This window comes from Persicirhabdus sediminis (assembly GCF_016595495.1).
GTDB lineage: Bacteria > Verrucomicrobiota > Verrucomicrobiia > Verrucomicrobiales > Akkermansiaceae > Persicirhabdus > Persicirhabdus sediminis.
In genome coordinates, this window is the sequence record NZ_JAENIM010000045.1 from 172,878 (window position 1) to 224,171 (window position 51,294).

Genomic DNA, 51,294 nt, shown 5'->3' on the forward strand with positions numbered 1-51,294 from the left:
GCACACACTACGTGGCTAGCTCAGGCACCTTGGTCTTTGCCGCTGGCGAAACCAAAAAGACCATTGCCATTGACATTCCAGCTAATCAGCTAGACGCGCCGGTAAGTTTTTCTATCGAGTTAGAAAACCCTCAGCTAGCAAGCATCGCCAGTTCAACAGCCACGGCTACACTCTATCAAGCATCAGCTAGCGCCAGCGACACCCTAGGCTGGACGCGCCACTATACTGAGCAAGCAAACGCTAGCAATACAACCTATGCTGAGTGGAAATCCAACCACGGCATAGTTAGTGACAGCGAGGCTGTCGGCAGCTCAGGTCTTGCGCCAGTGCTTGTCTTCCTAGCTGGTCTAACGCCAGCTGACGACACCTCCAAGCTCGTCAACGCGTCCATTCAAAACCTCACCGTTGATGGTCAGACTGGTGACTACTTTGTAGTCGAGTTAGATGTCAGCGAATATTCCCAACAGGTAGAATATAGAATTGAGAGTTCAAGCGACCTCAGCTCATGGGCTGCTGGCCCGGACCAGATGGTACTGCATCATTCCAGCCAATCTAATGGTCTCTTTCACGCGCTCTGGCGCAGTGCCGCTCCAGTGAGCGACCACGACTCTAACTCACTCTTCTTGCGTCTCGCCGCACGTTTGGTGAATGATTAATTTCAGCCGGTGACAAACTGGCTAGATTTTCTAGCTGCCATCAAGCTGCTTAACTCACCCAGTTAGAATAGTAAATTCCCCCATGCTCTCAGCCAGCCACGATCTCCTGCTCAGCAGCGAGTTCGTCGCTGGCTGAATTATTTTCCACCACGCAGCCAGCTACAATGGCGGAATGCCATTCTGCCAGTTGACTCGCCGGAGTGGTTTTGACTACACGCTAACAAATAGGTCGCAATGCTAGCGGAGTTCTCATTAGGGATGGGTAAATGGCTGAATTCTACCAGCTTTCCCGCAGCCAATGCGCACCGCCACAAGCGAGCCTATGAATTGGCTGTAAACCACTTAGCCCAACCGACCGGCTTCACATCAACTTGCTAGCTGGCAGCTAGTTGACCGCTAGCTAACTAGGGAACCACCCGCCAAATAAAATAGAAAAATGATACGATAAGTTGTTCATGGAAATATTACCATTTCTCGCGCCCAATTAACTAAATCAAGTTAATAAAAAGTTTAATCGCCCCACCATGCAGCTACGAGCAGCCTAGTTACTGGCAATTTCAGCCATACAGATCTGCTTGAAATTGACTATCTGCCCTCACACCCAGCGCCTGAAAATACGGTTATTTACCGATTAACCTTAGTTTTTCACAAATATAGCTAAACGTTTGCAGGGTCAAAAACGCTAGCAAAGTCCCTGAATTTTATCGATCTAGATTCACATGCGAATATTTTTTTAATATTTAGACAAATTCTAGCGTATTCCTACTTGAATAAATTAAGTAACCGTAGGAACCTGCAAATGTTCACGGAGGAAATATATTTTCAGATTAGACACTGAGATTTCACCTTTAAAAAAATCACACACAATCATGCTAGTTCTACCTAAGTTTACATTCGGAATGGGTGACCGTTTCGGCAAACAAGCCCTTGCCCAACTCGACGCTGTACTTGCTGCCCGCCAGCTAGGCATCGATGTAGCCCCTACATGGAATAAATCATTCCGCGAGCACAGCATCATTGGCACTGAGCCTCAGTCACTGCGCGACCAAGCCGACGCAGCTATCGCCACACGCGACTACAAACTACCGTATTTCATCGACGCGGATCACATCCGCATGGAGACCGTGGACGGCTTCATGGCTGGATCCAACTTCTTCACTCTAGACGTGGCTGATTTTGTAGGCGAAGCCGCCGCAGCTGAGTCAGTAGAAAAATTCAAATCATTCATCGCGCCATTTGTTGGTCAGCTAGAAATCGACGGCATTGCAGGTGCGCTCGACATCTCAGCGGAGGCAGTGGAAGCCGCTGCTGGCCAGTTCCTCAAGGCGGTGGAAGAAGCTGCAAAGATTTACCAACACATTGCCGCGAGCAAAGAAGAAGGCAGCTACGCGATTGAAGTTTCCGCTGACGAGACTGACAAACCACAATCACCAACTGAGCTGCTACTCATCCTCGCTATGCTCGCCATGGAAGGGGTGCCAGCGCAAACCATCGCGCCAAAATTCACTGGTCGCTTTAATAAAGGTGTCGACTACGTTGGCGATCTGGTGGCATTTGACCAAGAATTCAGCGACGACCTCGCCGTCATCGCATGGGCAGTAGAAAACTTCGAGCTGCCTAAGAACCTCAAGCTTTCCGTTCACTCTGGGTCAGATAAATTCTCCATTTACCCAGCCATCAAAAAACACATCACTCGCACTGGCGCTGGCCTGCACGTGAAAACCGCTGGCACTACCTGGCTGGAAGAATTGATTGGCCTCGCTGAAGCTGGTGGCCGCGGGCTAGAAATCGCCAAAGACGTTTATCGTCAAGCATTTGACAACTGCGACGCACTCTGCGCACCATACGCTACTGTGATCGATATCGATAAAGCGCAACTGCCATCTCCTGACGAAGTCGACAGCTGGACATCTGAGCAGTTCACCTCAGCGCTGCGCCACGACCAGAGCAACCCAGAGTACAACCAGCACCTACGTCAGCTGCTGCACGTTGGATTTAAAATCGCTGCAAAAATGGGCGACGACTACCTCAACGCGCTGGAAGAATTCTCTGAGTGCGTGAACCGCAACGTCACTCTCAACCTTCTGGAGCGTCACCTCAAGCCACTCTTCCTTGCCTAATCCACTATGAAAACTCGCAAGCTGGGACCACTCGACATCGACGTCCCCATCCTCTCATTTGGTGCTTCATCACTCGGCGGTGTCTTTAAAGACGTCGACCACGACCGCAACGTGCGCACGGTTCACACCGCCATCGACTACGGTCTCAACCTCATCGACGTTTCCCCATACTACGGGCTGACCAAAGCGGAAACAGAACTCGGCGCTGGCCTCAAGGGCATCGACCGCGACAAGTACCTGCTGAGCACCAAATGTGGTCGCTACGGCGCTGATGAATTCGATTTCTCAGCTGAGCGTGTTACCAAATCCGTCGACGAATCACTCGGTCGCCTCGGCTGTGGCCATATCGACTTCCTATTCTGCCACGACATCGAATTTGTCAGCCTAGAGCAGATCTGGAAAGAAACACTGCCAGCACTGCACGCGCTGAAAGAATCTGGCAAAGTGCGCCACGTTGGTATTTCTGGCCTGCCGCTGGAAATCTTCGCCAAAGGCATGCGCGAGTGCCCAGAGCTCATCGACTGTGTGCTCAGCTACTGCCGCTACAGCCTCAACGATACCAGTCTGGAAACCTTGCTGCCTGAGTTTGAGAAAAACAAAGTCGCCGTGATCAATGCAGCGCCAACCAGCATGGGCATCCTCACCAACCAAGGACCACCAGAATGGCACCCAGCACCTAAAGAAGTACACGACGCCTGCCACAAAGCTGCAGAATTTTGCCGCAACAATGGTGGCGACCTTGCCGCTTTAGGGTTACAGTTCTCCACTGCACACGAGGGTATCCCAACTACATTGGTCAGCACAGCCAACCCAGACCGCATTATTTCCAACTGCGAAATCCTCGAACAAGACATGGACCTCGAACTCCTCAAAGGCGTTCAAGAAATCCTCGCCCCCATCCAGAACCAAACCTGGCTCAGTGGTCTGCCAGAAAACAACGACAAATAAACCATGATGAAGACAGTTATTCTAGACGAGCCAGGTCACTACAGCCTCATCGACCGCGACAAACCAACACCAAAAGCTGGTGAAGCTCTGGTGAAAGTCCATCGCGTCGGCATCTGCGGCACAGACCTGCACGCCTTCTCAGGCAATCAGCCATTCTTTGAATACCCGCGTGTACTCGGTCACGAGCTCGGCGTCGAAGTCATCGAAGTCAATGGCGACAACCCAAAAGGACTCCAGCCAGGTGATAAATGCTCAGTAGAGCCATACATGTTCAACCCTGACAGCTACGCATCACAAGCTGGCCTCACCAACGCCTGCGAAAGCATGCAAGTGCTCGGCGTCCACTCAGACGGCGGCATGAGCGAGTACATCTGCGTGCCAGCCAACAAACTGCACAAATCTGACAAACTCAATTTTGACCAACTCGCACTCGTTGAAACCCTCTGCATCGGCGCACACGCCGTAGAGCGTGCCAACCCACGCGTAGGTGAAAACGTGCTCGTCATCGGTGCCGGCCCCATCGACCTCGGCGCCATGCAATTTGCCCAAGCCGAAGGCGCTCGCGTCATCGCCATGGACATCAACGACGAACGCCTCAGCTTCTGCCGCGAAACACTCGGCATCAGCGCCAGCGTCAATGCCCTCGCCAACGACCTCGAAGACCAGCTGCGCCACATCTGTGATGGCAACCTGCCAACCGTCATCATCGACGCCACAGGTAACAAGCGCTCCATGGAAAATACCTTCAAGCTAGCTGGCCACGGATGCCGCATCGTCTTCCTCGGCCTATTCATCGGCGAGGTGCAGTTCGACGATCCTAGCTTCCACCGCAAAGAGCTCACCCTCATGGCCAGCCGTAACGCCCTGCCAGAAACCTTCACCAAGGTCATCAAAGCCATCGAAGAAGGACGCCTCGATACCTCATCATGGGTCACTCAACGCATGCAGCTCGGCGATGTACCAGAGGTATTCGCCTCCGTTCCTGGCCAAGCAGGCCAGATCAAAGCAGTCATCGAAGTCAGCAACTAACACCATTCCAGCAAATAAACCGTCGGCATAACCAACTGGATTTTCCCCTAGGCCCAGGCGTGCAGTGATCGCGTAGCTCCAGCTAATCGATCACCCATAAACGCCCACCTAGCGGAAAAGACAGGAAAGATTCTAATAAAAAAATCAGCCTGCTGAGCTAGCCTAATTGTTAGCTGGAAATCAAAAACCATTCCGACGAGTCAAACTAGCAGAATACTTTCATATCAATCTTATGGAGCCGGGAATCGCTTCCCCAGCTCTGGCATAATAAGTAAAAAAAGCGTGTTCGGGTTTTGGTTTTCGTTTTCACCGAGCACGCTTTTTTGTGCCCGCATGTCTGGACCACCAGCTGGAGGTACCAGCCAAATAGCACAGCCACGATTTCCAACTAGCTGCTGCCCCAACCTAACAATAGGCGCTATATTGAAAAATAATCTAGCTGAAAATCCCACCCAGCTGGAAAGCAAACCAAGCCAGCTAGAGAACCTCAACCAGCTAGAAGCTCCCCGCGCTGAAAGCGCTACAGAACAAAGCCCATGGCTTCAGCCATGGGACCAAATCCCCCAACAAAAAAGCACCCTGAAAAATACCACCAAATGCACTATCAGGAAAAGCGCCTTAACGAGTAGAGAGCCTCAGTTGAATTTTCTAACTGTATTGATTTCGCTCCTTCCTGACGTTTCGCCCCGAAACTCTTTCGGTGTATTTTGAATTGCTGATTGATGAATGATTTTCCGCCGATAGCTAGGCCATCGCTAAAGTATTTTACTTTGTGTTGGAAGATTTCAGCTAGACCTAACTTACCTCCGTTGGCCTTCGCTTTTTCCAGCTTCGACTTTGCCTTTTCATTGGTCACAGCTGCGTCTTCGAGTAGCCATATTCTATATCGATGGCCATGTTTTTGCCAGCTGGTTTGCGGCACACGCATCACCTCACAAAGCCCGTAACGACAGCGCTTGCTGCCAGCTAGAGCGGCGCTGTAACCACACCAGCGATAGTCTTTGGGATCATCGACTATGCCTGCTCTAACTGGATTGAGATCGATATAGGCGGCGATGGTGTGCAGCGCAGTGAAGTCTTCGCCAGTTTCGTGTTCAGCTCGCTTGTTGCTAGACTCAACCATCACACTTTTGTAGCGGCCCATCCACAGCGTACCGCTGCGCCCTTTGGTTTTGTTGAACCAGCGCGTATAGCGTGCTTTGAGCTCTTTGACAAAGATCTCAAGATTGCAAAACCGTGCTTTAAATTTCTCTATTTGCTCGTCGGCGTAACGGGCCATGCCATTTGCTCGCATATGCGCCAACTCGGCGCGCAGCTGATTGACGTAGGCTTTGCTGTACAGGGTGCGCAAATGATCGAGCAATCGTTCTTCACCATCTTCGGACGCCTGGGATGGACGCTCCTCGTACCTTCCCTTCGACTCGTAGGCTTCGAATTTAGCGTTAAACTTTTCTCGGCTAGGCACTCGGATCAACAGGTGGAAATGGTTGTCCATGATGCAATAAGTCAGGATCTTAATACCGCTGAACCTTGCCTGCCGCCACATGATCTTGAGAAATGCCTCTTTTTCCTGATCGCCAAACAAGAAATCGCCACCCGTCGTCCGACTCATGACGTGGTAACAATACGAATGCTGTGGATCGCCAACAATACGCACGTGACCACCGCTAGGTGCGGCACATATCATGCCTGCATTACCACCAGAAAAACCCGTTTTACAATCCGCTAGCTGCAGCGGAGTCAAGGGCTCGACTTCAGCTGGTTCTTCCTGATTCTGTGCTGATTGAGGAGTTTTCATACTCACCAATATAGCACATAATCAGTGAGTTCCCCTCAAAAGATTCCTGGAATCTTTATCGCGGCCCATCCACAGCGTGCCGCTGCGCCCTTTGGTTTTGTTGAACCAGCGCGTATAGCGTGCTTTGAGCTCTTTGACAAAGATCTCAAGATTGCAAAACCGTGCTTTAAATTTCTCTATTTGCTCGTCGGCGTAACGGGCCATGCCATTTGCTCGCATATGCGCCAACTCGGCGCGCAGCTGATTGACGTAGGCTTTGCTGTACAGGGTGCGCAAATGATCGAGCAATCGTTCTTCACCATCTTCGGACGCCTGGGATGGACGCTCCTCGTACCTTCCCTTCGACTCGTAGGCTTCGAATTTAGCGTTAAACTTTTCTCGGCTAGGCACTCGGATCAACAGGTGGAAATGGTTGTCCATGATACAATAAGTCAGGATCTTAATACCGCTGAACCTTGCCTGCCGCCACATGATCTTGAGAAATGCCTCCTTTTCCTGATCGCCAAACAAGAAATCGCCACCCGTCGTCCGGCTCATGACGTGGTAACAATACGAATGCTGTGGATCGCCAACAATACGCACGTGACCACCGCTTGGAGCGGCACATATCATGCCCGCATTACCACCAGAAAAACCCGTTTTACAATCCGCTAGCTGCAGCGGAGTCAAGGGCTCGACTTCAGCTGGTTCTTCCTGATTCTGTGCTGATTGAGGAGTTTTCATACTCACCAATATAGCACATAATCAGTGAGTTCCCCTCAAAAGATTCCTGGAATCTTTATTGCCACCCGTCGTCCGACTCATGACGTGGTAACAATACGAATGCTGTGGATCGCCAACAATACGCACGTGACCACCGCTAGGTGCGGCACATATCATGCCCGCATTACCACCAGAAAAACCCGTTTTACAATCCGCTAGCTGCAGCGGAGTCAAGGGCTCGACTTCAGCTGGTTCTTCCTGATTCTGTGCTGATTGAGGAGTTTTCATACTCACCAATATAGCACATAATCAGTGAGTTCCCCTCAAAAGATTCCTGGAATCTTTATTTCTATGCTTTGCTTTATCCTATGGCTGCGTCGGCCTACTTTACGCCCAATTCGTCCCGAGCCTTCTGCTCGATGATCTTTGGTTATTCTATCAAGCTGGCGAGAGCTGCAGCTCAATACTAACTGGCGCGTTTTACTCTCCAGCTTTCCGTGCCGTCGCTCATAGCTATTGAGCCATAGCGGAAGCATTTCCTTGAGACGCGTGCTGCAGGGCTGCTCGGATGATTTCCAAATAGTAACAATCACCAGCTTCTCAGCCTCTCCATAAATGGGCTTGGCGCCTCGTTTTTTAGCCTCTTGACCAAGGCTAACATGGCCATTGAGCACCTTGATGGTATGTTTGCGCTCTAGTCCTAACGTATCGCTGACTTCATCTATCATCGCACTTTTTCCCGCGCGATTTCGACTAGGGTAGCGAGCTCGACAGCTCTCGATGTAATCCAATTTACTCTGTTTACTCATGATTCCAGATAATGTTTTCATCTGGGTGTCATTCTTTCTGGCGCAACAACCTCCTTCAGCTACCAAATGTAGTTTTCTTCGGTGTCATTCTATTTGGCGCAATGCGCTCCTGGAATCTTTATATTTTATTGCTTATTTACCTTGGTCTTATCCATGATATTTGCGTCTCACTCTGACTTTCAAATAAGCCGTTGTTCGTATATCCTCTTTGCTCAACCCTAACCCATGACGACTGGCTCTTAACTGTTTCATAACCTGTATAACTATTATACTGGAAACTCTTAGAATCATTGGCTGCGTGTGCTATAATGTTGAAATTACCATTAACTGATGTCCCATTATTAATCACTTCCCATTCACCATTTGAGGCTTGGAAAGGTTGTTTTCTCCCATCAGTGGCCGTTATCAGGCAGCTCCCGCCCCTTCCAGGCCTATGAGCGGCCATATAGCTATCGTAATGCTCTTTTCTCATGGAGGATACCAAGGAGAATCTCACGTAATCATATCCAGAATTAATCATCTTCAAAACATAACCTTTATTCGCAGATAAGCCCTTTACTGAGCCTCCAGCGAAAGCATACCATGAAGCCCCCCTCTTAGTTGGAGGCTTTCCTCGATTGCGCGGTCCATGCTTTATGTCATTTTGATTATCCGCCTCGATAACCAGAACGTCTCCTATTTTCTTGAGAGATTTGGACTCACTATTAAAAAGGTGTTGGAAACCTGCTGAATAAGCAGCATTCGCAAACTTTCCTCCAGTTGCCGCTGAGACAGTTCCTCCTACAACTGCAGCAATTGTTGTTCGTTTGGCGACCCCTATGAGAACCTCACCAGTCGACATCTCATCTAAAGCTGCATTACTAGGAGCCTCCATCATATTGCGAAGACCTGGTACCCAACCAGCTGCTGCCCCGGCAGCTGCTCCAACGAATCCATCTTTAAACGATCCTCCCTGCAGCTCGCTCATCGCGCCCCCAACAATACCATGCCCCAATATATGAATTGTGGCGGACAGAGCTTTTACTGAGGCCGTCAATGTGGTGGTAGCAGATGCTACGGCAGCCGGCCCAAACTGCGCTAGACCAGCAGACAAGCCAGCTTGTAGCCCACCGATAAAGGCTCCTTTTATTATATCCTTGAATGAGCCTCCATTAATAGCCGAGCTGAAAGCCCCACTAGCAGCTCCTGCTAGTACCGGATTATTGGCAAAAATAGCTAAAGCCCCGATACCAGAGAATAATAGTACCGCAGTGAACGCAAGCGTTGCTACCATACGCCAATTATTACTTAACCACTTGCCTAATCTCTTAAAGGCTTTACCAATGTCTTTAAAGGCTTTCTTAATAGCTTTCCAAGCCTTGCTCAGCCATGAGAATCCGCTAGGGTCGGTGGCGTTGAGCGGGTTGTTCAGAACATAGGTATAGCGGTTGTAGTTCTGGGTGAAACTTGGTTCCTGTACCAGCGGATCGGTGGATAGGAACCGACCAATCTCTGGGTCGTAGATACGACCATTCATGTGCACGAGGCTAACGTCGTCGAGCATCTCGTGACCGGTGAAACCTGCGGTGGTGTAGGATGAATGGACTGGTTTGTCGTAGTCCGCTGGTGCCCAGCCAGAACGGCGTCCGCCCCATGGGTCAAAGCTCATGCGCTCGAGAATGGCGCCTTGATCATCAAGTACCGCGGTGGTGGATCCCAAGTGGTCACCTAGCTGGTAGCGGGTTTTTTGGTAAAGCTGTGAGTCGCCTTCGATTTCAACATAAGTCCTAATGGCGATGCCGCCAATAGAGTGGCGATGCTCGGTGCGCTTGGCCTTGCCATCGCGCTCGATGGTGTGTTGCTCGTAACTCCCGTGGTAGAGGATGGTGGTCTGGTTAGAGCCACGCTTGATCACCTGCTTGGCTCGCGCCATGGAGGCGTCGTACTCAAAACGGTGGGAAACATCACCAGCGGCGTAGCTGGAGCTGCCATCGATGCTAGTCATCGCCGGCGCACCGTATTCCTGAATGAGAGTCGGCTTAGAGAAGGTGCCCCAAGTGATGGCGCGGCGCAGGTTGCCATTGCGGCGCTCTACCGTCAGCTGGCCTTTAGCATCGTATTCATAAGTGCGATTCTTAGCGCCACCTGAGATGGCGCTGACAGCATGGGTGCGACCGGAGGCATCCGTGTAGTCATAGGAGCCGACACCTGTCTTGCTGGCGATATTGCCCGAGCCATCCGCAGTGTAGGTGGTTTCCTGAACTGGATAAGATTGAGCGCCAGTAACATGAGACGTGCGAAGACGGTTGATGGCATCATAGGTAAAGTTTTCCGTTAGGCTGGTGATGTGGTCGGTGCGCCACTCAAGGTTAGTCATGTCATCCCAGGCGTACTCTAAGTCCTGGATCTCGGTAGCGCCATGATTCGCCTTGGTACGGGTGAGCAGCCCACGCTGATGGTCGAAAGTATGCTTGCGCTCGACACCATTGCCTAACTTCTCGTGAACGAGGTTGCCTTTGCCATCAAATTCAAGCGGCTGCCAGTAGAGCTCGCCGGTGTGATAGTCACGAATACCGATATTAGCTCCGTATTGGTCGTACTCGTTGAGCAAGGTAAATCCGCCAGCATTGGAGGCTTTATATGTGCGGCCGAGGTCATCGTAGCTGACACAGGAATAGGTAGAGTCGCCGTCAAAGTACTTGATGGTTTTGACCGCTCGGCCAAAGCGATCGTACTCCATAGTGGACTGGTGCTGAAGCGCGCCGCCCTCGCTAGCATACATAGAAACCTTGTGCAGCTGGCCTAGCCCAGCGCCCGGAGCGGTGTCGTAGGTCCACTCGGTGAAGCTTTCTACAGCTCCCGCTGCATTTTTCAATGTCCTCGTCAGCTGACGGCCTGCGATGTCATAGGTGAAGCTGCCTGTATTGCCGGCAGCATCGGTATTGGTGAGGGTTTCGCCAAAGGCATTGTAGGTGGTGAATGAAGTGCCGGCATCGGAGTCTGCGATACTGAGCTTTCTGCCAAAAATATCTGTGGTGGTGGTGATGACATGACCACCTGGTGCTAGACTCTGGTAGGGTTTGTTGTCGAGGGTGTAGGTGAAGTCAACGACGTTACCCTCGTTGTCCTCAACCTGGGTCATCTTGCCCTGTCCGTTGTAGCGCTTGATCTGCTTCTGCTCGCCGTCACCGTCTTTGCGGTAGCCAACGACATCTAGCATGGAATCACCATACTCGTGAACATAGCGGCTATAGTTGCCATCTGGGGTAATTGTGTATGTGGCGCGTCCAGCAAAGTCGTAATGAGTGATTTCCCACTCTGGAGTGGTGCCGGAAACAAATGGTAGGGATTTTTTGTGTGGACGACCTCGGTGGTCGTACATGACACGGCTGAATACCGTGCGATAATTAGAGCTGCCTCCAGATACGGTGTGCAGCGCCAGCCCCTCGGTAAGGACGGGACGGCCAAGAATATCTAAGTACTTGGTAGCTGGTGGGCTGCCGCTCGACTGAGATTTCTTGATGAAGCGGATCTCTGGTAGGTCGTCGCCCGCGCCAGATGGATTGCCACTGGCCCACTTGGTGATCTTAGCAGCCTCTAGCCCTGTAGGTCCACGAGTAAGCAGCAATGTGCCCCAGACATCGTAATAGTTGCGGGTGGTTAGCCCATTGATATCCGTGGTGGAGGTGAGCAGTGAGCGAGATTTGTCGTAGGTGCTGGTGGTGACGCGGTCGAAGATGTCGTAGCTCTTGATGGCGTAGCGACCTTTATCATCGTATTCCACCTTCATGGTGCGGCGTGGGTCTAAACCTGCTGCTGAGCTGATGGTTTCTACTTCGTTGCCGAAGGTGTCGTAGATGTGCTTGGTGGTGACCGCATCATCGTGCCCTGGCTCTACCGTCTCGGTATACAGCATGCCCGCATTGGCGTGGCCAGCTGGATAGTAGGTAAAGGAACTCGTACGGGTAAGGAATGAATTCTCCGATGTGTACTCAGAGGCTGAGCCGCTGTAGGTGGTGGTCACTTCGGAGGTAGTCAGACGTCCGAGGATCCAGTTATCATCGGTTTTGGTTGGCTCTTCGTAGGTATTGACCGTATCGACCTGGAATCCATCTGACGAGGTGACCCGGGTGTGAAGCAGCTCACCATTGGCGTCGAATGCGAGGTTTTCGGATTTTTTCCATGAGATCATATGTGAAGCAAAGGTAAATCCTCGGCTATCATCCATGCCTAATATCGACTGATAATTCGACGGCAGCGCCGTATTATGCAGCGCCGAGTTCGCCATATCAAAGGGTTGTAGACCTTTTAGAGTCGCATAATCATAGCTCGTTGATGATTTCTGGGCGACTCGGAGAATTTTCCCACCGACACCTGAGACCGAGGGTAATTGCTGGTATTCGGCGATTTCACGAGCGACAAGAACAGCCTCTAAGCCCTGGTAGACAAAACTCATGCTATCCACAGGATTCCCATGGAATGGATACTGCTGACTATAGCGCGTGAGGCTGAGCGCAGATCGGGCATAATTTCCTTCACTATTGATTTCTTCTGTTTGCACAGCCGTCCAGAGGAAACCTAGGTCCACTTCATTGATGCGGTCAAATCGACGCTCACCATACTGATGGGAAACCAATTTGCTGGCGCCCACGCCATTGGTAGTTTCGTAGCTAGCAACCAAATAACTAGGCGCCACAACACGAACTAATCCGGCCTTGGTCTCAGCAGGATTGATGACGCCTTTGGTATAGGTTTTAGCAAAGAAAGTATTGGCACTATCATCTCGCTCAGGATTATTCATCCTATCGTAATTGATTTTCAGCTCGGCCAAGCTGCCATCTACGATTTTGGTAATGTGTTCAGGCTTGGAGCGGTTGAGCGAAACAGTAGGGGATGCACTGTATGGGTTTTTAATGACGTCAACAAAGCCGTCACCATCAATATCTACCATACGTACTTGCCGCTGTCCCTTTTTGTATTGATCCGTAGTATGAAAAATACGCTGAGGTAATAGCCAACGATTGTCTTTAACAAATCCACGCCCAGTATTAATATAACATGCAGGTTCATGCCCCAACGGCTGGCTGGTTACGGGCCGAGTCCCATAAAGAACGTCGACAAGACCATCGCCATTCACATCCACAAACTCAAGGCCTCTTTGAGTATTCTCGGCCCCTGATTGAACCGCTGAATCTTTACAGGCCATAGGCACAGGAAGCATCCATGGGTTTGCAGCCAAAATGTTATCCATACCCTGTGATTTCCAATCCATAGAAGTGAAATTGACATCAGCCACCTTTTCCCATCCCGTACCTGTATTAAGATAGGTTCTCGCGTACCATCCAGCCATCCAGCCACTCGTCTCAGCAGCGATCACGAGATCTGGCAATCCATCTCCGTTAATGTCCATCAGTTCATGGCCAATTTCTTTGCCCGTATCGTTAGCTAAATATTCACCGACAGGCCACCAATATCCGCCCCTATCCCAATGGACTTGGCGCGTCACGCCATTCCGCTGACGATAGAGATCTTTTCGATTCAACCAAACCTCCTTAGTTTGATCCCTTTTTGCATTAATGACATCAGGGAGCCCATCTCCATTGATATCAACAACTCGTTTTCCTGTATTTGTGCTACTATTGAACGGTGCTACACCTGAGACAGGGAGGTTAGGGTATTCATCAACGTATCCATAAGAATAGTTATACCCTCTCTTATTAAACTCCCAATGATTCGTATCTGATTGGCTTAGTAGAACAGACTGTTCACTAACGAGTCTATATGGAGCTGTGCAGACCTGCATAACTCTATAATTACTACCAGCTGATGAATCATTAGTCGCACTAGCATTGATGTCTACAAGTCCATTACCATCCAAATCCGCAATCAACCAATTGTTAGCAATATTCGGAGTTGTCGATCCAATTCCATCTGCCTCATCCACTTTTAATTTACGCGAGTGGCGAACCATTATCCGAGGGGGAAACAGATAATCGAGACTTGTGTACGCAGCACTTTCTGAAAAGTCAGAACGACCAATATTTTGGATGTTCGTATAACCACCTTGACCATTTGATTTAACAATTCTCTCACCGGCTCGTAAAAACTTATAATGATTATACAGCTTCACGAATTCACCGTTCACCTCTTCATACTGGCCAGATTCGCGAACTGCGTAATTCTTACGCATCATAAATTCCGGTATGCCATCGCCATCTAGGTCTGCCACATCAGGGCGCTGGGGCAGATCTAGAAAATAGGCTAAATCATTATATTGCTCACAGTATAAGACACTAGATGAAGCCGTGCCCTTGAAACTATTTGACTCGTACCGGTCAAAGATATCCATCATCCTTGTGTCCGCACGATACCTAACTATATCAATGGCTCCATCGGCATCAGTATCGATAAACTGTGAATTTAAAGTATGATCTGCCTTTTCAAGTTGAGGTAAATTAAACATATCCCCCACGTCTTGCCACATACTTCCTGCACCTTGGAATTTTCCCTTCAGTTCATCGGTAGCCCAAGTGAACTCTAATGGGTTTTTCAGGTAAGAACCATCAAAGGCGCGTTGGTTGATAGATACTAGCTGTGAGCGATTCGACTGCGGGCTATATTGGTAACTCAGCTCGTAGCTATGAAGCAGGCAACCAAAAGAATTGACGTCGATTGAGGTCAGACGCTCTGAGGTAGCGACCTTCTCACCTGCTAGATAACCTTCGGAGATGTCTTCTCTAGACTCCCAATTGAATACAATGCTGTTGTAGGGAGCGTGGCCGCCATCTTTACCCGTGTAGAGAATTTTACTGAGATGATAATCTAGTGGACCATAGGTGTTTTCACCAGGGCTGTAGATCACCTGATAGTAATTGCCCATGTTATCTGTGACCTTATTAACTGACCAAACCAATGGCTCAGAGCCGGTGGAGCCAGGGCATGAACTCAGACAACGGCCTAGTTCAATCGTCAGCCCAGCTTTGGTTCTCACCTGCCACCACTGGTGCCCTTCACGCATCAGCTGGATGTGTGCATAACTATCATTTTCTGTTTGATAGACAGAGCCATCTGCGCCGTAAGTTCCCTCGATGCAGATGAGTTTTTCTCCATCGAGATAAAAGCGATCATGTTCATCAAAATCCACGCCATCGACAAAACCATCTTTATAGAACGTAGAGCCACCGCGGGTGACTCGCTGCAATCCAGCCAAACCAAAACCAATGCCTAACTCACCATTGCCACCTTGGCTATTATAAGTAATCGCGATTGATGGCTCAACCCCGGCAGTTCCTTTAGGTATTTCGATAGGAATGGTGTAGTTAGCTGAGCCATCTCCACCAACAGAAAAACTACCACCAACACCACCGATAGGCTCGTGCTCGCTGAGAAGGCTAGCTACTGAAGCCGAAGCAGAAGCCAAACCAGAGAACGGTAATGTGGCCGATGTTGGGCGAGAGTTACCCTCAGCATCCACGATGCCAACAAAAGCATCCACGCTATTCCATGTGATATCCGCAATAGAAGAGACCCCTGCAAAGTCAGGGTGAAACGCTAACAAAGCATACTCAAACAGATCAGGCAGACCGTCTTTTTCAGTTTCATTGTCTGAACGGAACCTAAGTGCAAATACCGCCTTCAGCTGGCCAATGTTAGCCAGCTGCATATTGACATCCATAGCTGAATCAGGGTCCCATGGATAGACACCATTTTCTGTATATTCGTAATCAGCTGCGTGCTGAGCCGTAGCCTGATGCCTTGATGCCTCGTGCTGCTGAAGCTGAGCTGTAGTCCAGGCAGGGCTGAGAACATTGACAAAATCATAAAATGGTTTGGCCACGGCCTTGATTTGCCCCAGAGCCACCGGCGCATGGTTTTCAGCTAACCACTCGTCATAACCATCCTCGTATGGCTGCATTGGCGGAGCAAATAAATCATCCACATGGAAGGGCAGCTCTACGCCATCAGGCATGATCGCCTGTAGTTCTTTATGTGCTTGTGTCGCCACCCATTTCAGCTGACCTGTGTTAGCCAAAGCGTAATTGAGCTCAGCATTTTCATCTTTCTCCACCACGCCACGGTCACCCCACCACTCAGGAAAATACGTGCTCTGCTGGGCAAACAACTGCGGCTGGAAACCTACAGTGGCCAGATAAAGCATGAGAAAAACTTGCGTACTAACAATGAATTGACGCAGAAAACTACCTCTAAAGAAGTTCATATTTGTGTGTATGGGCGTTGAAATTAACAACAAAAAGGGTGACAAAGGCGCAGCTCATGCGCCTTGAAAAATAACAAAAATAATGGCTAACTAAACTACTCGGCTGGACCAAAGGCTCCCATGGAGATATCGCCTTGGGCTTTCTCCAACCTAACTCCACCTCGGAGCAAAGTATCTCCCTCAACCACCAAAGCCGTAGTATCCGCTACATCAGTAGGAGCTGCTGGCACCAAATCTGCAGCGTCTATATCCGTTTTCCACGCCTTATTTGTTAGCGTTGTTTGGCCATTTTTATAGGTCGTCACCGCATTTGTCCTTGTGCTTGATGATGATCCATTACCCACGGTAAACAGAGCATCCAAATCATACCAATTACGATTCCCATCATTAGTATCGTCTTCATCTTCGATCACTGTTGAAAAATCGTAGTTATACTGGCCGACGGCGGTAGAACTATAGGAAGTATTCATTAGTAAACTACCTAAGACTGAAGCATTGTAAGCCTGCAAAGTATTTGATGTTCCGGTAGCAAATGAACTACTTCCCAAAATGTAGTTATTGTGACCAGAGGCCAGGGAGTGTCTAGGGTATTGGCCTTCTGCCTCCTCATTGACATTATTATTCCAACCAAATACCGCACTGATGTTCTTGCTAAAGTTGCCTACTCCTGAAGCTAAGGAGCTGTCGTGGGCGTAGTTACTGAAACCTTGAACAAAAGAATTATATGAAGCATGGCTATTATAGCCCACCGCCATACTCGTCGCATAAACATTGTTCGCTGCTTGACTAGCAGGCCGCACCTCAAAGGCTGTACCTACGCGTACTCTGCCACTATCTGGAATCGCTACGAATTGGCTAGATAACAGACTCGTTGCCGAATCTTCAGTTACTACTTCTGATCCTTGTACTGTAGCTTTCCCAGTCACCTCTAGATCTGACTCAACCGTTAACTTATCCTGCGAAATAACTGCACCTGTTGAAGCTCCCAAGAACAAGGAAGCCATGATGGCATGATTCATTTTCATATCCTTTGTTAGTTTTAAATTTTTTTAGATTTGGCTGCTTGCTAGTCTATTGATGTTCCTTTCAGAACTGCATTGCCATAGACTCGTAGTTTAAGATGCTTTCCTGCAGGTTTGATCACGCTTTGTTGATACGCGTTAGCTGAACCTATCAATAAAATGCTCTGCCCATCCTCAGCTTGATTTGTGGCAGCGCCTATAGTTAGCAATGGACCTGTCGCTGGATCTGGCCAGCCCGCCTGAGCACTTCGTCCATCAAGGGCATCATTGCCGTTATCGCCATCCACATAGATGGACACATCCGCATCAGCGTAGCTGGCGATCTTGCCTAAGTTATATTCATCGAGGTCATTCATGCCATCGCCATCAAAATCCGAGCCCGCTCCAATCTGAGTAATGCTAGAGTAAGCCTCTCCTCCTGGACCATTGAGTAATGCCAACTCCCAAGCATCATCGATACCGTCGCCATCTTTATCGGTAGGATGAAATAGTCTGCTGCCAAATTCCTCAACCTGAGCCCAATCGGGAATCCCATTGTTATCACGATCTCCAGCCAAAGGCCCCTCACCCAATAATTTACCACTCAGATAATCATTAACCAACTTGGTTTCCGAATGGCTTAATGATCGATTAATAATAATCAATTCACCCCATGCTCCAACTTGAGATTGTTTCCCCCCAATCGCATTCATCCAGAACGCATTTTTGTTCCCAATAATCGTTTTGCCACTAAGGCTAGTGACAATTTCTCCATCCATATAGAGCTCAGTCAGGTCGCTGGGTTCAGCCCCTTCATAACGAACAGTAAATTGAAATGGCTCACCAGCTACTACATCATTAGGACAAGCCAAAGTGAGGTTGCCACCGCTCTCAGTAGACCACATTGAAAAATAACCATAGGTAGTCACCGCCATGCGGAAACCAGAGGGATTTGCGGAGGCATATTTACTAGTCTCATTAGTCAATAAAGCCCCGTGCTTCGCGGTAGGTATCACATCAGGCCGAAAAACGCCAAACAGGGTAAAACCATCTATCTGCGGAGTTAATATATCGACATCAGACACCGACCCTAACAACTTATCATTAGAGTCAAACTTAATACCAGGTTGACCATTAAATACAGCATTCTCGATAACTGGCGCTTGATCGATATTTTCTTGGTTCATTGCTAGGCCAGCACTACCAACATCTCCCCAAGCATTTAATGAACTACCATCAGGCTGATTCTCAGAATTAAAATCTACTAAATCTGTCCTATACCAATGAATGATGGATTCGGCAGGCCAAGATACATTCCCTCCTGAGTAAAAATCATCAGGGTGAGATCCGGCTAGAAACTCCGCCTTATTACTAACACCATCAAGATCTAAATCACCTTCAGCCAAGAAATCCTCAATAGAATCGAGATCAGCCGAGCCATCCACCACCACCTGCTCCCACACATCATCCATGCCATCAGCATCAGAATCGGTGAATCCATAGACACAAACAATGCCCAATAAACTAACTAGAGATGACGCGGCGACAGTTTTCATATGCGATTTAAACGCTCTATAGTAAAAACGATCAAGCCGGTCAACCGTTAGTTTTAATCCTTCTGATGAGCCCCATCCATAAAAAATGGCAAGCACCTTAAGGTGAAAACATTATGACCTTTGTGAATAAAGTGACATAAAAACAAGTTTAGCATGATTCAGCTATCGATAGCTTACAACTGCATGTTCATTTCACAACTAAATGTATGAACCTACATCTCGTCAAAGAATTGATCGGCCCTGATATACCCTTCTTCACACGAGTCGGTCATGAGACGGTATTGCGAGCCATCCAGAATGCTAACTACCTCACCATTCTCATCTAACGAGCACAGTCGACCATTAAACGAGTCCGTAGTCACGCAGACATATTCAGCCCCATTTTGGTCAGAAAACTTCAGCCACCCGCAGGGAATCATCGTTTCGAAAACAAGCTCGATCATTGGCACTAGCATTACAGGAAAGTTAGATCGCTGTCGAGACCACACATTCAAATCTGCTCAAATCAGCCACACACCTAGCTGATAGCAAAATCACCCCGCCGGACACGACTTTTCCTGATCCCAGCCGAGACCGGAATCGCCGGTGACAAAGGCTTTGAGCTCGGCATCCTCTGAAGCCTCTAACTCAGCTGGCGTCCCCTGCCAGTAGACTTCGCCTTTTTTCATATAAACCACACGATCAGCAATGCGGAAAACCGAGCGCATCTCGTGAGTGACCACCACGTTAGTCATCTTATGGGTATGCTGCAGGCACTTGATGAGGTGGTCGATAGTATCCGCGGTGACCGGGTCTAGGCCAGCGTGTGGTTCATCGTAGAGCACGCAGGCTGGGTGGGTCACAATCGCCCTAGCAAGCGCAACACGCTTGCGCATACCTCCAGATAGATCGGAGGGCATTTTCTCCTGCTGGCCACCGAGATTAACAATCTCTAGCACTTCAGCCACACGTCTATCCATTTCGTCCTGATCTTTGACGCCAGCTTCTTGCATGGCAAAGGCAATATTACCGCCCACGCTCATGGAGTCAAACAAAGCGCCATTTTGAAATAACATGCCCATCTTAGTGCGCACGGCTGCTAGCTGGCGCTCATTCATTCTGGAAATATCAACACCATCCACTTCCACCGTGCCCTTCCATGGCTGCATCAAACCTAACATGTGCTTCATGAGCACCGATTTGCCGCCCCCTGAAGTACCTAGCAGCACCAGCGTCTCCCCCTGATAGACATCGAGGTCGACACCTTTGAGCACGTGATGCTCACCAAAACGTTGGTGCAAATCACGTACTTTGATGATGACTGGTTTTTGTTCTAGCCCTGACACCACTCCTTTATGGCCAATTTCTAGGCACACTCCAAGCTTGTTATCCTGTTGCTAGAGTTAAAATGCCGCGATGTCCACTATCTCTCTGGCTCATTGGCTATCCGCTAGCTGACGAGCCCGCTGGTAATCCTCATCTTCCAGACAACAAGGATCCGCAGCCACCCAGTGACCCGGTTCAATTTCTACCAGAGATAAGTCTAAGCCAATGCTTTCTTCATAGCGTGGGTGGTTAAGCCTATGGCCAAAAGCACTTCCAGCTGGTGGATTGATAGGCGACGGCACATCACCACCTAATACCTCTCGCTGCTGACGCGCAGCTGGATCCGGCACCGGAATCGCCGCAATCAAGGCCTTGGTATAGGCATGTTTAGGATTTTTATAAATGGTATCGGCATCTGCTAGCTCAACAATTTTGCCCAAATACATTACAGCTACACGATCTGAGATATGTTTCACCACCGCTAAATCGTGAGCAATGAAAACATAAGACAGTCCAAATTCCTCCTGCAGCTCTAGCAGGAGGTTGAGAACTTGGCTCTGCACAGAAACATCCAGCGCGGAAACTGGCTCATCCAAAACTATCAATTCTGGCTTCAGCGCTAACGCTCTAGCAATACCAATACGCTGACGTTGACCACCGGAAAATTCGAACGGAAAGCGATCCACTGCAGACTCTGATAGACCGACTCGATTGAGCAAACTAAGCACCTGCTCGCGGCGGCTCTGCGCATTACCAATGTTCTGAATCACTAACGGCTCGGCAACAATCTCTCCCACACTCATGCGCGGATTGAGAGACTCAGCTGGATCCTGAAACATCATCTGAAACTGACGACGCAGCGGTCTCAGCTGGCGCTGGCTCATCTTGGTGATGTCTTGGCCATTGATGGCAACCTTTCCAGCGGTTGGCTCGTAAAGCCTAACGATGGCTTTGCCTAGAGTCGACTTGCCACAGCCAGACTCACCAACAATACCTAAGGTTTCACCTTTTTTCAGGCTCAGAGAAATTCCATCCACCGCCTTACAGGCACCTGACTTCGTTAGAAAAATACCACCGCGCAGCGGGAAATGCATTTTCAAATCATCCAGCTGTAATAGGCATCTATCACCTTCCTCATTATTCATCATGGCCTCCTTGCTCTTGCACACACAGCGGGCAGTTTTCTACCCAATGACGAGGTGCTATTTCTATAAAATCAGCACGATTTGTTAGCGTTTCTCCAGTGCGTTCCATTCGCTGGCAGAATCGACAGCCAGGAACAAATTCATCAATGCTAGCCACATTTCCGGGGATCGTTTTTAATACACTCTTACGCGGTGTATCCAGCCGTGGGATGGACGCTAACAATCCCTGCGTATAGGCGTGCCGAGGATTGGCAAATAAGTCGTAAACACTCGCCTGCTCAACCACGCGACCACCGTACATCACCACCACCTCGTCACAGCTTTCGGCAATCACACCGAGGTCATGAGTGATTAGAATCACACTCATGCCTTGGTCTTTTTGCAGCTGGCTGAGCAGCTCAAGAATCTGCGCCTGCACGGTCACATCCAGCGCCGTGGTCGGTTCATCGGCGATCACTAACTTCGGGTTGCATGCCAGCGCAATAGCGATCACTACACGCTGGCGCATGCCGCCTGAGAGCTGGTGAGGGTAATCACTAACACGAAGCTCAGGCGATGGGATGCCAACCATTTCTAAAAGCTCGATAGAACGTGCCCACGCCGCTTTTTTATCCAGCCCGAGGTGCAATATCAACGACTCACTGAGCTGCTTGCCAATGCGGTGCACTGGGTTCAGCGCGGTCATCGGCTCTTGGAAAATCACGCCAATCTCCCCACCACGCACTTCATACAGCCTCTCGTGATCGGCCTTTAATAAGTCTTCGCCACAAAAGTTCACCTCACCTGCTAGAATCGTTCCAGCTGGCTGAGGCAGCAGCTGGACGATCGACATGGCGGTGACGGATTTACCGCAGCCACTCTCTCCAACAATGCCCACCGTCTTGCCTGCCGGCACGGAAAATGACACTCCATCCACCGCTACTAACTGGCCGCCTTCGGTATCAAAGGCAGTCACCACATTTCGCAGTTCTAATACATTTTCAGCCATCTTAGTGTTCTCTAAATTGATCGTAAACTTTTTCTACTTCAGGGAATTTGCGCCCATCACGTTTGGCTTTCAAGGTCTCCTGCTTCACCTCGTCATCTATCCAATAGAGGTAGCTGTCGCGTGGTTCATAGACCACTGGTACGCAGAATTTAGTAGTCTCACTATCAGGCCATTTCAGCCAGCGCCAGAATGCCAAGGAAGTGAAACTTCTATCAGCCCCCATGATAACCAAGGCATCATCGTGAATGATCTGTTGGATCTCATAGGCTGCTTTTTTGAACTCATCTACCGTGCGCGCATTGCGGGTAATCTCTACCAACTCGTCCATCCGTGGGTTGGCATAACTATTAAGATTATTGGTATTGGGCTTCCTTTTTCCTTTATCGTCAAAGGCTTGATCGCTGTGAAAAAATTGTCTGTAGTTAGGAAACGGTGGCCCCACTCCCCAGCCGCTATAAGTCGTTTGGTGCTCTTTGCCTAAGACCTTTTTATAAGTCACACTGCCATTCAAGCTATCCAAGCGCAGCTCGAATCCACAGCGCTTGGCCTCCTCTTTGAGCACATTCATGATCTTCTCACGAGTCTCTTCACGGGTGTAGGTCACAGGCACTGATAGACGCGTGCCGTCTGGCTTGCGACGAATACCATCTGCTCCCATTTCGGTGAATCCAGCGCGCTCAAAGGCCTTCACCGCCTCGGTGATAGAAAACTGGCGAGGTCGTAAATCTGGCTGGGTGAGTTCGCCAAAGCCAGAGCTGAAGCTATTGAGTCGCTCGTAGTCGCCGCGGAATACTGAGTCGATGACCTTTTGAAAATTCATCGCATGATGCATGCCAATGCGCACATCCTTATCGCGCATCAATCCCTCATCAACATTCAGATAGATGCCCCACGGAATTCTTGGCCATCTGTTATAAAACCTAACCTTCTCGATATAACCGTCAAAAACTGGCTCAATTTCTGTTTTCTCATACCAGTATTCTGGCACCGAAACGGGAAATGAATCCAGCTCGCCAATGCGGAATAACTCAAAAGCTTTGTTCATATCACGAATCACCTGATAGACGATTTTATCCGTATTGAAGCGATAACGATAATACTGGTTATCTTTGGCCCACCAGTCTTTCACGCGGCTCAGAGTAATCGATCTGCCTTTGACAATACCGCCAGGTTCTACCGTGTAGGCGCCAGTCGTTGGTGGTACGCGCCATTGGTAGCGGTCTTTGTAATCTGGCCCGTACTCGCTATAAAATCCAGGGTTAGAAGGAGATAATCCACCAGCGTACATGGGTGCCATCAACTTAACTTCCGGCAAGCTAACGGATAACAAATCGTCAGCGTAAACGGTGATGTTAGCGTATTGCTCTTTGAAGTACTGCTTGGAAAAAGGATTAAAAACATGATCAGAAATACGCACGTAGATAGATGTCATGAAATCCTTGGCCATCACCTTATCACCATTCGAATAGGTGGCCTTTGGGTTGATGCGGAAATAAACAGTACGTCCATCTGCTGACTCAGCCCACTCACTGGCAAGCCCAGGAATCAACTCCATGGTGTCTGGGTGTAAAGTCACCAAGCCCATAGAAAAATCATCGTACATCTTACCACGGAAGCTATGGTTTGAGTTTGGACCAAATGGCCTAACGGTTGGTGGAAACGCCAACATGAAATCATGCATCACGCCACCTTTGATCGCTCTCTCATCGCCAATTTCTGGCTGGTCTAATCCATCTACCCAGCTGAGATCTTGCGGTATGGCGCTTGCATCTTGAAAGCTGAAATAACCATCTAATGATTTTCTAAATTGGTATTTTTCGAGTTCGCGTTGGGCAGCTTGCACTCGCTGTTGCGCGGCGAGCTGAGCCTCTTCCCCCTCTGCTGCGAGCGCCTTTTCTTGCTCATCAGTTAGTGCCTTTTGTGCCATTTCCAGCTGGCTGTCCAGCCAGCTATCAATCTCCTCGTTATACTTCTCAATAAAGCCGTCGAGATCGTAAAGCACGACATCATCGCCAGCTTTCTGTTGACGTTTACAGCTGGTCAATGAGATCGACAAACCAGCTAACAAACACACCATCATGGTGCTCCATTTTATGAATCGTTTCTGCATTATCGATAAGTTGTAAATTTTTTCGGATCAAAGGCCTCGCGTATGGCTTCACCAACAAAGGTGACTAGCACCAACAATAAGACCAACATGGTGAAAGCTGAGCTAACAATCCACGGTGATGATAGATTATTTAATCCATCCTGAAGCAGTTGCCCCCAGGTGGCATATTCAGATGGCAGACCAAAACCAAGGTAGTCGAGCGAGGTCAAGGCCAAGACAATACCAGACACACTGAACGGGATCAGGGTCACTAAAATAGCTACTGAGTTAGGCAAGATGTGCCTGAAGATAATCCGTGGAGTAGATGCGCCAAGCACACGCGCCGCAGCCACATAGTCACGCTGCTTTTCTTTCAGCGCAGCGGTACGCATGAGGTAAGTCATGCCCATCCAGCCAAATAAAATCAAAATAGCTAGGATGAGTCCCAAACCACGTAATTGGTCTGGCAGTAACGAACTCATGATCAAAACAACAAACAAAAATGGGATATTGGAGAATATCTCAATCAGGCGCTGAACTAAAATATCTACGGTACCACCAAAGTAGCCCATCAATAAACCTACAGTAACACCAATCAGATAGACACAAGGAATATATAACAAGGCTGCCTTTATATTGACCTGCAGCCCGCCGTATAAATAGGCAATGACGTCTAGCCCTTTTGAATTGGTTCCTAAATAGAGTTTTTCAGCTGGCAGTGGTGGTGCTGGATTATAGTGAACAATACGGAGATCCGTCACTTCAGCGTTGAGAAAATCGGCTAGTTCACCCGCGCCAGAATAATTCTCTTGGCTAGCATTTCCCTGCTGATAGGTCGCTGAATAAACACGCTCTTTTTGTTCATCCCAGCCGTCAGCTACTCCCTGTTTGATGCCCTCACGCAGGCGGTAGCGAATATGCATGGAGGTTGGTTCCTCGACATCGTACAAGCTAGCTGCCAAACCTGAATACGGCAGGCCCGTGCGTTTGCTAAAATACACACCGTCGCGCAGCTCTAATGACTCTGATACAGCTGGAATCGAGTCGTTGCTAGAGTCATAAGGAATCAATGGCATCAACAGCCAGTTTCCCTGATCTTCACGCGCAAAGTCCTTTTTCAACTTTCGATAGTTAGGCTCGGAAACAGCGGCGTCACCGGTGAGCCCGAACTGCTCGCCCATCAGCGGATTTTGCATCAGCGCGGGAAAACTCAGCTGGCCATCGTAGTAAACAACTAGCGCACGTTTTCCAACCACTAGCTGATCAAGAGCTGCTAACAAGATCATCGCAATCAAAAGAATGAACGCGACATAACCCCGCCGAATGCTCTTAAAGCGCTGCAGCCGGCGCACCGTCATCGGTTTAAAATTAAAGTGTTTTTGCCTTTTACACAGTAGTCCGATGCCGATGACCAATACCACAATTGAGCAAATATATCCAAAGGCGACATGCAGCTGGAACGGCCAGCTGAGTGTCGGCAAGGCCAGCCCGCAGGCCCAGCCCGCGATGGCAATGACTCCTAGAAGGATCAATGAAATAGCTAGTTTTCTCATGCTTAGTTAAATTTAATTCTAGGGTCTACCATGGCCACGACCATGTCCGAGATCACATTGCCCAATAACATGAGGAAGGCCGAGATGGTCAATGTGCCCATAATTACTGGCATGTCTTTATCTGTAATTGCTTGGAATTGCATCAAACCAAAGCCGTTGATATCAAAAACGGTTTCAATCAATATAGATCCGCTAACAAAGATGGTTAGCAAACCACCAATAGATGTAGCGATTGGTATCATTGAGTTGCGCAGCGCGTGGCAAAATACTGCCCGCTTGAAGCTAACACCTTTAGCCATGGCAGTGCGAACGTAGTCAGCAGCTAGATTGTCCATGAGGTTATTTTTCATCATCATGGTGGTACCGGCAAATCCTCCAACTACATAACAAAGCAGCGGCAGAACCGTGTGATGCGCTAGATCGAGCAGCTTCTCCAGCCCGCTGAGCTCGGAGAAATTATCACTAACGAGGCCAAATAAGGGAAAGATCTCAGCGCGCGCACCAAGATAAACCAGCAATACCGCGCCGAGCGCAAAGCCAGGAATCGAATATCCTAAGAAAATAAGAATCGAGCTGAAGTTATCGACAAAGGTTCGGTGTTTGATTGCCTTCAATATCCCCAGCGGGATGCAGACCGAATAAGTGATCAGGGCGGTAAGAATACCAAAATACAAAGCGATAGGAACACGCTCAAAAACCATTTCTATCACAGGATCTCCATAAGTGGATGAATTGCGCAAATCCCCTTGCAGCAAACCTGAATAGTTCGTTTTAAAAACTACTGCTCGGTGACCGTAGTTAGGTGGTTTGGCATCGGCATCAGTTTGCCGACGTAACCAGCGATCTTGCCTATCAGCTGGTGATTCTACGCGGGCACTCCAGCCAGCATTTTCAATTTTCTCCCCAGTATCTACAAAAACAGCGGATACCAGCTGGTCACCATTGCGAGTTACTTTGACCACCCGGTCAGTGCCTTTGGCGACCACATCGATGGCTTCAGCGCCATCAGCTAGCGGTTCAGCGGCCTCAGAAAATTCCCGCTTTGATAGATTATCTTCACGCGCTACTACGCCGAGCCACTGGCCGTAGGCAATCAACATCTTTTTATCGACGCCAAATTCCTCCTCCATAGCTTCGACTTGCTCGTCACTCATGCCGCCTTGTTGGTGGCTGGAGTTAGATTTACCACCATCGCCGTTAGCAGCTTGCTCTTGCAGCAGTCTTTGCACTGGCCCGCCGGGAGCAACTCGGGTCACTGAAAAGACAAGCCAAGTTACCCCTAGCAAGGTCAGCGGGATCAATAACAGTCGTCGTATAAAGTAGGCTTTCATTTGGCAAAAAATGAACAAAGACACACTCTTCATTCTATCGCCACCAGTCATAAGCCAGCCCACAGCTGCGCGCAAGAGGGAATCTTGAGGATACAGGCAAATGCCAGCTCGCCCAGACACGCAGACAAAAAAGTGCCGGGCCCCCTAGCGAAAGGGACCCGGCAACAAACAGACAAAATAACTATCAGATCTAAATCTGATTAGAAGTACATACGGTATGCAGCCCACAGAGTAGTAGCGTCTGCGTCACCGTTTGGAGTAGAAAGGTTATCATACTCAACACCGAGCATTACCTTTGATGCGTTGCCGCAGAGGTACCAGTTTACACCAGCATAGATTGAGTGAAGGCTGTCACCACGACCGCTGTTTACGTCAGCACCGTGATCACGGCGGAAGTAACGGCTGTTGGTACGGATACCTTCTGACTCGCTAGAACCAGAGTATGAGTAACGACCTACAGCTTCGAGAGTGTCTTCAACCAACCAGTATGAAGGAAGGAGAACAAGACCGTAGAATGAACCGTCGCGGTCTTCGCCTTGGTCACCGTTGTCACCGTAGATGGCGTTTGCCATGAATTCAAAGCGACCGCGCTCCATGTAGTATGCAATTGATGTTGCCCACTTGTAATCAAGCAGATCATCTTGGTTAGAATCTACATTGTTATAACCGTAATCGAAGAGGAGTTCGTCACCGTTAGCAAACTCGTAGCCGAGGTTGATAAGGTACATTTCACCGTCGTTCCATCCTGCTAGGTCGTCGCTTTCAGTTGTGCTGTATACACTAGCAGCACCGCTCCATGCGCCTTTAGCTGCGTTTACAGTAACACCAGTACCGCGAGCAGATGCGTATACTTTGTTGGAAATTGCAGAACGCTCAACAGTCTTGATGCTCTTTGATGATTCGTGAGCTTCAGCACTAAGCGTCCACTTCTGACGACCGTAAGTTACGCCAAGTTTATCAACACCACCGAGGTCGAACTGCTTCTTGGCATCCCAAGAAAGCTTGAGTTCGTCAAAGCTCTGGTAGCCCCAGTTGAGATCACCACCGCCTGGGCGACCGTCGCTAACCATGTTGATGTTACCTTTGAGTTTGAATGTGTTGAGGAACTTAAGCTCAGCACCAAGACGAGCACGGCGGTGCTCAGTGAAATTCTCGTTAAAGCTATCACCATCAACATCTGATCCGTTGATTTGTGCAACCTGATACTGGTAGCGACCGAAGAACTTCAGCTGCTGAACGTATGGGTTTGAGCTATCTTTGTAGACTGTGCCGATAGATGTAAGTGTTTCGCACCAGTCACCGCAGTCAGCTGCTGGAGCTTGAGCTACAACTGGCTCACCTGCGATAGCAGGAGCTGCGAGTACAGAAGTAATAGCAGCTGCTTTGGCTGCTGATTTTAGTGTGTGTTTAATCATGAGTTTTCTTTGTGATATATTCTAGCGAATCCGTTCGGTTAGCTTGCCGAGCGGCCGCCAATTGCGAATTCGTCAGCACACTAGGTCGAAGGGGCCGGATTCTTTGAGTGCTTTTTTGTGACATAACCGTCACACTCTCTAGACATCTGTTTTATAACTACTCACAGATGCTAACAAGTCCACAATGCCATAAGGCTAAATCCCATGATTAGCTAGCTTATTCTAATGAGTTTGGTAGCAACCTAGAATCTGTTTGAGACATGCTCGCAGCCACTCTTTTTTGTTAGCCGTCGGTCTAGCAGGCTGCACCAATTGCCAATCAGCAGAGCCATCGGCATCAGCGGCGGCTTGTAGTTTTGCTGTTGGGTGAACGATCACCTTCTTTTCACAAATTCGCAGCATTGGCAGATCAGCATGGCTATCAGAATAGCCGATGCTGTTTTCTAGCACATCTCCAGCGGCGGGGTCAAATCCCTCAGGGAAGAGGTGAGTCATGCGGCCTAACTTCACCGCTCCCTTATTATTACCGCCATCAATATCGGGAAATAATGGCATGTAATCTTCGACGATCATTTTTGAAGCATAAGCATAATCAAATCCCATCGCCTTGCCCATAGCCACGGCATAAAACTCTGGGCTGGCTGAATTCAAAACCGTCACCCGCCCAGCTTGTTTATTTTTCTCCACCTCAGCGAGCACTTCTTCATAACAGATAGATGGAATACAATCGGCGACAAAGTCTTCACACAATGCCTCTAGGTGATCGCGACGCATACCGCAGAGGAAGCTGAAAAAGATGCGTTTCATGGTGCCGTCACCGAGAAACTTCGCCAGTGGCAGGAATGGCACAAAGACTAACAAATAGAGTCGTCGCCACCCTTCGCGCTGCAGCACGTAGTTACAAAAATACATCTGCATGTCCCACGGCACCAATGTCTGGTCCATATCAAACAGGGCGTATCCGGCGAATGGTTTCTCTTCTTTCTGCACGACCGCAGCTTGAGCCAGCGCCCTACAGATTGCAAGCACGAGTGAACTGGCTCAGCCAGCTGAAGCAGGCTACAAATAAAGCGCTTTCACCATTTCTAAGCTCTTGATGCCGGGCATCGGGCTGAGGTCCATCTGGTTCATGGTGTAGGCAAATGAAAGCCCGTTGCTAGGGTCACCAAAGGCATGGCTACCGCCAGCCCCTGGGTGACCAAAAGCAGATTTAGACAGTCCATAGAAGTGGCGCTCTTTGCGGCCAAAGTTATCTAATGGATCCAGCTGGAAACCACATGAGAATGCGGTATTGCGCAGCAGCACACGGTCGTAGCCATTGACGCGGATGCCACGCATCCAGCCTAACACAGCCGGTGAAAAAAATTCGATGCGGCCAATGGCCAGCTGATAGAACTTAGCCAGCGCGCTAGCGGTACCGACGCCCCCCATGGCGGGCAGCCCACATTGCCACGCCTCAGGCGAGTTCATCTCGCGCACCGAGTTGAGCCCACGCAGCGAGCTGAATGCCTTGCGCACGAGTGTGCCTTCGGTATTGATTTCGCGGTAGAACCCAGAGTCGAGGTCGCTTTTATCCATCTTGCCTGGGTACAGCCTAGCCATGCGGCCAAACTCGCTCTCAGGCAGGCCAATCCAAAATTCTATCCCCATGGGCTGGGCAATTTTCTCCCACCACACTTCACCTAAGGGTCTGCCACCAGTGAGCTCACGGACGATTTTTTCTAGCAAAAACCCATAACTTCTCGGGTGATACCCGTGGCCATCATCCAGCGGCCAGTTAGGAGTTTGTTGCTCCATCGCGTCTATCACTTCGTCGTAATCCCAGACGCTGGTTTTTTTATCTAACGCGGCTAAGCCACATTGGTGTGAGAGCATATGAGCGATGGTGGCATTCTCGTGAGGAAACTTTTCCCACAGCTCACGCACATTGGTCTCAGGCGTCATGCCTTGCTCTTCTAGCAGCTGGAGTAGAATGGCAGCCGCGGGTCCTTTGGTACAAGAATAGACAGGCACCATGGTATTTTGAGTCCACGGGTTTTGCTGTTCTTTTTCGCACCAGCCATCGGCGATGGAGAGGATTTCTTTGCCATCACGCCACACGCTCACCGAGGCTCCCAGCTCGCCATGATACTGGAAGTTGCGCGCGAATACTCGTTTGACTTTTGCGATGGGCACGCCCGCCAACATTCACATTCGCGAGCACAGTCCAAGCACAAAGTCGACGATGGCAGAGAAAATCGCTTGCAACCCGATCCAGCTCGGCAAAAACTGCCCGCGCATGGCCAAGAAACCACAGACTACTAGCCCACTACAATTCATTCCACAGGACTACTTCCGCCGGCTCAGCATCAATGAGATCTTTGCTGATGACAAACCGCTGGAAATTGACCTCGGCTGCGGCGATGGAACATTTCTGTTGGAAATGGCTAAACATTATCCCGAGCGTAACTTTTTGGGAGTCGAACGTCTGCTAGGACGCGTGCGCGGTGTGTGCAAACGCGCCGAAGATGCCAAACTCACCAACGTCAAAGTGCTGCGGCTCGAAAGCAAGTATACGCTAGAGTGGCTGCTGCCTGAGGAGAGTGTGAGCCGCCTCCACCTGCTGTGCCCAGATCCATGGCCAAAAGCCAAACACGCACGCCGCCGACTGGTGCAGCAAGATTTTCTCGAAGCACTGCGCAAAGTGCTCACTCCGGGTGGTGAGTTTCTTTTCAAAACCGACCACCCACCGTACTTCGAGTGGGTTGAGGAGGAAATCGAAACCTTCAGCAAGTTCAACCAGCTAGAGTGGCCAGAAGATGCCTTTTTCTATCCAAAGACAGATTTCCAAAAACTCTGGGAATCTCAGGGCAAATCACTGCAAGCGCTGAGGCTGCAGAAATAGCTGGCGTGAGCGCCAACTAGATTTTCTCTAAATTCCAGCTGGCTGGAATGCCTAAACTAATCTAATTGTTATGTGCAATTAGCCAAGCCAGCTTGGCTATCAAAACCTCTATACACTAATAGAATCTAGCAATCTCACCCAGTCCGACCAGCTGCTGCCCATGCTCATGAACGGCCAAGCGACTATGACGGAACTCTCTATGATACCTGCAGACCACCTTGAAAACACGCCCGTTTTCCATATCACCCATGTGGATAACTTGCCGAGTATCCTTAAAAAGGGAGCCCTCCTGTCGACAAATAGCGCCCGAGGAAAAACAAAAACTTCTATTGCTAACGAAGAAATACAGACACGCCGCGCAACCCGACTTGTAAGCCTAGCCCCAGGTGGTGTTCTGCACGACTACGTACCATTCTACTTCGCCCCCAGAGCGCCGATGCTCTACTGTAATCACCTCGGTAGCATTCAAAACGCTCGTGCTCAAGGGGAGATCATCTACTTTGTCACCACAGCTCAAATCTTGGCAGACAACAATGGCTTTGTATTTTATGACCGCCACGCGGTGCTGGCCCATGCTACTTGTTATAATCAACTTCTGGATCTGCAGAAAATTGACTGGCGTATTTTTTTCGAACACCCAACTGTAAGCGGCTACGCAAAATACTGGCAAGATAGGTACGATACCAACAAGCCACACTGGAGCAGTCGAAAAGAAGTCCGACAGGCTGAGTTTTTGGTTCACGAAAGCATGCACATTGACAACATTCAGAAGATCGTCACGCAAAACTCTGAGACAGCGGTGCGTGTGAATGTCGCTTTACAAGCAGCTGCTTCCACGCTTACCGTGGAAGTGAAACCCGACTGGTATTTCTAAAATGGCGATTCACATTACATCTGGAGATTTACTTCGCGCTGAGGCAGATGCCCTAGTGAATACAGTCAACTGCGTCGGAGTCATGGGCAAAGGCATTGCCCTCCAATTCAAAAAGAAATGGCCCGCAGCCTTCAAGGACTATAAAAAAATCTGCGATCATAAAGAGCTACGGCCAGGCACTATGCATGTCTATGAACTGGGAAAGCTTGCTGAAAAGCCCTACTATATTATCAACTTTCCCACCAAAGACCATTGGCGCGGCAAATCTAAGGTCACCTATATCACCGATGGTCTCAAAGAACTTGTCGCAACCATTCAAGAGCTAGGAATCAAATCGATAGCCATCCCTCCCTTAGGGTGTGGAAACGGTGGACTAGAATGGGGCCTCGTTCACAAACTCATTAACGATGCTTTTGAACCTATTGCAGACTCAGTAGACATCCAGGTCTTCGCGCCATTAGGTGCTCCCGCTGCAAAAGAAATCGTTGTGCATACTGAGAGACCCAAAATGACCAGTGGCAGGGCAATACTCATCCAGCTCATCTCTCTCTATCAAAAACTTGGCTACAGCCTGAGTAAAGTTGAAGTGCAAAAACTCTGCTATTTTGCCCAAGAAGCGGGCCAGCCACTGCGTCTCAACTACAGTAAAAATCAATTTGGCCCCTATGCTGATAACCTAAGGCATGTCCTTAACTGCATCGACGGACACTTTGTCGAAGGTGTAGGAGATCACGATACCTCTGAGATGAACCTGCAGCTTAAAGGAAATGCAAAGCAAGAAGCTGCTGATTTCCTAGATGGCGACAACGAGTCATTAGAACGGCTCGCTAGAGTGGGGAAACTTATTGAAGGGTTTGAAACTCCCTATGGAATGGAGTTGCTCGCTACGGTTCATTGGGTCGCCACAAAAGACAATTACTCTGCAAACCTTGAATCTGTTCTACAAGGCATCAAACAATGGGAGCCCACAAGGCCAGAGTGGAGCGCACGCAAAACAGCGCTGATGGGTGAAGCTCAGGTAGCAACCGCTCTCGAACAACTGAAAAGCTGCTCTTGGCTTTAACGGAATATCCATTTTAGGCAGCATATGCCATCCACCAATAACCGTATCATCAAAACAGAAGAACAATACGATCAGGCACTTGAGCGTATTGACTCCCTCATGATGGATGACCCAGCTGCGAACAGCGATGCAGGCAGAGAGCTTGAGCTTCTCGCCATGCTCGTCGAGCAATACGAGGACCTTGTTTATCCAGTGGACCTTCCTAGCACTAACGCGGTGGACAGATTCAGAATAGACCAGGCAGGGTGATTACTTTTTGTTATAAGTTTTGACCCAGCTGACGGTGGTGCCGTTGGCGAAGCTGGCCTGACCTTTTTCCTCAAACTTGTTCGTGCCATCAAATTTGACCCGATTAGAAAACTCAGCGCCTTCTCCTTGGTCGAGCAGAAAGACTTCAAGTTCATTGCCCTTAGCTTTGATTTTGAAAAATTCCACATTGCCTAGGCTACCGCTCTAGCGCTTTGAAATCCGCTGGCACGGGTTTTGCCTCGGCGGCATATCCTGCAGGAGTTAGAACCATCATGACTGCGACGACTAACAAAGATAAAATCGTTTTCATAAGCGTATGCATAGCTGGCTGCACATCACATGTCTAACATTAAGCGTGAAACAGATAGATGGCCAGCTGGCGAAAAATCGATTTTCCAGCTGCATTCTTGGAAATCCCAGCTAGTTTGTAAGTTAACCATAGCCCAATTTCCGACATGTCAGACGAGCAAGATAAACCAGCTGAGAGCAATGCTGGCATCCCCCAGCCAGATATTCCAAAACCGAGTATCCCGAAACCAACCATTCCGACGCCAAGCATCCCCAAGCCGGACATTCCTAAACCATCTATTCCCAAACCAAACATCGAGACCCCAGCTGCCGCAAAGGAGGAGACAGCTGCTGAGCCGACTCCGCCAAAGGATGAGGTAAAACCTGCGGCTGAGCCAGTAGCCAAAACAGACGACGCGCCAAGCACTTCATTGCTCGACACGGATGAATTTGCCGAAGCCGCCTTCAAAGAACGTGCGCTGGCTGGCCTGATCGACTGGGCGGTGTGGCTGGTTTTGTACATCGTGCTCATCGACTACGTCGCCTATGTGGCGGCCACGGCTTACATGCTGACACGCGATACGCTACCATTTCTCAATGGCCAGAGCATAGGCAAGAAAGTGATGAAACTGCGTGCCATCGGCAGCGACGGCAAAGACCTCAATGGCAATTGGCAGAAGGGTGTGCTGCGCAATGTCCTATTCCTCGTGCCGCTCGGCGGACTGGTTGAGCTCGGTATTCTTTATCTCAAAGATAGCGACAACAAACCACTGCTGCGCCTCGGCGACGAGTGGTTCAAAACTGAGGTGATTGTTGTCAACGAAGCACCTAATTTAGAGCAATAAAGTCAGAGCAATAAAATCATCGCGCGGCACGGTAGCACTCCAGCACCTGCCGCGCCGCATCGTCCCAGCTGAAATCTGCGATTTCCAGCTGGGTCTTTTTTTGCCTATCTCCTGACGGCTGATCCAGCGCACACTTTACCGCTCGCTGCCAGCCAGCTAGATCCCAGAAATCCAGCGCCTGCACACCAGCTAGCTGGTCGCGCACGCCGCTCTGGCGCGAGACGATTACCAGCATGCCCATCGCTGCGGCCTCCAGTGCCACCAGCCCAAATGGCTCCGACACCGATGGCATGCACAGCACCTGCGCACGCCTCATCACCGCTAGCAAATCACCGCGGTCCAGCTGACCGAGAAACTCGAGTTTTCCCTGCAGCTGACGGCGAGCCGCCATCGCCTTCAGCTCGTCACCTTTCTCACCTGATCCGGCGATAAAAAATCGCACATTCGCGCGCTCATCAGTCACCCGCTTGGCTAGCTCGACAAAAAACTCCGGCCCTTTCTGGTAAGTCAGCCGCCCGACAAAAAGTACCCACTTCTCATCATCATCGACGTCTATGATGGGCTCATGCCATCCCCGCTCAGTCACCCGCTCAGATTGTCTGTCTAGCTGTCGTGATAAGGCGCCGCTAGCCATTGCCTCTGCTTGGGTGGGGAAATTTTTCACCGCTGGCGGGTCAGCTGGATTTGCCGGCGAATAGGCATTGCTAATGACGGAGATTTTCTCCTCAGCCACGCCATAGTGGTTTTGCAAAATGTCTGCGGTGTAGGTGCTCACACAGACCACCACATCAGCCAGCTGGAAGGCCTTTTTTTCCAGCTGGAAAATCCAATCACGCGCCCAGCTCCCCAGCCTATCGTATTGGCTCGAGTGCACGTGCAGGATCACTGGTTTGCCCGTCAGTCGGCCCAGCTGAATAGCGGCTGGAAAAGTCATCCAGTCGTGCGCGTGGATCACCTCCGCTGAAGATGCCAGACCACGCAAAACCGCACGCCGTGTATAGGCCACCACCTTGGCGTGCAGATCACCCGCATACAGTTGGGCGTCAGAAAATCCACCATCATCACGCGCCGTCGCCGCCAGCTCAATCACCCGCTCAAGCGCACAGACACCAGTCGCTAACGCACGATCTCCCGCCAGCGCTGAGCGCCGCGCCCGATGCCTTCTGGGCACCCGCTCAGATTGTCTGTCTGGCTGTTGTCTTTTTGCCGCGTCACCCCTTGCCACTGCTTGAGGGTGAGAATTTTTCACCTCTGATCCCGCTCCGATAATGCCAGTCCGATTTGCCCGATTTGCCCACGGCGAAAATGTAAAATATCCATTTGCCTCCGCCGCACTCTGCCAGCCAAAACCAGCCACTCTGGATTTCCCGTGACGACAAAAACAATGCGCATGTCCACGCAGCCCATTTCCCCCCGCGTAGGGTGACCATTTTTCCACCGCCATCTCACGCGCCGGCCCAGCAGCCGCGTCATACGGCGAAAAATCCCCCCACTGAGTCGCGCAGGCATAGGCATTGGGAAAAATTCTCCCCTCCGCCGATGGTGATCGATTTCCAGCTGGAAACCTCACCCGCGCTCGCGAGCCATCCACCTCCCGCTCAGATTGTCTGTCTGACTGTCCTAGCTGGTACGGCTGCAGGCTCGGTGAAACCGTCAATCCCTCAGCTGGCGGAAACAAATCCATCGGCACCACGAGGTCCACCTCGGCTAGCTTTTCCAGCGCCTTCACCAATCCAAAACAAGCCACTCCGAGCCCACCGCTCACCGCAGGTGGATACTCCCACCCCAGCATCAATACCCGCCATCGATCCGCCATCAGCCCAGCACGCTAGCCAGCTGAAATAATCACGCCAGCGAAAAAAAACAAGCGTGCCGAAATCCGTCACCATCCATCGGTCAGCCATTTCCCCCGCAGTGCCCACAATGGGCTAAACTTGAAACTTGAATCTTAGCCTCGCCGCTTTATGCATCTGCCATGGATTTGCGCACCGCTGATTTTGACTACCATCTGCCTGAAGAACTGATTGCCAGCCGCCCGCTGGAAAATCGTGCAGCCTCGCGCATGATGGTGATTGATCGCAAAACTGGCACTATCGAACACAAAATGTTTGCCGACTTCCCGCAGTACATGCGCGAGGACGACATGATTGTGCTCAATGATACCAAGGTGATTCCAGCTAGATTTCACTCCAATGATGGCAAAATCGAGATGGTTCTCACCGATAAACTCAGCGCCACTGAGTGGAGCTGTCTGGTGCGCCCTGGTAAGAAAATGAAAGTCGGTCGCACCGTTGAAGTCGCCGATGCCACCGGCACCGTAGTCGCCATTCAGGAAAATGGTAACCGCATCATCAGCTGGGACAAAGAGCTCGATATTGATGAAGTAGGCCACCTCGCGCTGCCGCATTACATGAACCGCGAGGACGACAAAGCCGACCGCGACCGCTACCAGACCGTTTATGCCCGCGAAGAAGGTGCCATCGCCGCTCCTACTGCAGGACTGCATTTCACCCCAGAAATGCTCGCCAAGCTGCCGCATACCTTCCTCACTCTGCACGTTGGCGTGGGTACATTTCGCCCAGTCAAAGCTGAGTACATCAAGGACCACGACATGCACAGCGAGCGCTACCACCTCAGTGCACAGAGCGCGGAAAAGATCAACCAAGCTGGACGTGTCATCTCCACCGGCACCACCTGCACACGCGTGCTCGAGAGCCTAGGAAAAGTAAACCCGACGCTCAGCGAAGCCACTGGAGAGACCGATATTTTCATCTCACCACCTTATGATTTTCAGGTGGTTGACTGCCTGCTTACTAACTTCCATTTGCCGCAAAGCACATTGATCATGCTAGTCAGCGCCTTTGCCGACCGAGATCTCATTCTCAAGGCCTACAACGAAGCCGTTGCCCATAAGTATAGGTTTTTCTCCTACGGAGACTGCATGTTAATTTTGTGACACCCCCCAGCCGATTTGATATTTTTCGTCACATTTTTAACCTAAAGTTACTTTTTTTAACGTATCTGAAAGTTCATATTGAGTCTATGGGTTATCATGTTATCCCACATGATAATGAACAAACGACTTCCACACATTTCGTGGCTCACCCTATCCCTCCTCGCTAGCGCCCCAGCTAGCTGGGCAGCAGACGGCGAAGCCCTATACACAACATACTGCGCCAGCTGTCACGGAGCAGACGGCAATGGCGCCGCTGGAGGAGCCTTTCCTCCACTAGCTGGCAGCGAATGGGTCAAAGGAGATCCAGCGCGTGGCCTCAACGCCGTGATCAAGGGGCTCATGGGGGAAATCGTCGTCAAAGACAAAGCCTACAACCTCGTCATGCCACCGCAGGGCGATACACTCAACGATAACCAGCTCGCTGATATCTTCAGCTACGTGCGCACCAGCTGGGGAAATAAAGAATCCGCCGTCACCGCCGAGCAAGTGAAAGCAATCCGCGCCGGCACTGCTGGCCAGACTGACATGTGGCAAGCTGACGCCTTGCTGAAAAAATACCCATTTCCTAAAAAGACCACTCCTGGCTTCCTGAAAAATGGCTTCCGCTCCATCTACGCTGACGTTGAGGCCATGCCAGATTTCAGCCAGCTGGAACCAGAATCCCAAGGAGAAGATAAATCAGGATTCCTTTCCCTCGACGGCATTCCCAAACAAAAACAACACTACGCAGTCGTCTGGGAAGCTGAGCTGATCGTGCCAGAAGATGGCGAATATACTTTCATCCTACGTAGCGATGACTCCGGCCGCGTCATCATGAATAAAAAAGAAGTCGCCATCATCTCCGGACTTGGCGGGCTTGACCGGGTCAACTCAGGAACCGTCACCCTGAAAAAAAGCGCCAACCCAATCCGCGTAGAATATTTCCAAGCTAAAGGAGGCGCGGGCATCATCCTCCAATGGAAAGGTCCAGGGCTAAAAGGCTCACCATTCATCAGCAAAAAACCGACCAAAAAGCCAAAACCATCCGCACCGCCAATCATTCTCAACCACGGCGACGCTGGCACCGCCCGCATCTACCGCCACTTCATCGAGGGCACCACACCGCGCGCCTATGCCGTTGGCTACGCTAACGATGCCAATCTGGCATTCAGCCTAGACCACTGCGCCGTCGAGCTCATGTGGACAGGCCCACTCATCGACGCTGGCCGCCACTGGACTGGCCGCGGGCAAGGAGCCACCAAACCTCCCGGCAAAAAACTCAGCAAAATAAATAGCCGATTGCCATTCGCCCAGCTCAGCGATGCCAAACAAAGCTGGCCAGCCAACGAGGAAAACCAGCTCATACCAAAGTTCCTCGGCATGGACCTCAACCAGCTCGGCGAACCAAGCATGTTCTATCAGGTGGCTGAAATGAACATCACCGATGTCGTCAGCCCAAATAAAGATGGCAGCCTAAACCGCCAGCTATCTATCAGCTCAAACAAAGCACCTGCTCAAAACCTCTACTTCTCTGCCGCAGACGGTCTAGCCGTCAAAAAACTCAACGAAACCAGCTTCCAGTTAGGCGACCACATCCAGCTAGATATTTCCTCCAGCGCAGCTGGCTCAGCCACCATCAACGGCCAATCAGTAGTACTCCCACTCGAACTAACAAAAGGAACACAAACCATCAACCTCAGCTACTCATGGAAATAAAATCAATCACCAGCCAGCTGACCCTAGCAGCCGTCATTAGCACAGCAGCTCTAGCTGAAAAAGGCCAAGAAGCTGTGATGGCACCACTGCCAGTGGATACCATGATGAGCGAGTTCTATACCAAAGAACTCATCCCCATGCCGGAAGGTGAAGTCATCGAAGTCGGCTCCATTGCCCTCATGCCTAACAATCGACTCGCCATCGGCACACGCCGCGGCGACATCTGGCTGGTAGACGGCGCCTACGCAGATGACCTCAGCAAGGTCAAATGGACACTCTTCTTCCGCGGCGCTCACGAGCCATTTGGCATGTTCTACCGCGACGGTTGGCTGCAATTTTCAGACCGTGGTGAGATCGCAAAAATCCGCGACACTAACGGCGACGACAAAGCAGATCAATTTCGCGTCGTCAATGCCAGCTGGGGAATCAACGGTGACTACCACGAATACAACTTTGGCAGCGAGCCAGACAAAGACGGCAACATGTGGACATTGCTCTGCCTAACGGGCTCAAAGTCAGCGCCATCAAAATTCCGCGGCTGGGCGATGCGCATCACCCCTGAGGGTGAAGCCATTCCCACCTGCTCAGGCGTGCGCTCACCAGGCGGCATCGGCTTCAATGCCAAAGGAGACCTTTTCTACTCAGACAACCAAGGGTTTTGGAATGGATCATCCTGCATCAAACACCTCAAGCCAGGTGGCTTCATGGGCAACCCAACAGGCAATGTTCACTACGAGCTAACTGATGCCATTGGCCCGCGCCCAACAGAACCTAACGAGGACTCAAGAATCCAAACCGAGCGCGCCCGCATCCCCGAGCTAGTGCCGCCAGCCGTGATCTTTCCCCACGTCATTGTCGGCCGCTCACCTACCGGCATCTTGCCTGACCTCACAGAAGGAAAATTTGGTCCCTTTGCTGAGCAGACATTTGTCGCCGAGCAAAATGGCGCCGAAGTCCAACGTGTCTATCTAGAAGAAGTCAACGGCGTCTATCAGGGCGCCGTGTGGAAATTCCTCAACGACTTCGCCACCGGCATCGTACCTATCCGCCTGAGCGACGATGGCACACTGTTCTGCGGCGGTACTAACCGCGGCTGGGGCGGCGCTGGCAAAGTACCATTCAGCCTCGAGCGCGTGCGCTGGAATGGCAATACCCCAACCGCCATGAAGGAAATGAAAGTCACCCCAGATGGCTTCGACATCACCTTCACCAAACCGATCGATAGCGCCGCTGCTAGCCAGCTAGAAAACTACCACATGCACTCGTGGACCTACATCTACCGCTCTGGCTACGGCTCACCAGAAGTCGATCCAACTGACCAGACCATCACTGATGTGAAAGTAGCTAGCGATGGGCTCAGCGTCAGCCTCAAAGTAGACAACCGCCAGCTCGGCCACGTCCACCACCTAGAACTTAAAAATATTAAAGGCAACGACGGCGCCACCCTGTGGCATCCAAACGTCTTCTACACCCTCAACGAAATCCCTAGCAAGTAGCGCTAGATTTCACTTAATCACTAATCACCAAAAACCTTCTGGCTCATCTAGCCAGAAGGTTTTTTTTTCGCATTAATAATTCGATAGATTGAACTCTGACTGATTGATAGAAGTAGCTTCTATCAATCACCATTAAATCAAATTTGAGTTACAGAGCGGCGTATTTTAACTCACTCAGCCGTGAGCAGCGGGCAGTTCGTGGGCAAGACGACCTTGATTGCCTTTGGCACGACTTCAAAGCGGATCTTCTTCTCGGCGATTGGCTCACCGTCTAGGTTGACTGGCATCACGTCATCAGACTGCCACTCAGCCCACGCGGCGCGGTTGATGTGAACAAAATCACCTCCTGTACCATTCACTAACTCATCAATGACCTGCGGGATATCTTTGGCCTCAAAATGTGTCAGCGCCACTAGGTCTAGCAATCCATCATCTAGCAGAGCCTCTGGAGCCATCACTTGCCCGCCACCCGCTTGTCTACCATTGCATACGGCGCCAGCTATCACCTGCCCGCTTTTCTCCACACCTGGAATGCGGACTTTACCAGCATAAGGGACAAAACTCAGCGCCTGCACTAAGCCAGAGATGGTGTAAGCACCGCCACCTAAAAAGTTCTTCAGCGCCACTGGTGTATTCGCCGTCACCTGTGCGCCAAAACCACCAGTAGCTAGATTGACAAAATATTGATCGTTAGCCCTAACGATGTCTATCGACCTAGCTGTGCCCGATTGCGCCAGCTCGAGCGCTTGCAGCAAATCAGCGGGCACACCACAAGACGTGGCAAAATCATTAGCCGTTCCTAATGGCAGAATTGATAGTTCTGGGCGACTAGCAGCATCTAGTTTCATCATCGCCTGAGCGACTTCATTCACGGTGCCATCGCCACCGCCAGCGCAGATACGTTGGCAGCCGTCAGCCACGGCTTCCCTAACTAGCCGATCAACATCAGCGCCTTCCCAGGTAGGCCTAACTTCTAACACACCTTGCTTCCTCGCTGCAAAGATAGCTTCACGCACTGGTGGCAGCCCAGCCTTCTTACCGTTCAAAATCACTCTGATGTCCATAGTCGAATATACTCTACGACTACTATCGGCCCAGCCCACATCTAGCAAGTTAACAATCTCGCTGCATGACAGCTAGATCTTGCTCAGGCATGGCCTTAAAACCCTCACTAGCAGCTGCAGCGGATCATTCCAGCCAGCTGGAATTCAATGCCCTCTAGTCACCATGTCCAATGGGCCAGCTCGCTGGGCACAAAAAATCCGCCGGTGACCTAAGCCACCGGCGGATTTAGAAATTAGGAAACTAATTCAGAGAATTAGATGCCGTAGCGTGCTTCAGCACCGAGTTCTTCTTCGATGCGAAGAAGTTGGTTGTACTTAGCGATCCTGTCAGAACGGCTCATTGAACCAGTCTTGATTTGACCTGCGTTAGTAGCAACAGCGATGTCAGCGATAGTGTTGTCTTCAGTTTCGCCAGAACGGTGAGATACAACTGAGTTGTAGCCGTTGATCTTGCCGAGTTCGATAGCATCGAAAGTCTCAGTAAGTGTACCGATTTGGTTTACTTTGATGAGGATTGAGTTACCTGCACCGAGGTCGATTCCCTTCTGCAGGAAGTCAACGTTAGTTACGAAAAGGTCATCACCAACGAGCTGGCACTTGTCGCCGATTTTCTCGGTAAGGATCTTCCAGCCGTCCCAGTCGTTTTCGTCACAACCGTCTTCGATTGAGTCGATTGGGTACTTAGCAACGAGCTCAGCAAGGTATTCAGCTTGCTCAGTAGTGTTGCGCTTCTTGCCGTTCTCACCTTCGAACTTGGAGTAGTCGTATACACCGTTTTCGAAGAACTCAGAAGATGCACAGTCGAGAGCGAGTGTGATGTCTTCACCTGGCTTGTAACCTGCTTTTTCAACAGCGAGAAGAACGGTGTCGAGCGCGTCTTCTGTACCTTCGAATGTAGGAGCAAAGCCACCTTCGTCACCAACTGCAGTGCTGAGACCACGGTCGTGAAGAACTGACTTGAGGCTGTGGAATACTTCAGCACCCATGCGGATTGCTTCGCTGAATGAAGGAGCACCTACTGGACGGATCATGAACTCTTGGAACGCGATTGGTGCGTCTGAGTGTGAACCACCGTTGATGATGTTCATCATTGGTACTGGAAGTACTTTGGCGTTTGGTCCGCCGAGGTACTTGTAAAGTGGTTGACCAAGTTGGTCAGCAGCTGCGTGGGCAACGGCGAGAGAAACACCGAGTACGGCGTTGGCTCCGAGAACCTTCTTGTTGGCTGTACCGTCGAGCTCGATCATGGCCTTATCGATGCCAGCTTGATCAGTTGCGTCGAAGCCGATGAGAAGATCAGCAATCTTTGTGTTTACGTTTTCTACTGCCTTAGTAACGGCACGACCGAGGTAGCGAGACTTGTCGCCATCACGGAGTTCGTGAGCTTCGTGCTCACCTGTTGATGCGCCACTTGGTACTGCGGCACGGCCGAAGCCACCGCCTGCAAGGTGAATGTCTACTTCTACTGTAGGATTACCACGAGAATCAATGATCTGGCGGCCGCGGATTTCTGTAATGCTGGTTGCTAACATAATAAGTGGTGTTGCGGGTTATCTACTTACTTAGCGTAGGCAGAAATGGTTTTAATGGTGAATGTTCCCTCAAGCTCAGTTTCGAGATCGCGAAGAACAACGGTATCACCAATCGCTTTACCGAGCAGCGCTTTGCCGATTTCGGTAAGGTACGATAAAATGTTCTGCTCGGGTACTGAGTCCCAAGCTCCGAGAATAGTAAACTCTTTCTCAGTTCCGTCTACCCCGATCAGGCCAACAACTGTGCCAATATTGACAACATCAGTCTTTGCGCCTACAAAATCAGAGCCTTTGACGTTGGAAAGTGCCAGCTCCATCTGGTGCTTGCGCTTAGAGAGTACAGCCTGCATGTCTTTGGCGGCTTTGTATTCGAAGTTTTCCTTAAGATCACCGTACGAACGTGCTACTGAAATTTCTTTCACGTTCTCTGGGATGAGAACTTTCACGAGGTGCTCGAGCTCGCCTTTGCGTTTTTCGATGCTGCCCCATGAGGAAACAGTAGCGTCTTCGTCCTCTTCTTTCACGCCACCTGTGACAACGGCTTGAGTTTCTGGACGTGCTTTGATCACACGTGCCATCAGAGATTTGCGGTCGAGATCAGTGAATACTGGGCTCTGGTAGAGCTTGCGGCCGAAGTTACGAGCTTCCACGTCATCAGCATCAGCCAGCAGGTCTGAGATCAATGTTTGATCTGCAGTGAGCAAATTGCGCAGGCGGCCAGATCGGCTTGGGCCGTCAGCTACCATGTCGCGCTCCAGCAGGTTGAGCACTGAGTTACCAGTTTCGAGATCAAATACAGGTGCAGCTACCTTCTTGCGCTCGCGGCATACCCAAACCAATGCATCTGGTCCGAGGCGGCGGTTTTTGATAGCAATGCGAAGGTGCTCGAGAAGCAGCGTTTCTTCGTTTTGATCGTCTAGGTACTTGGCGATTTCACTCACACCGCGTGAGCCCACTTCGTCAAATACAGAAAGAATCTCGTTTTTCCACTCGTCGCCAAAGGCATCTGGGAATGTTTCGTAAATGCGTCGCTGAGTAGCTGCAGGCAGTCCCTTCAGGCTCTCAGTGATGCGCTCGCGCTCCATAGTGAGAACGTCAGCTAGGCGTAGCTCTGAGCCAGAAATTTCCAGCTGCTCTACTTGCTCCAGCATCAGGTCACGGCCCACCAGCAGCTCCAGCACTTTGCCCAGCTGAATCTTGCGGCCCTTGGTGCACGCTTCGTTGATGTCGTGAGTGAGGCGCTGTAGCGCTTCCTCTTGACCTTTCAGCACGTCAACGTGTTTGTTGATCGCCTCAAGTGCCTTCACTTTTCCTTTCAGGTCGCGGGCAGATTCAAAATCAGCCACCAACATCTCAGCTGGAGTCATAGACTCGCAGCGCAGCACGATTGGCTCAGTGCGCTTTGATGGTACGGTAAACTTGTGGCTCTCACGCATCGCCTTCTTAGTTTTGTCCCACCACTTTTTGTAGTCGGCCTCAGGCACGATGCTTTCGATGATTTCACGCTCCAGCTGGTCAAACTTAATGGTACCGCCTTGGCTTTCCACAATCTGGCGCACCAGCTCCACAGGATCAGTCACTGCCAAAATGCGCAGCTCATCCAGAGCATTGATCTTTTGTGCGCTGAAATGGTCGGCATCCAGTGACTCAGTCTTCTGCATAGCAAACTTCAGATCCATCTGAGCAGCCTGCTTTTTCTCAAAATCAATCGTGATCTTGCCTGTAGAAAAATCCCAATCGAGCACTTTGCCTGCTCCCCAGCTCTTATGCATGCAGAACTTACCGGGGGCAATTTCTGACAATCTTTCGCCAACATTTTGGGGAATTCTCCCCGCCTCTACGAGTTTCGCTACGTCTGGATGCATGACCACCAGCGTGCTATCACATGGCAAAATAATCAACTGTAAAGGATCCATATTTGAGGAAAAGCAGAAAGTTAAGCAAATCATGCGCGGTCGTTCAACTTATCCACCACCAGCTAGATGCAACACAATAGACAGATAGCAAAATAAGCCACTTGCACTTGTCTAGCTTTCGTCTATATATTTACTCGTGAGCCAACTACATACGATGAAAATAGCCACCCAGAGATCTGGGTTAAGCCCGCACGTTCTTCGCGTCTGGGAAAAACGCTATGCCGCCGTCACCCCCCACCGTAGCAGCACTAACCGTCGCCTCTACTCAGACGAAGAGATCCACAAACTCCAGCTCCTCCACCAGCTCACCGAGCAAGGGCACAGCATCAGCCAAATCGCCAAGCTAGACAACGGCGAGCTCATGGTCATGGCCCAGCAAAGCGACGAACTCACCCCCATCGCCCCAGACAGCGGCAGTGCAGAAATTTTCGTCGAACGCGCCCGCGAGGCCACCCAAGTCTTCGATATGCACGCCCTCGAGCGCGTATTTGACGAAGCCATCGTCCAGCTCGGCTACTCAGCGCTGCTCGAGCGCGTCATGGTACCATTCATCCAGCTCGTCGGCCAAGACTGGCAAGACGGCCACATCTCCACCGCAGAAGAACACGCCGCCAGCCACCTCATCAAAGACTACCTCGCACGCACCGCTCGCCCATTCACCCACGACGCCAGCGCACCCTGCTGCGTCGTCGCCACCCCCAGCGGACAACTCCACGAAATCGGCGCCGTCATCGCCTCCAGCATGGCCAAAAAAATGGGCTGGAACGTGCTCTACCTCGGGCCATCACTACCCGCTGAAGAAATCGCCGGCGCCTGCATTCACCACCAAGCCAAAGCCCTCTGCCTCAGCATCGTCTACCCATTAGACGATCCCCACCTGCCAGCCGAGCTCGAGCGCCTGCGCAAACATCTACCCGCAGAAACCCCCATCATCATCGGCGGTCGCGCCAGCTTCTACTACCAAAAAGCCATCAACAAAATCGACGCCACCCTAGTAGAATCCATGCCCGAGCTGCGCCAAACACTAGACCAGCTGCGCACCATCGAGCAATAACACCAGCTAGGAAACAACAACGCCAGCTACGGAACAATAGCACCAGCTAGGCCAATGTTCACCGGCTTCCATTTCCCCTACGGGGAACCCATCTAGCTGGAACAAAACCACGGGTTGCACTCGCTGGGCTCGTTGACCCGCGGCTAAAATCCATCAGCCCTCCGGGCTAGCCCGCCAGTCCACATAATCGAAATGTCAGGCTAGCTGTTGCAGATTTCCTAGTGTGACCGAAACAATCCAGCTAGCTAGAACTAGCCCTCCGTATCCAATGCTCCCGCACCATGCCGCAGACATGCAACAGCCAAGCCTAGGTTCCAGTCCTCCCGCACAATGCCGCAGACATGCAACAGACAAGCCTAGGGTTCCAGTCCTCCCGCACAATGCCGCAGACATGCAACAGACAAGCCTAGGGTTCCAGTCCTCCCGCACAATGCCGCAGGCATACAACAGCCAAGCCTAGGGTAAGACAGCCCCGAAGGGGCAACACAACCCTAGGTAACGCACAGCACGCCACAGAGGGCTGAAAGCCCGAGACAGCCCGACGCGGAAAGAAAACCCAGCGCACAAAAACCCAAAAAGGCCCGGCGCCATTTTACCTCACACCCTGTAACCACAGGGTTTCCAGCTAGCTCACCCTCGAAAAATCTCTACGCTTTTTCACTATCCCCTCTAATTCCGGCGGCGGTTAAAGGCGAACGCTCCAGCTGCCGCTCCAAGAAGCACGGCGATAGAAGGCTCGGGAACAACCGTGTAGCTGAAATCCCCGCTAAACACACCCAGAGACGATTCACCGACGTTCGTGTAGCTGTAGTTAATGGTTGTCGTTCCATCAAATGGCGACAAGAAGGAGCCATTGAAGTCAGGGTAGGAAGCCAAAACCCCGCCAGAGGTGTCGTATTGTCTGCTTGCAGTTCGAAGTGTGGGGAAATTTATATCCACACCGCCGATGTCGATCGTATTGCTCGCGCCTATTTCGATAAGAACATAAGAGGAGCCCGGAACGTAGCTCTCAGGAGGCAACAAAGAGATGTGAAAATGCGGAAAGTTGGCAATGGTTGTGCCGCCACCTATGCCCGAATCAATCACATAGTCGAACTCAAAACTACCCGTTAGCTCAGTGGCTGAGTCGACAGAATAAGTCACCACCGATGCCGCGTGGCTAGTAGAACTTTGTAGGATGCAGATTGCAATCGTCAATGCGAACGTTGGGAATGGGTATCGTTTCATTTTGTTAGCTACTCAGGTTAAATTAACAGATTTGATGGGATTTAATTCAACTAACGACAAGACCACTATCAATTTATCGTTAATAAGTTAAATACATCAACCAGCTTAAGTCATAACAAAACCAATCCCATTGTCAAACTTCACCGCAAATCAAAAAATAGCTGCGCATAAAACCTAACATGGAATTATCACCGCAAGACTAACCACCTCCTCTCTTTGCGCCCAACCAGCCTACCAATAACATGCCGCAGGCATTCAACAGCCAAGCCTAGGGTTCCAGTCATCCCGCACAATGCCGCAGGCATGCAACAGCCTAGCCTAGGGTAAGGCAGCCCCGAAGGGGCAACGCAACCCTAGGTAGCGCCCCACACACACCACAGAGGGCTGAAAGTCCGACACAGCCCGCCGCGGATAGACAAAACCATTCCCAGCTAGCCAGCAGGAAAAACCATGCCTCACTCCAGCTAGAGATTAGAATCGGTCGCTCTTTTTCTGGTTTCTAAGTTTATCCAGCTCAGACTCCCCTTTAACTATCATAAAGGCGTCATCCACCACCGCCGAGAAGCCAGAATCTACCACACGCCCAAAAGACTCCTTACCCTTATCGTAATTTGCTTTGCCGACAAAACCTTGCTGCACGGCAGTAATTTGATCTAACTCTGCTGGCTGAACCGCAGCTGGAAATACCAGGCGCACTGCAAGATCGAGGTCTTGGCGTTTTTGCTCTACAGTAGCAAAACGACATCGCCACGCTAGCACCTGATCCAGCGGGCCATTAAAAATAACAGCGGATTTGCCAGCATCTAACTCGCCGGCAAAAACAGGCTTGCCCATATCCGCATCTGCTGATTGCGCCAATTTCCTGTCTTTATAAAATATCTGATAATCCACCACGCTGCTAGATTGATTCACCAGCTCTAACTTCACCTTGCGCTTCTTCGTAGCTGCGGCAAGATCATCGCCAACTAGCAAAACAGAAAATCCCTCAGTGCGCTTCATCTCAGCTGGAAACTCAAGCACACGGCCAGACTCAACCAACTGTGAATCCACCGGCACCTCCCAGTAATGGTGATCAACTGAGCACGAAAGTAACATAAACTGCCCGAGCACCAATACGGGCAACTTTCCCGCCTTCAACGATAAGCGATTCCACATAGGCCTACTAACTAACAACCAATCTCACGCGCTGACAAGTTCACAAACGAAAGAAATGAACTAACATCCATGTATTGCCATTCGGCAACATACATACAAATGAAGCAATTTCTGAGGATGGCAAAAAGCACCATGATGAAATTCCCTGTCTGTGATTTTGCTATTTATGCATTTAAAATGTTGCCAGAATACATAAATTTCTTACCTATCAGGATCAGCAGAATATTAGCTAGGCCTATTCCTAACGGATCTGGTTACATGTAAAATTAGTGAATGATGAAAATATTGATATCGATTTTATGCGCAGTGGTGACAGTAGCTCTGGCCACTGAACGCCCAAATATTGTGCTGATTATGTGTGATGATATGGGTTACTCCGATCTCGGCAGCTACGGCAGTGAGATCCACACACCTAACATAGATGCATTAGCTCAGCAGGGCATTCGTTTTACCCAATTCAAAAACACTGGTCGTTGTTGCCCCAGTCGCGCGTCCTTGATGACTGGCCGCCACCAGCATGCGGTAGGCATGGGCTGGATGGCGGTTGTAGATGAACACCGTCCGGGCTATCGAGGTCAACTCTCAGCTAACATCCCCACCATGGCTGAACTCCTCCGCGAGCAGGGCTATGGAACCTACATCTGTGGCAAGTGGCACCTAACGGTAATAGGAAATGTCCACAACCTAGAAGCGGGACCAAATGGCAGCTGGCCAGTGGATCGCGGCTTTGATGAAAGCTATGCCGGTCTAACTGGTGGTGGCTCCTTTTACACCGTGAAGGGCCTGGTGCGCAATGCTGAGCGCATCACCACATTTCCAGATGACTATTATTACACCGACGCCATTACCGAGCATGCGGTAGAGTTTATTGACCGCCATGACAGCGAAAATCCGCTGTTTTTATATCTCGCCCACTATGCGCCGCACCGTCCACTGCAGGCCCCTAAGGAGCGCATTGATAGATGCAGAGAACGCTATCAGGTAGGCTATGATGTACTGCGAAAATCCCGATATGCGCGAATGATAGAAACTGGCATTCTGGAAACTGGCGCAGACCAATCTATCCAGCATGAGGGCATCCCAGCGTGGCAATCATTAACCGAAAAACAGCAGCAAAGTTGGATCACAGAAATGGCTACCTATGCAGCCATGATAGAGATCGTCGACGACGGCATCGGTGAGGTGGTCGATGCCCTCAAACGTAAGGGCATGTACAAAAATACCGTCTTTTTATTCCTCAGCGATAACGGCGCCACTCAGGAAGGTGGGCTGATTTCCAGGCTGGGAGCGCATTTGAGCAATACCCCCTATGCTGGCTTTAAAACAAAGACCTTCAATGGCGGCATCAGCTCACCATTGATTATCCACTACCCCGAGCGGTTTAAGCAATACAGCGGGGCGATGCGCCACGGCACAGCTCATATCACCGACATCCTGCCGACCTGCCTAGAAATCGCAGGATTACAATACCCTGAGTCATTTAAAAATAAGCCTCTCCCGTCTCCAGATGGAGTTAGCTTAGTTCCCGCCATTTCTGGGGAAACCCAGCCACCACGAGATCTCTTTTTCGAACACCAAGGGAGCTGTGCTATCATTTCTAAAAATTGGAAGTTAGTGCGCGATCGCAGTGAGCATCCATGGTCATTGATAGATCTCAAAAATGATCCATTTGAACAAAATGATATCGCCAAAAACCATCCAGAAATGGTGCAGCAACTAGAAGCCAAATGGCTGCAATGGGCTGGAGAAAATGACGTCTTACCGCTTGGCTCCCCCAAGTGGTCAACACGCGTTAACAAGTATAAAGAACTGTTTCCTGATCAAGACGGCATCGATTAATCTATAAGTTAGATCACACAGATCCAGCTGGTAACAACAGCTAGCCAGCAAAAACATAAATCTGCTAGAAACAGGCAACCAGCTAGAAACAGACAACCAGTTAGCCAGAGAACAACGATAGGCAGCCAAAAATGCCAAAGGCATGCAACAGCCTAGGGTAAGACCGCGCCGAAGGTGCCACGCCAACCCTAGGTCACATGCCCCGCACACCACAAAGGGCTGAAAGCCCCAAAGAACAAAGCCCATGGCTTCAGCCATGGGATAGTGGTGATTGCCGACCGCGCCCTGAAAGGGGGCTAGAAATCGCCGCTGTCCAGCCCGCTAGAGAGCGGGATAGATGGCTATCCAGCTCCAGCCAGAAAATGCCAAAGGCATGCAACAGCCTAGCCTAGGGTAAGGCAGCACCGAAGGTGCCACGCAACCCTAGGTCACATGCCCCGCACACCACAGAGGGCTGAAAGCCCCAAAGAACAAAGCCCATGGCTTCAGCCATGGGATAGTGGTGATTGCCGACC

The 51,294-nt window shown here is 50.4% G+C and carries 37 protein-coding genes (1 of these 37 cut by a window edge); 14 read left to right on the forward strand and 23 right to left on the reverse strand.

Features of this window, described 5'->3' with window-relative positions; translation table 11 throughout:
- From JIN82_RS15105 to JIN82_RS15120, 4 genes are all read left to right on the forward strand, one after another.
- Positions 1-656 carry the 3' end of a glycosyl hydrolase family 18 protein gene (locus JIN82_RS15105; RefSeq protein WP_200312500.1) on the forward strand. It extends 1,687 nt beyond the left edge of the window, so the window shows 656 of its 2,343 coding nt (coding positions 1,688-2,343); the start codon falls outside the window, past its left edge; it ends in the stop codon at positions 654-656.
- A gap of 869 nt (positions 657-1,525) precedes the next feature.
- Positions 1,526-2,776, forward strand: coding sequence for a tagaturonate epimerase family protein (locus JIN82_RS15110; protein WP_200312501.1), 1,251 nt, complete (start codon positions 1,526-1,528; stop codon positions 2,774-2,776).
- 6 nt (positions 2,777-2,782) lie between these two features.
- Positions 2,783-3,724 (forward strand): aldo/keto reductase, encoded by a 942-nt coding sequence (locus JIN82_RS15115; RefSeq protein WP_200312502.1) that lies wholly within the window; start codon positions 2,783-2,785, stop codon positions 3,722-3,724.
- A 3-nt stretch (positions 3,725-3,727) separates the two neighbouring features.
- Positions 3,728-4,753: a zinc-binding alcohol dehydrogenase family protein gene (locus JIN82_RS15120; protein ID WP_200312503.1), complete on the forward strand. Its 1,026-nt coding sequence runs from the start codon at positions 3,728-3,730 to the stop codon at positions 4,751-4,753.
- Between the two features lie 604 nt (positions 4,754-5,357).
- Here JIN82_RS15120 and JIN82_RS15125 read toward each other — a convergent pair.
- The 16 genes from JIN82_RS15125 to JIN82_RS15200 all read right to left on the reverse strand — a co-directional run bounded on the left by JIN82_RS15125 (position 5,358) and on the right by JIN82_RS15200 (position 30,817).
- Positions 5,358-6,551 carry a transposase gene (locus JIN82_RS15125; protein WP_200312504.1) on the reverse strand — a complete coding sequence of 398 codons (1,194 nt, stop codon included), beginning with the start codon at positions 6,549-6,551 and terminating at the stop codon, positions 5,358-5,360.
- 21 nt (positions 6,552-6,572) lie between these two features.
- On the reverse strand, positions 6,573-7,274 hold the full coding sequence (locus tag JIN82_RS15130; protein WP_200312505.1) for a transposase: 702 nt from the start codon (positions 7,272-7,274) through the stop codon (positions 6,573-6,575).
- Between the two features lie 21 nt (positions 7,275-7,295).
- Positions 7,296-7,541, reverse strand: coding sequence for a hypothetical protein (locus JIN82_RS15135; protein WP_200312506.1), 246 nt, complete (start codon positions 7,539-7,541; stop codon positions 7,296-7,298).
- A 35-nt stretch (positions 7,542-7,576) separates the two neighbouring features.
- Positions 7,577-8,083 (reverse strand): hypothetical protein, encoded by a 507-nt coding sequence (locus JIN82_RS15140; RefSeq protein WP_234042083.1) that lies wholly within the window; start codon positions 8,081-8,083, stop codon positions 7,577-7,579.
- A gap of 115 nt (positions 8,084-8,198) precedes the next feature.
- On the reverse strand, positions 8,199-16,259 hold the full coding sequence (locus JIN82_RS15145) for an RHS repeat-associated core domain-containing protein (RefSeq protein ID WP_200312508.1): 8,061 nt from the start codon (positions 16,257-16,259) through the stop codon (positions 8,199-8,201).
- Positions 16,260-16,354: 95 nt separating this feature from the next.
- Positions 16,355-17,263 carry a hypothetical protein gene (locus JIN82_RS15150; protein ID WP_200312509.1) on the reverse strand — a complete coding sequence of 303 codons (909 nt, stop codon included), beginning with the start codon at positions 17,261-17,263 and terminating at the stop codon, positions 16,355-16,357.
- A gap of 62 nt (positions 17,264-17,325) precedes the next feature.
- On the reverse strand, positions 17,326-18,912 hold the full coding sequence (locus JIN82_RS15155) for a hypothetical protein (protein ID WP_200312510.1): 1,587 nt from the start codon (positions 18,910-18,912) through the stop codon (positions 17,326-17,328).
- Positions 18,913-19,349: 437 nt separating this feature from the next.
- Complete coding sequence (locus JIN82_RS15160) at positions 19,350-20,141, reverse strand: ABC transporter ATP-binding protein (protein WP_200312511.1); 792 nt, start codon at positions 20,139-20,141, stop codon at positions 19,350-19,352.
- 90 nt (positions 20,142-20,231) lie between these two features.
- Entirely contained in the window at positions 20,232-21,266 is a 1,035-nt protein-coding gene (locus JIN82_RS15165) for an ABC transporter ATP-binding protein (protein ID WP_343221750.1), read from the reverse strand.
- Complete coding sequence (locus tag JIN82_RS15170) at positions 21,259-22,254, reverse strand: ABC transporter ATP-binding protein (protein WP_200312512.1); 996 nt, start codon at positions 22,252-22,254, stop codon at positions 21,259-21,261. Before JIN82_RS15170 ends, JIN82_RS15165 begins: the two co-directional genes overlap by 8 nt.
- Position 22,255: 1 nt before the next feature.
- Entirely contained in the window at positions 22,256-24,364 is a 2,109-nt protein-coding gene (locus JIN82_RS15175) for an ABC transporter substrate-binding protein (RefSeq protein ID WP_200312513.1), read from the reverse strand.
- Complete coding sequence (locus JIN82_RS15180; RefSeq protein WP_200312514.1) at positions 24,364-25,896, reverse strand: ABC transporter permease subunit; 1,533 nt, start codon at positions 25,894-25,896, stop codon at positions 24,364-24,366. Before JIN82_RS15180 ends, JIN82_RS15175 begins: the two co-directional genes overlap by 1 nt.
- Before the next feature lie 2 nt (positions 25,897-25,898).
- A complete protein-coding gene (locus tag JIN82_RS15185; protein WP_200312515.1) occupies positions 25,899-27,227 on the reverse strand; it encodes an ABC transporter permease in 1,329 nt (442 codons plus the stop codon).
- 200 nt (positions 27,228-27,427) lie between these two features.
- Entirely contained in the window at positions 27,428-28,642 is a 1,215-nt protein-coding gene (locus JIN82_RS15190) for a porin (RefSeq protein ID WP_200312516.1), read from the reverse strand.
- A gap of 222 nt (positions 28,643-28,864) precedes the next feature.
- Entirely contained in the window at positions 28,865-29,632 is a 768-nt protein-coding gene (locus JIN82_RS15195; protein ID WP_200312517.1) for an HAD family hydrolase, read from the reverse strand.
- A 69-nt stretch (positions 29,633-29,701) separates the two neighbouring features.
- Positions 29,702-30,817, reverse strand: a complete 1,116-nt coding sequence (locus JIN82_RS15200) for a serine hydrolase domain-containing protein (protein ID WP_200312518.1) — start codon at positions 30,815-30,817, stop codon at positions 29,702-29,704.
- A 49-nt stretch (positions 30,818-30,866) separates the two neighbouring features.
- Here JIN82_RS15200 and trmB point away from each other — a divergent pair, with 49 nt between their 5' ends.
- The 4 genes from trmB (at position 30,867) to JIN82_RS15220 (ending at position 33,712) form a co-directional block, all read left to right on the forward strand.
- On the forward strand, positions 30,867-31,526 hold the full coding sequence (gene trmB / locus JIN82_RS15205; protein ID WP_234042086.1) for a tRNA (guanosine(46)-N7)-methyltransferase TrmB: 660 nt from the start codon (positions 30,867-30,869) through the stop codon (positions 31,524-31,526).
- 160 nt (positions 31,527-31,686) lie between these two features.
- Complete coding sequence (gene darT / locus JIN82_RS15210; RefSeq protein WP_234042087.1) at positions 31,687-32,400, forward strand: type II toxin-antitoxin system toxin DNA ADP-ribosyl transferase DarT; 714 nt, start codon at positions 31,687-31,689, stop codon at positions 32,398-32,400.
- A 1-nt stretch (position 32,401) separates the two neighbouring features.
- Positions 32,402-33,463, forward strand: coding sequence for a type II toxin-antitoxin system antitoxin DNA ADP-ribosyl glycohydrolase DarG (darG, locus tag JIN82_RS15215; protein WP_200312520.1), 1,062 nt, complete (start codon positions 32,402-32,404; stop codon positions 33,461-33,463).
- A gap of 24 nt (positions 33,464-33,487) precedes the next feature.
- Entirely contained in the window at positions 33,488-33,712 is a 225-nt protein-coding gene (locus tag JIN82_RS15220) for a hypothetical protein (RefSeq protein WP_200312521.1), read from the forward strand.
- Here JIN82_RS15220 and JIN82_RS15225 read toward each other — a convergent pair whose 3' ends face one another.
- Positions 33,713-33,898 carry a hypothetical protein gene (locus JIN82_RS15225; RefSeq protein WP_200312522.1) on the reverse strand — a complete coding sequence of 62 codons (186 nt, stop codon included), beginning with the start codon at positions 33,896-33,898 and terminating at the stop codon, positions 33,713-33,715. It abuts the gene before it with no gap.
- A 269-nt stretch (positions 33,899-34,167) separates the two neighbouring features.
- Here JIN82_RS15225 and JIN82_RS15230 point away from each other — a divergent pair, with 269 nt between their 5' ends.
- On the forward strand, positions 34,168-34,845 hold the full coding sequence (locus JIN82_RS15230) for an RDD family protein (RefSeq protein WP_200312523.1): 678 nt from the start codon (positions 34,168-34,170) through the stop codon (positions 34,843-34,845).
- 16 nt (positions 34,846-34,861) lie between these two features.
- Here the strand turns inward: JIN82_RS15230 and JIN82_RS15235 are convergent, their stop codons facing one another.
- Complete coding sequence (locus JIN82_RS15235) at positions 34,862-36,661, reverse strand: glycosyltransferase family 4 protein (protein WP_200312524.1); 1,800 nt, start codon at positions 36,659-36,661, stop codon at positions 34,862-34,864.
- A gap of 165 nt (positions 36,662-36,826) precedes the next feature.
- Between JIN82_RS15235 and queA the strand changes: the two genes are divergently transcribed.
- The 3 genes from queA (at position 36,827) to JIN82_RS15250 (ending at position 40,992) form a co-directional block, all read left to right on the forward strand.
- Positions 36,827-37,801, forward strand: coding sequence for a tRNA preQ1(34) S-adenosylmethionine ribosyltransferase-isomerase QueA (gene queA / locus JIN82_RS15240; protein WP_343221751.1), 975 nt, complete (start codon positions 36,827-36,829; stop codon positions 37,799-37,801).
- Positions 37,802-37,915: 114 nt separating this feature from the next.
- Positions 37,916-39,496, forward strand: a complete 1,581-nt coding sequence (locus JIN82_RS15245; protein ID WP_200312526.1) for a c-type cytochrome — start codon at positions 37,916-37,918, stop codon at positions 39,494-39,496.
- Entirely contained in the window at positions 39,487-40,992 is a 1,506-nt protein-coding gene (locus JIN82_RS15250) for a DUF7133 domain-containing protein (RefSeq protein ID WP_200312527.1), read from the forward strand. The genes JIN82_RS15245 and JIN82_RS15250 overlap by 10 nt, the downstream gene beginning before the upstream one ends.
- 170 nt (positions 40,993-41,162) lie before the next feature.
- Here JIN82_RS15250 and yegS read toward each other — a convergent pair whose 3' ends face one another.
- From yegS to JIN82_RS15265, 3 genes are all read right to left on the reverse strand, one after another.
- Positions 41,163-42,056 carry a lipid kinase YegS gene (gene yegS, locus JIN82_RS15255; protein ID WP_200312528.1) on the reverse strand — a complete coding sequence of 298 codons (894 nt, stop codon included), beginning with the start codon at positions 42,054-42,056 and terminating at the stop codon, positions 41,163-41,165.
- 254 nt (positions 42,057-42,310) lie between these two features.
- Positions 42,311-43,588 (reverse strand): phosphopyruvate hydratase, encoded by a 1,278-nt coding sequence (eno, locus tag JIN82_RS15260; protein WP_200312529.1) that lies wholly within the window; start codon positions 43,586-43,588, stop codon positions 42,311-42,313.
- 26 nt (positions 43,589-43,614) lie between these two features.
- A complete protein-coding gene (locus tag JIN82_RS15265) occupies positions 43,615-45,453 on the reverse strand; it encodes a GreA/GreB family elongation factor (RefSeq protein ID WP_234042089.1) in 1,839 nt (612 codons plus the stop codon).
- A 205-nt stretch (positions 45,454-45,658) separates the two neighbouring features.
- On the opposite strand from JIN82_RS15265, the gene JIN82_RS15270 reads away from it, so the two are divergent.
- The gene (locus JIN82_RS15270) at positions 45,659-46,558 is read left to right on the forward strand and encodes a MerR family transcriptional regulator (RefSeq protein ID WP_200312531.1); all 900 of its coding nucleotides are present in this window, start codon (positions 45,659-45,661) and stop codon (positions 46,556-46,558) included.
- 669 nt (positions 46,559-47,227) lie between these two features.
- Here JIN82_RS15270 and JIN82_RS15275 read toward each other — a convergent pair.
- On the reverse strand, positions 47,228-47,755 hold the full coding sequence (locus tag JIN82_RS15275; RefSeq protein WP_200312532.1) for a PEP-CTERM sorting domain-containing protein: 528 nt from the start codon (positions 47,753-47,755) through the stop codon (positions 47,228-47,230).
- Between the two features lie 501 nt (positions 47,756-48,256).
- Positions 48,257-48,940, reverse strand: a complete 684-nt coding sequence (locus JIN82_RS15280; protein ID WP_200312533.1) for a hypothetical protein — start codon at positions 48,938-48,940, stop codon at positions 48,257-48,259.
- A 276-nt stretch (positions 48,941-49,216) separates the two neighbouring features.
- On the opposite strand from JIN82_RS15280, the gene JIN82_RS15285 reads away from it, so the two are divergent.
- A complete protein-coding gene (locus JIN82_RS15285) occupies positions 49,217-50,779 on the forward strand; it encodes an arylsulfatase (RefSeq protein ID WP_267906556.1) in 1,563 nt (520 codons plus the stop codon).
- Positions 50,780-51,294: the final 515 nt, after the last annotated feature.

What these genes read in the sequence shown, in the direction of transcription:
- JIN82_RS15250 (WP_200312527.1), top strand. Translation starts at nt 39,487, where the DNA reads ATGGAAATAAAATCAATCACCAGCCAGCTGACCCTAGCAGCCGTCATT.
- eno (WP_200312529.1), bottom strand. Translation starts at nt 43,588, where the DNA reads ATGTTAGCAACCAGCATTACAGAAATCCGCGGCCGCCAGATCATTGAT.
- JIN82_RS15150 (WP_200312509.1), bottom strand. Translation starts at nt 17,263, where the DNA reads ATGGCTTCCTTGTTCTTGGGAGCTTCAACAGGTGCAGTTATTTCGCAG.
- JIN82_RS15235 (WP_200312524.1), bottom strand. Translation starts at nt 36,661, where the DNA reads ATGGCGGATCGATGGCGGGTATTGATGCTGGGGTGGGAGTATCCACCT.
- JIN82_RS15265 (WP_234042089.1), bottom strand. Translation starts at nt 45,453, where the DNA reads ATGCATCCAGACGTAGCGAAACTCGTAGAGGCGGGGAGAATTCCCCAA.
- JIN82_RS15285 (WP_267906556.1), top strand. Translation starts at nt 49,217, where the DNA reads ATGAAAATATTGATATCGATTTTATGCGCAGTGGTGACAGTAGCTCTG.
- JIN82_RS15140 (WP_234042083.1), bottom strand. Translation starts at nt 8,083, where the DNA reads ATGAAAACATTATCTGGAATCATGAGTAAACAGAGTAAATTGGATTAC.
- JIN82_RS15185 (WP_200312515.1), bottom strand. Translation starts at nt 27,227, where the DNA reads ATGAAAGCCTACTTTATACGACGACTGTTATTGATCCCGCTGACCTTG.
- JIN82_RS15190 (WP_200312516.1), bottom strand. Translation starts at nt 28,642, where the DNA reads ATGATTAAACACACACTAAAATCAGCAGCCAAAGCAGCTGCTATTACT.
- trmB (WP_234042086.1), top strand. Translation starts at nt 30,867, where the DNA reads ATGGCAGAGAAAATCGCTTGCAACCCGATCCAGCTCGGCAAAAACTGC.
- JIN82_RS15230 (WP_200312523.1), top strand. Translation starts at nt 34,168, where the DNA reads ATGTCAGACGAGCAAGATAAACCAGCTGAGAGCAATGCTGGCATCCCC.
- JIN82_RS15175 (WP_200312513.1), bottom strand. Translation starts at nt 24,364, where the DNA reads ATGCAGAAACGATTCATAAAATGGAGCACCATGATGGTGTGTTTGTTA.
- JIN82_RS15120 (WP_200312503.1), top strand. Translation starts at nt 3,728, where the DNA reads ATGATGAAGACAGTTATTCTAGACGAGCCAGGTCACTACAGCCTCATC.
- JIN82_RS15245 (WP_200312526.1), top strand. Translation starts at nt 37,916, where the DNA reads ATGAACAAACGACTTCCACACATTTCGTGGCTCACCCTATCCCTCCTC.
- JIN82_RS15270 (WP_200312531.1), top strand. Translation starts at nt 45,659, where the DNA reads ATGAAAATAGCCACCCAGAGATCTGGGTTAAGCCCGCACGTTCTTCGC.
- JIN82_RS15220 (WP_200312521.1), top strand. Translation starts at nt 33,488, where the DNA reads ATGCCATCCACCAATAACCGTATCATCAAAACAGAAGAACAATACGAT.
- JIN82_RS15110 (WP_200312501.1), top strand. Translation starts at nt 1,526, where the DNA reads ATGCTAGTTCTACCTAAGTTTACATTCGGAATGGGTGACCGTTTCGGC.
- JIN82_RS15145 (WP_200312508.1), bottom strand. Translation starts at nt 16,259, where the DNA reads ATGAACTTCTTTAGAGGTAGTTTTCTGCGTCAATTCATTGTTAGTACG.
- darG (WP_200312520.1), top strand. Translation starts at nt 32,402, where the DNA reads ATGGCGATTCACATTACATCTGGAGATTTACTTCGCGCTGAGGCAGAT.
- JIN82_RS15170 (WP_200312512.1), bottom strand. Translation starts at nt 22,254, where the DNA reads ATGGCTGAAAATGTATTAGAACTGCGAAATGTGGTGACTGCCTTTGAT.
- JIN82_RS15130 (WP_200312505.1), bottom strand. Translation starts at nt 7,274, where the DNA reads ATGAAAACTCCTCAATCAGCACAGAATCAGGAAGAACCAGCTGAAGTC.
- JIN82_RS15125 (WP_200312504.1), bottom strand. Translation starts at nt 6,551, where the DNA reads ATGAAAACTCCTCAATCAGCACAGAATCAGGAAGAACCAGCTGAAGTC.
- JIN82_RS15115 (WP_200312502.1), top strand. Translation starts at nt 2,783, where the DNA reads ATGAAAACTCGCAAGCTGGGACCACTCGACATCGACGTCCCCATCCTC.
- JIN82_RS15180 (WP_200312514.1), bottom strand. Translation starts at nt 25,896, where the DNA reads ATGAGAAAACTAGCTATTTCATTGATCCTTCTAGGAGTCATTGCCATC.
- yegS (WP_200312528.1), bottom strand. Translation starts at nt 42,056, where the DNA reads ATGGACATCAGAGTGATTTTGAACGGTAAGAAGGCTGGGCTGCCACCA.
- JIN82_RS15280 (WP_200312533.1), bottom strand. Translation starts at nt 48,940, where the DNA reads ATGTGGAATCGCTTATCGTTGAAGGCGGGAAAGTTGCCCGTATTGGTG.
- JIN82_RS15165 (WP_343221750.1), bottom strand. Translation starts at nt 21,266, where the DNA reads ATGAATAATGAGGAAGGTGATAGATGCCTATTACAGCTGGATGATTTG.
- JIN82_RS15135 (WP_200312506.1), bottom strand. Translation starts at nt 7,541, where the DNA reads ATGAAAACTCCTCAATCAGCACAGAATCAGGAAGAACCAGCTGAAGTC.
- darT (WP_234042087.1), top strand. Translation starts at nt 31,687, where the DNA reads ATGCTCATGAACGGCCAAGCGACTATGACGGAACTCTCTATGATACCT.